The following is a 55298-nucleotide window of genomic DNA, read 5'->3' on the forward strand; positions in this document are numbered from 1 at the left end:
TCCTGTCACGGAGAGTTTGCCGAAGGCGCCGACAATTGGCCTGTTCTGGCCGGCGGCTTCGACACGCTTGCGGACGAAGATCCTGTGAAAACCGTTGGGTCTTATTGGCCGCATTTGTCGACCGCTTGGGACTACATTTCCCGCTCAATGCCATTTGGTGAAGCGGGTACGCTTACGGCGGATGAGACCTACGCAATAGTCGCCTATATCCTTTATTCCAATGATCTGGTAGATGACGATTTCGTTCTCAGCAATGAAAACTTCGCCGAATTCGAAATGTACAACAAGGATGGATTTGTCGTCGATACGCGACCTGAGACTGAGTACGCAGAATGGCGAGACGAGCCCTGTATTGAGAGCTGCAAAACAGAGACCGTGGTTACTATGCGCTCAGTCTTTCTGGTTGAGACGCCACCGGAAGGCGGTTCGAATTCGGTCATGAATGCAGCCAGCGCGGACGAGTTGCCGACGTTCACGGCGGAAGGGCCCTCTTTCATTCCAGTCGCAGCGCCAAAGCCTGAGGAAGAAGCTGCCGCAACGCCGGCTATTCAAAAAATCGACGAGGCTGACCAGACTACGGAACTGTTCGCAGCCGGAGAGAAGGTCTTCAAGAAGTGCAAATCATGCCATCAGGTTGGTGACGGTGCAAAGGATAGTACGGGGCCGGCGCTGAACGGGGTTATCGGGGCCAACGCAGGGTCGGTTGAAGGGTTCAAATACTCCAAGGCCATGAAAGCCGCTGCCGAGGCTGGTCTCGTCTGGACCGAAGAAGAAATGGCCGCCTTTCTTACGAAGCCCAAGGAATACATGAAAGGCACACGGATGTCTTTTGCAGGCCTTAAGAAACAGGACGATATCCAAGCTTTGATCATCTATCTCAAGACGTTTGGAAGTTGACGATGCGTTGGCCGAACGCATTGATCTTTGCCGCGTGTTTTGGGGCTATTGCTTCATCGACCGACGCAGCAGAAGACCTTGGTGATGCTGACGCAGGGAAAGTGGTGTTTGCCAAATGCATAGGCTGTCATCAGGTCGGAAAACGAGCCGAAAACACAATTGGTCCGCATCTGAATGGTGTCTTTGGGCGGAAGGCCGCAGGTCTCGATGGATTTAACTATTCCAAGAGTCTCGTGCGCGCGGGCAACTCGGGTCTGGAATGGCACGCTGACACTCTGTCTGCCTACATCGAAAACCCACGTGCATTTGCGTCTGGCACCAGGATGAGCTTTCGTGGTCTGAAAGACTCGGAAGACCGCGCCAATGTGATCGCCTATTTGCGGGCGTTTTCCGACAATCCTCAGGACATCCCGGAAGCGGACCCGACGGCAATAGGAACGGATCATTCTATCGACCCCACGATTCTCGCGATTCAAGGAGATCCTGAGTACGGCGCATATCTCAGCAGCGAATGCACAACGTGTCACCAGATCGAAGGTGGCGATGAGGGCATTCCCTCGATTGTGTATTGGCCTGACGACGACTTCGTGGTCGCCATGCACGCTTACAAAGACAAACAGCGGCCACATCCGGTCATGCAAATGATCGCCGGGCGGCTGAGCAATGACGAGATCGCGGCATTGGCCGCCTACTTCAATAATCCAGAATGAAAGTGCCTAAGGGGAGGAAACGCGATGACACTCAATAGACGAGTATTTCTTGGAGCCGCCGGGGTAGTGGCCGCCGGGCTATCTGCTCCGATGGTGCTGGCTCAAGGCAAACCCCGTGTAGTGGTTGTCGGCGGCGGTGCGGGCGGTGCGACTGCCGCGCGTTACATAGCGAAGGACAGCAAAGGTGAGATTGACGTGACGCTGATCGAGCCGTCTCGGACCTACTACACCTGTTTCTTCTCAAACCTTTATTTGGGAGGTTTTCAGGAGCTATCGGACATCGCCCACAGCTATGGCACGCTTGCCGCGAACTACGGTATCAACATCGTGCATGATTGGGCCACTGGGGTCGACAGCGACGCTAAGACGGTGTCCTTGGCAGGTGGCGGATCAGTTCCTTATGACAAGCTGATCCTTAGCCCGGGTATCGACTTTGTTGATGGTGCGGTAGAGGGCTGGGACCTCTCGGCCCAAAATAAGATGCCGCATGCTTACAAAGCTGGTTCTCAGACAGAGCTTTTGAAAGCGCAGATCATGGCGATGCCCGAGGGCGGTACCTTCGCGATGGTCGCTCCTCCTAACCCGTACCGTTGCCCGCCCGGGCCGTATGAACGGGTTTCGATGGTGGCGCATGTGCTGAAGGCAAACAACCCAACAGCAAAGATCATTGTAGCCGATCCGAAGCCGAAATTCTCGAAAATGGCTTTGTTCCAAGAAGGCTGGGGAAACAACTACGAAGGAATGGTCGACTGGATCGGCGAAGATTTCGGCGGTGGTAATGTATCCGTGAATCCGGATGCAATGACGGTGACCATCGACGGCGAAGAGACAAAGGTCGATGTCTGCAACGTGATCCCAGCGATGAAAGCTGGACGCATTGCGGAAATGGCGGGAGTGACCGATGGCAATTGGGCACCGGTAAACGCAGCGGACATGTCCTCCAAAGTCGATCCTGATATCTATGTTCTTGGTGACGCCAGCCAGCAGGGTGACATGCCGAAATCCGGTTTTTCGGCAAACAGTCAGGCAAAGGTCTGTGCGAATGCGGTACGAGGTGCGTTGACAGGTTCCAAAGTGTTCCCTGCCAAGTTTTCTAACACGTGCTGGTCGCTCATCAACACGGATGATGGTGTGAAGGTGGGCGCAACCTACGAGGCGACGCCTGAAAAGATCGCCAAAGTTGACGGCTTCATCAGCCAAACCGGCGAAGATGCTGATCTGAGAAAAGCGACTTACGAAGAGTCTCTGGGTTGGTACGCCGGTATCACCTCAGACATGTTTGGTTGAGGCATTCGGAGGGTTTGACCGGCGTCAAAGACCCTGATGAGCAATCTGAGAAAATGCGGTTCAGGAGGAGGACTAAAACCATGAAACATTTTATCGCTGCAGCCGCGTTTTCCGCTGTTCTGGCGGGCCCAGCATTTGCGGAGGAGATAATCACAGCTCCATTTGACGGAAGTTTTGATGATGCAACTTTCGCGGTCGAGTCCGCGATTGTAGGTCAGGGACTGGTCATCGACTATGTGAGCCATGTTGGGGAAATGCTGAATCGAACAGGCGCAGATGTCGGCAGCGACAAGCAGATATTTGCGGCCGCGGACATCTTCATTTTCTGCTCGGCAAAAATTTCGCGCGAGGTCATGGAAGCCGACCCGATGAATATCGGCTTCTGCCCCTACGGAATTTTTGTCGCTGAAGACGACAGTGGCGTGATGGTTGGGTACCGAAGCTACCCTGACGGGCCAATGCAAAAAGTCCAGACTCTGTTGTCCGAGATCGTAGAAGAGGCTGTCGGGAATTGAAATGAACTACCAACAGTATTTTCGTGATCAACTTGTCCAGCTTCAAGAAGAAGGGAATTACCGGGTTTTTGCGGATCTCGAACGACAGCGCGGCGCATTCCCTACCGCACGCAGTCACACGGAGCATGGTCCAGAAAAGGTCACTGTCTGGTGCTCAAATGACTATCTCGGTATGGGGCAAAACCCCAGTGTTCTCAAAGCAATGCACCAGGTGATTGATGAGTGTGGTGCTGGGGCGGGAGGAACGCGGAATATCTCTGGAACCACCCACCAGCATATTTTGCTGGAGCAAGAGCTTGCTGACTTGCATGGCAAGGACGCTGCTTTGCTGTTTACGTCCGGTTACGTTTCGAACTGGGCCGCGCTGGGAACTCTGGCGTCTCGCATTCCTGGCATCACAGTCTTGTCTGACGAGTTGAACCATGCCTCGATGATCGAGGGCATTCGCCACAGTCGGTGCCAGAAGCGTATCTGGAAACACAACGACGTGGCGGACCTTGAAAGGCACCTTGCTGAACTGCCTGCCGATGCTCCTAAGCTCATTGCGTTCGAGAGCGTCTATTCCATGGATGGCGATCTTGCACCAATTGCCGAGATCTGTGATCTGGCGGATCGCTATGGCGCGATGACCTATTTGGATGAGGTTCACGCGGTGGGGCTTTATGGGACGCGCGGCGGAGGCATAGCTGAGCGCGAAGGCCTGATGGATCGGATAACCGTCATCGAGGGGACATTAGGCAAAGCGTTCGGCGTAGTTGGTGGATACATCGCCGCGTCGACAGAGCTTGTCGATTTTGTCCGATCCTTTGCCAGTGGGTTTATCTTCACCACTGCGTTGCCTCCCGCCGTGGCCGCAGGAGCTGCCGCTTCGGTTCGGCACCTGAAGCAAAGCAATGCGGAACGACATTTGCACCAGCAGCGCGTGCGCGACGTGCGAGACAGGCTGGACGATCTGGGCATCCCGCATACACCGAACCCAAGTCACATCATTCCGGTCATGGTAGGCGATCCGGTCAAGTGTCGCTTCATCTCTGACGTGCTGATGCGTGACTATGGGATTTACATCCAGCCGATCAACTATCCGACCGTCCCCAAGGGAACAGAACGTCTACGGATTACACCTTCCCCAGTGCATTCCACCGAAGACGTGGATCGACTGGTATCTGCCTTGGGTGAGTTATGGACCCAATGCCAATTGGCCCGCAGGCCAATGGCTGCGCAGTGACAATGACAACTTGACCGAAGACAAGGACGCGCAAGCAACGAAGTGAGAGTTTCTGTTGATGGAAAGGCTCATCGATTTGTTGGGAGACCCTGGCGCTTTGGCATTTGCCGGTGCGCTTGTAGGTCTCCTGTTCGGCGTGACGGCCCAGAAATCTCACTTTTGTTTGCGGGCGTCGACCATCGAGGTCGCCGAAGGCGAGCTTGGTCCTCGCCTGGCGGTTTGGCTGATCGCCTTCACCGCAGCGCTCACCTTAGTACAGGCGTTTGTCGCGTTTGAGTGGTTAAACCTTTCCGAGACACGCGCGATCGCGTCGACGGGTAGCCTCAGCGGAGCAATAATTGGCGGGGCGCTGTTCGGTGCCGGCATGGTTCTGGCGCGTGGGTGTGCATCTCGCCTGTTGGTATTGGCCTCCTGCGGTAATCTGCGCGCCCTGATTACAGGCTTGGTTTTAACCTTAGTGGCTCAGGCTGCTTACACGGGCGTTCTTAGTCCCGCCCGCGAATTGCTTTCCGGGATCTGGACTGTCTCAGGAGGCGCCTCGAGAGATCTTTCAGAAATTCTTGGATTTTCGCCAGCGGCTTATTCAGCCGTTGCAGCGATGGGAATGGTGTCGGCAATTGCATTTGCATTCCACCGGCGAGTTGCGCCTATCAGGATCGTAACAGCCGCAGGCGTTGGTGTGACGGTGGCGCTCGGCTGGTTAATGACATTTGCGATCGCGCAAGCATCTTTTGACGTCGTGCCCGTGTCGTCAGTCACGTTCACCGGACCGGCTACGGATACACTGATGGCGTTGGTTGCGAAGCAAAACGTCGTGTTGTCCTTCGGTATCGGCCTTGTTCCAGGCGTAGCAATTGGTGCCGCAGGCTCGGCCCTAACTGCAGGGGAGTGGAAGATCGAACGTTTTGGCCCGGATACTCCGATGGAGCGCTACCTTGTTGGAGCTGTCCTCATGGGGTTTGGAGCCATGCTGGCCGGAGGTTGCGCAGTGGGTGCAGGGCTTTCAGGAGGGTCCGCCCTGTCATTGACGGCATGGCTTGCCGTTTTCTTCATGTGGGTTGGAGCGATCAGCGCGCATAGGTTAATGCGCCGAATCCCTGTTCCTCAAACGTCCTGAGTTATTCGAATTCCATCTGCTCAAATACCCGCCCGGCATTTTTTGTCGCCAGTTCCTCATACGTGTCCAAATGGGCATACGGTGACTGATCGACATAGTAAGCCTCTGCCAGATCGCCGCCGGCATCCATGTGCTCTTGGATCTTGCCGCGCAGATAGACCAGGTAGTCGCGTGTATAACGGCGCACCTGATCCATGTTCGTCGGATGACCATGTCCGGGGATGACATATTTGGCTCCCAAAGCTTCGAACTCGTTGTCCCATGTTTCAAGCCAATCCGCTGTATAGGTCTCTTGAAAGATCGGCAGCATTCGCTCGTGAAACGCCATATCACCCGCGATAACAAGGCTTTGGTTCGGCAGCCAAATCGAGATATCGCCGGGACTATGGGCCGGCCCGAGATATTTGGCCTCAATCCGGAAATCACCCATTTCAACCACGTATTCATCCTCGAATGTCTCGGTTGGGCCAGCCAGGAAGGTTCTTTCAGCCTTGTCCTGGTTGTACCGCTGCATACCTTCAAGGATCTGTAGGCCGTATTCCTCGAATTCAGCCGCAGCATCTGAATGGGCGATGATCGGAATACCGAGCTCTGACCAGTAGGCGTTGCCAAGCGTCGCGTGCCCCTGACCATTTTCGTTGAAGACAAGCTTAACCGGCTGATCCGTGATTGCCTGAATTTCCTGGTGAAGCGCTTCAGCAAGCACATAGGCTGCGCCGCCGTTTATGACGATCACGCCCTCTCCGGTAACTATGAAGCTGAGGTTGTTGTTGTGACCAGAGTTTTCGTAGGTCGGCGGGGCGGTTGCGCCAATGGCAGAATAGACGCCTGGGATGTATTCGACCGGTTTGGAATACAGCACACTTTGCGGGTATTGGTCTGCAATATCCTCGCTTGCCCAAGCTGGTGTGCCCAGGGCCAAGACAATCGCCAGCGATCGCATCATTATGGTTCTCCAATGAACTTATAAGCAGACCCAGTCTTTTCGACCCGGCCGATCCCACCATTCGGAAGGTGGAAACCAATTATTTTCATTTGCTCGTGGGAAATCTGATCCAGCAGCGAATTCCGAGTTGCTGCGGCCGCCTGTTGATCCTGATCCGTGCCGCTGAGCCAGTCGGGGCGTTCAAAAGCTACGTGTGGATTTCCCAACGCGTCGCCGGCAACCATCACGGATTCACTGCCGCCTCGAACTTCGAACGCCATGTGGCCGGGTGTGTGTCCAAAGCTTGCGCGTGCGGCAATACCGGGAAGGATCTCTTGTCCGTCGTCAAAGAACGCGACTTGATCCTCAATTGCTGCCATACGCCGCTTCGCGCCCACAGCGAACGCAGCGCGATCTTCTCCAATGGTATCCACCGTCGAGGGGTTCCACCAATAATCCCACTCATTTCGGCCAAAGTGATGCGTGGCGTTGGGGAAAAGAAGGTCGTCGAAATCATCCAAAACGCCCCAGATGTGATCCGGGTGCGCATGTGTGAAGATCACGTGCGAGATATCTTCGGGCGACAGGTTGATAGTTTCAAGAGTTTCCAGAAGTTTACCGGAAGTGGGCATGAAATCGGGTCCAGCCCCCACATCGAACAGCACCGTGTTTTGATCATCTCGATAAAGCGCCACGTTGCACTCTGGCTCGTACTTTGTCGCGTCAACCTTGTAGCTGTCCAGAAGCTGCCTGAGTTCTTCCTTCGGCATGGTGCCGAAGACCATTTCCGGAGGCAATGACAGGTATCCGTCTGACATGGTTGCAATCCGAACCGAAGAACCGAGTTGTAACTCTGCCCACGCGATTTTGGATTGCGCTCCAAGCGCTGTAATACAAGCGGCACCGTACAAGAAACTGCGCCGCGAAAATGCTTTTTCATACATTCACAATCAATAAAATGAATGTTTTAATTTGTAAATGACGAATGATGGAGATGGGGGCAATGCCTCTTTCGTCAGGATCACAGCGTGTCTCAGTTAAACGCTGCCATCAGCTTTTGAACAATTGTGTGTCAACGGTCATTTGATCCCTGAAAAAAAATGGCGAACTGTCGCTGAGCTTCCACATTTCAATCAAATGTTCCGCAAGGAACCTCGCGATCAACATAGTGGTGAGGCCCATAACAGCCTTCCGTACCGCGGCTATGCCAATTACCCTGGTGGTGTCTGCCTGTGCATCCGGACAAAGTTATTATCACGGCTATTAAGGTGACCATTTTGCGAGAGCATCGTATCCATTGGATCTGTTCCATGTGCCAACGACCGTATCGGCAATGAGGACATCGGTACCTTGACGCAAGTGAAAGCGCGCGCTGGTATTGCGACCTTCGCCATTGTTAAGCTGACAACTACCGTTGATAAAAAGTACCAGTTTGTCGGTGATTTCTTTCGAATTTGATAAATGGTTGGAGTTTTTTCTCGAAAGTTGAAAGCCTGAGAGACCAACGTACTCTTCAATGGGTCGCAAGCAGCACGGGTTGATGAGATAAATGCTGAACAGAAGACACTTACTTGCAACTTCTTTGGCCATGCTCGCACAGCCTGCGTTTTCTTCCTCTGCGTCGGCATCTACTTCTTCGCATTGGTCGGCATGGGATGCCAGGGTGATGCCGCCCAATTTCGATCCCGCGTCATCCAATCCCTGGGGGTTACACCCACGTTTCCTACCTCAGCGTGTGCAAACCAACCGAGCGCTTGTTCCGGGTGACATCCATGTCGATGCGGTAGCGCGATATCTGTATTTCATCGAAGACGGTGGCACGGCAATGCGCTACGGCGTAGCTATTGCGCGGGGTAATCTCTATGAGCCCGGTGTCTACACAATCAAGCGAAAGGCCAAATGGCCGCGTTGGACTCCCACCGCTGAAATGATTGAGCGTGACCCTGATGAATATGCGCAATTCGCAAATGGTGTGCCGGGTGGGCCAACAAACCCATTGGGATCAAGGGCGCTTTATCTCTACGAAGGTGGTCGCGACACATATTTGCGAATTCACGGAACACCCTATCCAAGATCTATAGGAGGTCGTGCAAGTTCCGGCTGCGTAAGGATGGCGATGCCACATATCATCGGATTGTATGATCGTGTCAGGCCAGGTGCCACGGCGCATCTCTACCCTCCCGAGCGGCATTTGACCGCGACCCGCTGATAGGTGCTTGTCAGGCGCGCGTGCAGATTGGGCGCCCTTCAATAGTCCTGAGTGGCAGGTAGGTCGTTTCAACAGGCCCCACGTAGCGATACCAATAGCAACCGTCCTCAGGCATGATTTTCACGGCGTTCAGGTCCTGGCCCGGAGCAGCAATCTGGGCAACGGCTTCAGGAACTCGGGAATGCGTTCCGGGCTCGCTATCTGCAGATATTGACGTTGTTTCGGAACAAGCGCCAACAAACAAAAGTATGCCCAGTGCTTGGAGTGCTTTCTTCAAGGACATGGTGTTTCGCCCATTGTGATTATCATTTTGTAGTATCTGATACCTTCGCATCGGTGGGTGATCACATCAATTCACCAATATCTAAGCGATTGTTAGCGTTGCTTTTTTGTGATCGGCCGATACAAAAAAAGCCAAGTTTTTCTCAAAGCAACACGGGGTTATGCCGAAGAAAAGTTGCTTTTTCACAATGGCTTGATGATGTGAAGCCACCTTAAGATCCGCGTCGTATTATTGCGACAAGCGGCGATCGACATCCTCCTTCGCATTCCGAGCTCCAATTCGTCTCCATACTTATTTTGGAACCGGAGCGATCACGGCTACTACAAGGATGCCTCGAACCTGTTCTGGGAATACGGGCAAGAAACTGGATTTGGCTCACGCCTGCATGATATCCGGCACAAGTTCGCGATCGAACGTCTGCAGCAGGGCTGGAGCATCTACCGGGTCAGCCGCTATATCGGCCATGTGTCGGTGAAGACGACCGAGCGCTATTACTTCCGGTATCTGACCCAGGAAGAGCAAGATGCCGCGAGTTACGATGGGGACAACGGCTTCCGGTAAGTCTTCGCTGGCTCATGACCTAAAGACGGGCCTCGCAGATCTGCGGGGCCCGTTTCCCTTTGTCGATCTTCGATCAGCAATGGCTATCTGAACGACGCATTTGCCGTGAAAATTGGATTGGACCGATGACATAGCCGGCGCAATCGGAGCTCGAAATGTGACATAGTATGTCAAGTTTCGGGATTGTAAGGTCTGGCATGGGCACCTGATGCGTCGCCGTGTTGGCGATAACTATTCTTACTTATCAGGGATATAGTGGCGGAGAGACAGGGATTCGAACCCTGGGTGGGCTTGCACCCACAACGGTTTTCGAGACCGCCCCGTTCGACCACTCCGGCACCTCTCCGCGGGGGTCTGTGAGGGGGGGATTTAGTGAGGAACGCGCGGGGGTGCAAGCAGAAAATTCCCGAAATTCACTATGACGGGATTTTCCATTGCCAGACGGCACAAAACGCCTAGGCTTTGAAGTATGACTTATTCTCTTCGCCGCTCCGCTCTGACCCTATTCTTGTTGCTTCTGGCACTGGCCATGGCGCCTGTGTCGTCCTTTGCCGCCGGGCGAGACAGGATCGAAGCGTTTCTGACCACAACTGGTTTTGACGTGGCGCTGGAAAGTATCGCGCTCTCTTCTGCGTCGGCGCCGCAGATGCTGGGCATAGACCCGGATGGTTTCGGCTCCGATTGGGCCCGACTGACCGAAGAAGTATTCGACACTGAAGACATGCATGAAACCGCCGTGTCGATTCTGGAGCAGACACTCAGAGACGAGGCGCTGCTTCATGCAGTAGAATTTTATGCCTCGGACCTGGGGCAGCGTCTGGTCGAAGCGGAAAACGCCTCGCATATGCTAGAAGATGACGAGTCCAAGCAGCAGCAGGGGCAAGAGATCGTGGCCGAGTTGATCAAAGACGGCTCGCACCGTGTTGAAAGCCTCAAACGCATGAATAGGGCCATTGATTCAAGCGGGACTGCCCTGCGAGCCCTGCAAGAGATTCAACTGCGGTTTCTGCTGGCCGCCAGTGCTTCGGGGGTAATTGATCTTCAGTTGGATGCTGATCAACTGCGCCTCATGATGCGCCAGAACGAAACAAGCATGCGACAGGCGTTGCAGTTATCGGCCCTGGCCGGGGCTGCCTATACGTATCAGAGTTTTTCCGATGCCGATGTGAACGCTTATGCCGATGCGCTAGAGCAGCCGCTGATGCAAGAAGTCTATGAACTGCTGAATGCCGTTCAATATGAAATCATGGCCATGAAATTCGAAATTCTTGCCACTCGGATGGCGGACTTGCACCCGGCACAGGATATCTGATGCGTTTTATCGCGACGTTCCTGGCGTTGTTCGTTTGGACCACGCCTTTGCAGGCCGAGGAAAAGGTCGAACAACTTATGCGGGCCCTGCAAGTGGACGCGGTCATCGACATCCTGCGGGACGAAGGCAGTTCACTTGGCCAGGACCTTCAGCAAACCTTTCTGAACAACAATGGCGGCCCGGTCTTTCTGGATCAGGTAGACCGGATTTACGACGCGGACAGAATGCGTGATCAGGTCGAAAGTGTATTCGCGGAAACCCTGACCGAAAGCCAGATGGACCGCGCCATCCTGTTTTTCGAAAGCGATTTAGGGCAGGCTATCACCTCGCTGGAATTATCCGCCCGTGTCGCCTTGGCAGATGAAGCCATCGAAGAAATGGCACAGGACGCCTACAAAAACGGTGATCGCAGCACGGAGCTATATCGGCTGGTCGACGAATTTATTCAGGTCAACAACCTGATTGACGAGAATGTGCATAACTCCATCAGTGCAGATTACAATTTTTTCCGTGGGATGAGCCTGGGGGTTGGCGGAGACGACGGGGAGCTTTTGGCACAGCTGCTTGAGGAAAAAGACAGCATGACCGAAGACACACGAACGTGGCTGTATTCCTTCTTTCTGCTAGCCTACAAGCCACTGACCGACAGTCAAATGCGCGAGAACATCGCCTTTTCACGCACTGAAACGGGCAAAGCGATCAACACGGCCCTGTTTGAAAGCTTTAACCGGATGTTCGACACGATCTATTATCAGCTGGGTCAGGCGGTCGCTCAGGTGCTGAAAGGATCGGACCTTTAGCGTCGCATTTGATGTTGACTTTCCCCCGCAATCTTTGGATAAGCGCGCATCCCGGCCGGTTCTTCCGCGCCGGGTCTCGTTATTATTGACCCAAAGGGCTTTTCCCACGGGTCGTCACACAGCCCGGAAAAAGGGCGCGCTGTTCGAGGTGGCGAAAGCCAAAACACCCAAACGGGGACCACAGAACGCGGTTTGGAAAAGGAAAGACGCATGTTTGCGGTCCTCAAGACTGGCGGCAAGCAGTACAAGGTTCAGGCGGGCGATGTGCTCCGTGTTGAAAAGCTGGCTGCCGACGCAGGTGAAAAAGTTCAATTCAACGATGTTCTGATGCTGGGCGGTGACGCACCGGTTGTTGGCGCACCTTTCGTTGAAGGCGCAGGCGTTCAGGCCGAAGTGATCGAACAGATCAAAGGTGACAAGGTCATCAACTTCGTCAAGCGTCGTCGTAAGCACAGCTCGAAGCGTACCGTTGGCCACCGTCAGAAACTGACTCTGGTCAAAATCACTGACATCCTGGCATCGGGCGCTGACAAATCGGGCATCAAAGCTGCAACTGGTTCGGCACCTGCTGGCGAAGCTGCTCCGGCAGCGAAAAAGCCTGCCAAGAAAGCTGAAGCCAAAGCAGAGGCACCTGCCGCTGCTGCTGCTGCCGCTGATGATCTGACAGCCCTGAACGGTGTCGGTCCCGCCGCCGCCAAAAAGCTGGCCGACGCCGGTATCGAGAGCTTTGCCGCTCTGGCCGCCTTGTCGGACGAGCAGATTGCTGCTATCGACACCATCAAAGTGAAACCCGAATGGGTTGAGCAGGCCAAAGAACTGGCTAAAGGCTAAGGAGAGAGAGAATGGCACATAAAAAAGCTGGCGGTTCCTCCCGTAACGGTCGCGACTCAGCTGGTCGCCGCCTTGGCGTGAAACTGTATGGAGGCCAGGCCGCCATCGCAGGTAACATCATCGTGCGTCAGCGCGGCACCAAGTTCTGGCCGGGCGAAGGCGTAGGCATGGGCAAAGATCATACAATCTTTGCAACTGTCGACGGCGCTGTGAAGTTCCACAAAGGCCTCAAAAACCGCACCTTTATTTCGGTCCTGCCAGTGGCGGAGGCCGCAGAGTAAGCCGAAACCCATAAGGTTTGAAAATTCTTGGGGGACCGGCAGAAAATGCCGGTCCCCTTTCTCGTTTTAACGTAGTTTTGATTGAACGCACCTATGCCCGTCGCAACCACAAGTTTCCTGATTTTCGCCGCCAGTCAGGTTGGCACCCCAGGACCCGCCAATATGGTCCTGTTGGGAACTGGTGCGCGCTATGGTTTTCGGGCGGCACTTCCGTTTGTCGGGGGCGTCATTGTAGGGAAGCAATTGATCATCTGGCCTGTGGGCTTTGGCCTGCTGCAACTGGCCGATCAGGCTCCGGGCGTATTTACAGCGCTGAAATACGCGTCAGCAGCCTATATCATGTGGCTGGCCTGGAAGATCGCCAACACACGCCTGTCGCGTCAGCAGGCTGATGGCAAAGCACCCGGGTTCTTGGCTGGTTTGATCGTTCATCCCTTAAATCCAAAGGCTTGGGCGATGATCATTGCAGGGTTTACCGGGTTTGTGGCGGCAGGGACGCCCAGTATTGAGGCCACAGTAACGATTGCTCTCTGTTTGTTGTTTTGTCAGGTCATTCTTCATCCAATTTGGACATTTGCGGGCGATAGAATTGCCCACGCGGTTGAAGGACGGCCAATTGAAAAATATCTGATGTGGACGTTAGCCAGTCTCACCGTTGCGTCCGTGTTATTCGTGTTGTTCGGAGGAGGAACGCACTCATGAAGCTTGAGGCAATAATAAACCAGCCGGTCATTGAAACCGAGCGGTTCGATCTGCGACCATTGCGCCGGTCGGATTTGGGTCTCATTGAACATTATGCAGGTGATGAGCGCGTGGCGCGCATGACCACAGCAATTCCACATCCGCTGCCACCGGGTTCGACCGAAGCTTTTGTGACGCGCGCGATGTCCGAAGAACGCGATGAAGACGTCTGGGCAATGGATGCCACCAAAGATGGCGGTCCCGAGCTGATCGGCCTGATCTCGCTGACGCGCCTGGATCGCAACCAGTCCGAGGTGGGCTATTGGGTCGCGCCGGTCTATTGGAACACGGGCGTTGCATCGATGGCGGTCGAAGCGCTGGTCAATGCCAACCCGTTGGAAAACGCCACCATGTTTGCCAGCGTTTTTCAGGACAATCCGGCCTCGGCGCGGGTGTTGACCCATTGCGGGTTTGAATATCTGGGCGATGCCGAAACCTATTCGGTGGCGCGTGATGCGAATGTGCCCACCTGGACGTATACTAAGAAACTCTGACTTGTGGCCGATGGGGCCTTTGCAGTAGGGGACACACATGAAATTTCTCGATCTTGCAAAGGTCTACATCCGGTCCGGGGCCGGAGGTGGCGGCTGCGTCAGCTTTCGGCGCGAAAAGTACATCGAATACGGCGGTCCCGATGGCGGTGATGGCGGTAAAGGCGGATCTGTCTGGGCCGAGGTCGTTGACGGGTTGAACACCCTCATCGACTTCCGCTATCAGCAGCATTTCTTTGCCAAGAACGGTCAACCCGGTCGGGGTCAGCAGCGCACCGGCAAGGACGGCGACGACATTGTCTTGCGGGTGCCGGTTGGTACCGAGATTCTGGACGAAGACGAAGAAACCGTCATCTGCGATCTGACTGAGGTCGGTCAGCGGGTTTTGCTGGCCAAAGGCGGCAATGGCGGCTTCGGCAACCTGCACTTTAAATCTGCCACCAACCAGGCCCCGCGCCGGGCCAATCCGGGGCAGGCGGGGATCGACCGCACCATCTGGCTGCGGCTGAAACTGATCGCTGATGTGGGTCTGCTGGGCATGCCCAATGCGGGTAAGTCGACTTTTTTGGCCGCAACATCCAACGCCCGTCCGAAAATTGCGGATTATCCCTTTACCACGCTGCACCCGAACCTGGGTGTGGTCGGCGTTGATAACGTCGAGTTTGTCGTGGCTGACATTCCCGGCCTGATCGAAGGCGCCCACGAAGGCCGTGGGATCGGAGATCGTTTTCTGGGTCACGTGGAACGCTGCGCCGTTCTGCTGCATCTGGTCGATGGAACGTCTGAGACCGTGGCTGATGACTATCGGACCATTATTCACGAGCTTGAGGCTTATGGCGGCGAACTGGCTGAGAAACCTCGCATTACGGTGCTGAACAAGGTCGACGCACTGGATGATGAAGAACGCGAAGCGGCTAAGGCCGAGCTGGAAGAGGCCGTCGGCGGCCCCGTCATGACAATGTCCGGTGTGGCGCATCTGGGCGTGACCGAGGTTCTGCGCGCATTGCGTACCCAGATTGACGAAAACCGCCTGCGGCAAAAGCCCGTTGAGGAGGCGAAGACGTGGCAACCCTGACCTCAGCCAAGCGTCTGGTGGTCAAGATCGGGTCCGCCTTGCTGGTGGATCGGGACACGGGCCTTTTGCGCTCGGACTGGCTGCACTCCTTGGCGCAGGACGTAGCTTGGCTAAAGGGGCAGGGAACGGACGTCATTTTGGTGTCATCCGGGTCTATCGCGTTGGGTCGCGGGGTCTTGGGCTTGCCGATGGAGGCATTGCCGCTGGAGAAGTCTCAGGCCGCCGCTGCTGTAGGTCAGATCCGGCTGGCTCGCGCGTACGAGGAGGCGTTAACGCCGCACAAGATCACTACCGCGCAGGTCTTGGTGACGTTGGAGGACAGCGCTGACCGCCGCCGCTATCTGAACTCACGCGCGACACTTGAAACTTTGCTGGGTTTGGGTGTCGTGCCTATCGTCAACGAAAACGATACGGTCGCAACGGATGAAATCCGCTATGGCGACAATGACCGCCTTGCCGCACAGATCGCTGTCACGGTGGGCGCGGATCAGTTGATACTGCTATCCGACGTGGACGGTTTCTATACCGGCAACCCGAATGAGGACGCCTCGGCCACGCGTTACGACGTGATCGAAGAAATTACGCCTAAGATCGAACAGATGGCGGGTGACGCCGGGTCAGGCCTGTCCAAAGGCGGAATGAAGACAAAGCTGCTGGCTGCAAAGATGGCGACAGCCGCCGGGTGCGATATGGCGATTACTGAAGGATCGCCGCTGAACCCTCTGAAATCACTTGAAAACGGCGCGAATTGCACTTGGTTCACCGCGACCCTGGACCCACATGCGGCCCGGAAACGGTGGATCTCGGCGATGAAACCGCGTGGTGAAATCGTGGTGGACGCCGGCGCAGCCCGGGCACTTGGCAACGGTAAAAGCCTGTTGCCTGCCGGGATCGTCGAAGTGACCGGAGACTTTGGCCGTGGCGATCCTGTGGCCATTCTGGACCCGGAAGCGCGACGCTTGGCACAGGGCCTCAGCCGCTATACCGCGCAAGAAGCAGACGCGATCAAGGGGCGAAAATCCTCAGAAATCGAGGCGACTCTGGGTTATCCGGGCAGGGCCGTGCTGATCCACCGAGACGATTTGGCGCGGTAGCCGAGCGATGTTAGAACACCAAAAGAACGACTGAAAGGCATCTGAGATGAAGGATTTCGACAGCATCCCCACACTGATGGCCGATCTTGGAAAACGCGCCAAGAAAGCCTCGGCCGAATTGGCTTTTGCCAGCGCCGGACGGAAACATGCAGCCCTGATCGCCGCCGCTGATGCGGTTTGGGCCAACCGTGCCAGAATCATCGAGGCCAACAAGAAAGACCTGGAATTCGGTCGTGAAAAAGGTCTGAGCCCGGCAATGATGGATCGCCTGATGCTGGACGAGGCGCGCATTCAGGGCATGGTTGACGGGCTGCGCACGGTCGCGGATCAGGCTGATCCTGTGGGCGAGGTGTTGACCGAATGGGACATGCCCTCGGGACTGCATATCCAGCGTGTGCGTACGCCTTTGGGTGTGATCGGTGTGATTTACGAAAGCCGCCCCAATGTGACAGCAGATGCCGGCGCGCTGTGCCTGAAATCGGGCAACGCGGTGATCCTTCGTGGCGGGTCCGAGAGCTTTCATTCTTCGGGCGCCATCCACGCTTGTCTAGTCCAAGGGCTAAAGGCCGCAAACCTGCCCGAGGATTCCATCCAACTGGTGCCGACGCGAGACCGCGCTGCGGTTCAGGAATTGCTCACCCTGACGGATTATGTCGATGTTATCGTCCCGCGCGGGGGTAAAGGCCTGGTGGGGCTAGTGCAGCGCGAGGCGCGTGTACCTGTTTTCGCACATCTTGAAGGCATCGTGCATATCTACATCGACAAAGCCGCCGATCCGCAGAAAACGCTGAACGTGGTGATGAACGCTAAAACCCGGCGGACCGGAATCTGCGGCGCAGCCGAATGCCTGTTGATTCATCAGGATGTGGTGGAAACACTGGGACGCGACGTTATCGCCGCTCTAATGGCCGCAGGTGTTGAGGTTCACGCCGAAGGCGCGCTGGCCCAGAATGGCACCGTGGCTGCGACGGCCGATGACTGGGGCAAAGAATTCCTCGACAGTATCATAGCGGCGAGACCGGTCGCTGATATTGACGAAGCCATCGCGCATATCCGTCTCAATGGCTCGGACCATACCGACTGCATCATGACCGAGGACGAGACCGCTGCTGCGCGGTTCTTCGAGCGGCTCGACAGTGCAATCCTGATGCACAATGCCTCAACCCAATTCGCCGATGGGGGTGAGTTTGGTATGGGCGCTGAGATCGGCATTGCGACCGGTAAGATGCATGCGCGTGGCCCGGTGGGTGCGGCGCAGCTGACCAGCTTTCAGTATCTTGTGCGCGGGAATGGAACGACCCGGTCTTAAAACCGGATCACAACGCGGGTTGAGGTGGTTTCCGCCACAACCCGCCGCCCCACCGACGTGGCAGTCTTTGGCAAAAGAGCAAACTGCACCTGTGCGGGCGTGACTTTATTGGGGTATCGCCCTGTCGGCAGGTTTTTCCAAAGGTCATTATCCACATTCAGCTTGTCGGCTGATCCTGTGACCGTCCAGTTTTCACCATTTTGATTGATGGTCACTTCGCCCCCAAAAGGCATGGCGCTTTCGCAGCACATCAACGCCAGAAATGCCAGCTTGACCTGATTACGCGGCACCGCCTCGGTCAGGTGCCAGTTGACGCGCACGCGGCCTGCGCGTTCGACATCCTTTAACAGTTCCGAGACCTCGGTTCGGCCCAAAGGCTGATCGCTGGCTGAACCAAACGCCACGCGGAAAAACCGAATCCGCGCCCCGGCACTGCCAACACTGCCCGAGATAAGTTCCATCTCAGGCCCCTGGACTGCGCCAACCATCTCAAGCAGCTCCAGACCGTTGGTGATCGCCCCGATGGGGCTGATCAAATCGTGACAGATCCGGGACCCGATCAACTCGGCCAGGTTGACTGTGGTGTCGCTCATGCGTACCTCCTGCTGCATCTGCCGCCGGACCGGAGCCCTCGCATGACAGACCTTAATGCTATTCTTGCACCGGGCATGTACGTCCGCCACCCCGATTACCCCGATTGGGGCGTTGGACAGGTGCAGTCCAACATCGGGGGCAAGATCACCGTGAACTTTCGCGAGCAGGGGAAAGTGGTGATTGACGGAACGCGCATCGCCCTGATGCCGGTCTTTGATCTGTGAAACTGGTTTAGGAAAGGTTAACGGCCGCGCATTCCGCTCTTGTTGCCATCCCTACGGAAACTGCGGTATCAGCGCGCAAACAAGAACGGAACCATCAATGCCGGACGCAGGCCCTTCCTTTACCGTCAAACTTGCACAGACCGAGGACGAACTGCGCGCTGCCCAACGGCTGCGCTATGACGTGTTTGTTCGCGAACTGGGCGGTGGCGGAGAGATGGTAGATCATGACGCCGGACTGGAGCGCGACAAGTTCGATCCGTATTTTGATCACATGCTGGCGATAGACGACCTGACAGGCGAAGTTGTTGGCGTTTACAGGCTATTACCGGGCGAACGTGCTGCGGAACTGGGGCAGTTTTATTCCGAAGATGAATACGATCTGACTGTTTTGAAGCAAAGCGGTCGCAAGCTGTTGGAACTCGGCCGTTCATGCGTCCACCGTGACTATCGCGGGGGCACTGCGATGTATCACCTGTGGAACGGATTGGCGGCCTATGTAAACGAGCGTGATATCGAAGTTCTGTTCGGTGTCGCCAGCTTTCACGGAACGGATGTTCAGGAATTGGCGCAGCCCTTGTCGATGCTGCATCACAACCATCTCGCGCCGCCTGATTTGAGGGTGAGGGCACAACCAGAAGTATTTGAATCCATGGATCTTGTTGCGCCCGCCGATCTGGATCGCCGAGCTGCGATAGTTCAGGTTCCGGCATTGATCAAGGCCTATCTTCGCCTAGGAGGTTTCGTGGGAGAAGGCGCGTTCATCGACCATTCATTCAACACCACTGATGTTTGCCTGATCCTCGATACGGCCCGCATGAACGAGCGGCAGAAACGCATCTATGGCGGGGCATAAATTGGTGAACGAACCGCTTTGGAACAGCGAGGATGAACCAGACCCCATCAAACTGGGGTTGGTGGGGTGGATGTTGGTTTTTCTCCGCGGATTACCACTGGCCGTATTGGTGTTTGGAGGTTTGCTAGTTCTATTAGTGGTGCGCTTGATCGAGCGTCCGTTGTACGGCGTGCGCCGCCCCGTAACGCCGTTTATTTCGCAATTTGTCTGCCGCAATGCGTTTCGGATCCTCGGGATACGGTTTCGAACCTCGGGCGAATTGATGCAACAGCGCGGCGCTGTGGTTGCAAATCACACGTCATGGCTGGACATTTTCGCCTTGAATGCACGCAAGCGCGTCTATTTCGTGTCCAAGGCCGAGGTGGCCAAATGGCCCGGTATCGGCTGGCTTGCCCGTGCAACAGGAACCGTGTTCATCGAGCGGGACCGCAAGAAAGCAAGAGAACAGACAAGAATATTCGAAACTCGCTTGAAAGCTGGTCATAAGCTGCTGTTTTTCCCCGAAGGAACCTCGACCGACGGGCAGCGCGTTTTACCTTTTAAAACAACTCTTTTCGCCGCGTTCTTCGCAGATGAATTGCGAGATTTCATGTATGTGCAGCCAGTCTCGGTTGTGTATCACGCGCCTAAAGGGCAACCCGACCGGTTTTATGGCTGGTGGGGAGATATGGATTTCGCCCCACACCTTTTGAAAACGCTGGGTGCGCGCAAGCAAGGGGCGGTCGAACTGATCTATCACGCCCCTGCCAAGGTCAGCGATTTTGAAAGTCGCAAGACGCTGGCGGCGCATTGCGAAGAAGCTGTACGCCACGCGCACGCACTCGCGCGGCTTGAAAAATAAGGGCGAAAGCCCTTGCACTACCTGAAAACCTGCCGTATACGCGCGCCATTCAAACCCGCAGGCGGGGTTTGGGCTTTTTGAGGGAGACATCCTCATTAAGACCGCCGGTTGGAGCATCCGCTTCTTTCACCCCCGCCCAGGCGTAAACCGGAAAAGGAAAATAGCATGGCTCTTCCCGAGTTCACCATGCGTCAGCTGCTGGAAGCTGGCGTTCACTTTGGTCACCAGACACAGCGTTGGAATCCCCGCATGGGCCCGTTCATCTACGGCTCGCGCAATGGTATCCACATCATGGACCTGACTCAGACCGTTCCGATGCTGGATCAGGCTCTGCAAGCCGTTCGTGACACCGTCGCAAAAGGTGGCCGCGTTCTGTTTGTCGGCACCAAGCGTCAGGCAGCTCAGCCCGTCGCTGAAGCAGCTGAAAAGTCGGCTCAGTACTACATGAACCACCGCTGGCTGGGCGGCACGCTGACCAACTGGAAAACCGTTTCTCAGTCGATCAACCGTCTGAACCAGATCGACGAAGCCATGGAATCGGGCGCCGAGGGCCTGACCAAGAAAGAGCGTCTGGGCATGGAACGTGACCAGGGCAAATTGCAGGCTTCGCTGGGCGGTATCCGCGAAATGGGCGGTGTTCCTGATCTGCTGTTCGTCATCGACGTCAAAAAAGAAGCACTGGCCATCGCCGAAGCCAACAAACTGGGTATCCCGGTTGTGGCCGTTGTCGACACCAACTGCTCGCCCGACGGTGTTGATTACATCATTCCCGGCAACGACGACGCGGCGCGCGCGATTGCGCTGTACTGCGATCTGGCCGCACGGGCCGCTCTGGACGGTATGACCGCGCAGATGGGTGCAGCAGGCGTTGATCTGGGTGCGTTCGAAGAAGCTCCGGTTGAAGAAGCCGTTGCGGAAGAAGCACCCGCAGAAGAAGCCGCGCCGGAAGCCAAAGCCGAAGCGTAAGCTGCCCGTCACCTAAATGACATATGGGGCAGGGTAGACCTGCCCCAATTCCGTTTGAATTGAGGAGAGCCAAGAGATGGCAATCACAGCAGCAATGGTTAAAGAACTGCGCGACTCGACCGGCGCAGGCATGATGGACGCGAAAAAAGCGCTGACCGAAACCGAAGGTAACATGGACGAAGCCGTTGACTGGCTGCGCACCAAGGGCCTGGCCAAGGCGGCCAAGAAATCGGGCCGTACCGCTGCAGAAGGTCTGGTCGCTGTTCACGTCAACGGTGGCAACGGTGTTGCTGTCGAAGTGAACTCGGAAACCGACTTTGTCGCGAAAAACGCCGAGTTCCAGGAAATGGTTGGCAAGATCGCGTATGCCGCAGAAGGCGTCGACAATGTCGAGGCGCTGCTGGCTGCTGATCTAGGTGGCAAGAATGTTGCGGACACCCTGACCGACAAAATCGCCACCATTGGTGAGAACATGTCGGTCCGTCGTATGGCCAAGCTGTCGGGCGACACTGTTGTGTCCTATGTCCACAATGCGGCCACCAACGGCATGGGCAAAATCGGTGTTCTGGTTGCTCTGTCTGGCGGCGATGAAGCCATCGGCAAACAAGTTGCAATGCACATCGCAGCTGTGAACCCGGCGGCCCTGTCCGAGGCAGACATGGACCCGGCTGTTGTTGAAAAAGAAAAGCAGGTTCAGATGGACATTGCCCGCGAATCCGGCAAGCCGGAGCAGGTGATCGAAAAGATGATCGTTGGTCGCATGAAGAAATTCGTCGCTGAATCCACATTGCTGAACCAGTCTTTCGTTGTGAACCCTGACCTGACCGTTGAAGCAGCGGCGAAAGAGGCAGGCGCAACCATCACCGGCTTTGTCCGTCTGGAAGTTGGCGAAGGCATCGTTGTCGAAAAAGAAGACTTCGCAGCAGAAGTTGCTAAAGCCGCACAAGGCTAAAAAAGCACTCCCAAACTCTGCAGAGTTCGGGGAGCCAAAGAAACCGGTCGCGCAAGTCGTGGCCGGTTTTTTTAGGCCACTCAAGCCATTAGCCAATAAAAAAGGACGCACTCGCGTCCTGAACCTTTCTGAAAAGGTATGAGGGGCCCCGCATGATGGGGATGGTCGAGGCCCCTCAAAATTCCGACAAACTGACGCGGACAAATAGGCGCCTTTATGTCAGAGCGATTGGAGAGCCTTGGTATTACAAAGATCCAACCAAATGTTCCCTGGCTAAAGCCACCACTCACGGAACACTCTCACTTTGCAACCAGCCCCCCAGATTGGAAAGTCATGATTTCCTTACCTAGGGTAAATTGACGCTCCTGAGCGTCAATTCTCGGACCTTAGACCTCCATAACGAACATCTGATTCTGTAGTGACGCCTTCAGAACGGCCTGAGCGGTGGTTTCCACCGACAGCGCCTCGCGCGCCAATCGCAAATGTTTTTCTACCGTAGCCGATGTCAGCCCCATCAATAGGGCAATGTCCTGGGTGGTCTTGCCGTCACCGACCCATTGCAACGCTTCACGCTGGCGCTTGGTCAGCGCTCGGTTCGGCGCGTTATAGGGCAGGGTGAGGATTTTAAGATGCGCAACATTGTTCATCAGCAGGATATCGTCACCATGCTCAACCCACATCGCATCCACTTCGTCCTGGCTGGTCGCATTTCCTGCGGAAAGGGAAATCGCCCCTTTGGAACGCATCGAAACCGAGGTGAAACTGACCGTATATCCGAACGCAACGCCGTGCTTTCGATTGAATTCCAGAACGTCCAGTTCTTGCTGTGTTAATCCGCGGTTGGACACCAAATCCTGGGCGATATTCCAACTGGCGGCACCTTCGTTGCTTAGCGCCCATTTCAACATCGGAGCATGAAAATACAGGCCACCTCGCAGGAATCCATCCAGATAGGACTTTCCATGATTGGTCAGAATCACGAAATCCTCTGGATCACCCAGCGATGTTTCGGTGCGGTATTGGGTGTAGCCATAGATCAGCCGATCAAACCCGTATTCGGCCATCTGACGGCAATGGGCGTCCCAAAGCTCTTCCAAAGTTTTGGTATAGCTGAGAAAGTGCAGGTATTCGCTCAGCTTCATGCAGTCGACCCGCCTTTCAGATGCGTCGCCAATCCGTCCAGAGCCATCACATAGCCCTGCGGGCCAAAGCCACAAATCTGGCCGATCGCCACCTTCGAGATATAGGACACGTGCCGGAATTCTTCGCGGGCATGGATGTTGGACAGGTGGACCTCGATCATTGGAAGTTCAACGGACGCAATCGCATCCATCAGGGCGATTGAGGTATGCGTATAAGCACCTGCGTTCAGAACAATACCGTCCTGATCCCCCTTGGCCGCGTGGATGGCATCAATCAGGGCACCTTCGTGGTTTGACTGAAAGCACGACACGTCAAGACCGATGGAAGATCCGTGGCTGACGCACAGATTCTCAACCATCTCCAGCGTGGTGCTTCCATAAACCTCGGGTTGTCGGGTGCCCAAAAGGTTCAGGTTCGGGCCATTCAAAATCAGAGCTTTGTGCATTATTTCACTGTTCCCATACCAGTTTCTTAAACGCGAACAGGTGGGAATGTCCACCGGCCAACGCGCGTATAGGGCGAGCGATTAAAGAAACCGTCAATCATGTTCAGCCCTTGCAGGCATTGTCACCACGATTTTACCAAGGGCAGAACGGTTGGCCAGATGAGTCAGAGCTTTGGAGGCAACGTCGAACGGATATTTGGCGCTGATCCGCGGTTTTATACGAGCATCGACGTATAACTTGAACAAATCATTCACATTTTTAGAATGCCCTACAGGATCACGTAGCACCGATGCGCCCCAAAAAACCCCTACAATTTGGCAGCTTTTCAGCAATGGCAGGTTCAGGGGTATTTTGGGAATGCCCGCCGGGAAACCGATCACAAGATATCGCCCGGCCCAGGCCATACTACGCAGCGCAGGTTCCGCATAATCTCCACCTACAGCATCATAAACGACATTTACACCTAACGGCCCTGCCAAATCTTTGATTCCCGATGAGAATTCTTTCTGTGCGTCTTTGTTCATCTCACGGGAGTAGATAAGCGTTTCATCCGCCCCCAAATCTCGGCAAAAATCCGCTTTGTCGGGCGAGGAGACTGCGGCGATCACACGTGCGCCCATGGCCTTGCCCAGCTCGATCGCGGCAGACCCTACCCCTCCGGCAGCGCCCAGCACCAACAGGGTTTCCCCGGGCTGCAGGGCGGCGCGGTCTTTCAACGCGTGATAAGACGTGCCGTAGGTAAAGACAAAGCAGGCCGCATCCTCGTATGGCATCGAGCTTGGGAATTTAATGGCGGTTGCAGCGGGGATTGTTAGATGTGTTGAATACCCGCCATGCCCGGTCAGCGCCAGAACACGGTCTCCAACGTTGAAACCCGTTACACCTTCGCCAAGGGCTAGAACGTCCCCGGCGATTTCACCGCCCGGCGCAAAGGGGCGGGGTGGCTTGATCTGATAGAGGTCCTGAATGATCAGTGTGTCGGGGAAATTAACGCCTGCGGCCCTAACCCCGATCAGCAATTCGCCTTTACCCGGTACTGGATCAGGCAGGCTGGTCAGCTCTAGTGTATCTGGCCCGCCCGGCGCGACGCTGAGTAAAGCTTGCATATTAATCCCGTTATACCTGTTATTCGGATATGAGGAGCTTTGGCGCGGACCAATGAGTTGTCAAGAAATCAACCATTTCCCAGACGTGCCTATAGCCACTTTACCGAGGAGCAGACCATGACCCCCGACACGTTATTCTCATTGCAAGGCAAAACCGCACTGGTCACCGGTGGCGCAACAGGCATCGGGCGAATGGCGGCCGAGGCTTTGGTGCGGGCAGGGGCGCGTGTTCTGATCGCATCCCGCAAGGCAGACGCCTGCGAAGCCGTTGCGGCTGAGCTGAACGCTTTGGATGCGCCCGGTCGTGCCGAAGGATTCGGCGGAGATGTTGCAACCAAAGATGGAATCGCGGCGCTTGTATCCGAGGTTAACAAGCGAACAGATCGCCTTGATATCCTAATGAATAATGCAGGCGTAACCTGGGGTGCGCCTATGGGACAATTCCCACATGAGGCCTGGGACAAGGTTATGTCGGTCAATGTCGCGGGTTTGTTCGAGCTGACTCAAAAACTGTTGCCGATGCTGATGCAGTCTGGCTTAGTTGACGACCCGGCGCGCGTGGTCAATGTCGGTTCGGTCATGGGTGAGGTGCCGATGGGCGATGGGGCCTATAGCTACTCGGCTTCGAAAGCGGCAGTGCTGCACCTGACCAAGATCATGGCAAAGGAGTTTTCGCCCTACCACATCACGGTCAACGCGCTGGCACCGGGGCCGTTCGTCTCGAAGATGACTGCCTTTGCCACGGCCGATGAAGAGACACGCGAAAGGGTTGGTAACTCGGTTCCTTTGGGTCGGGTTGGGCGTGATGAGGATATCGCCGGCTGTATGCTATTCCTATGCGGTCGTGGCGGCAGCTATGTCACCGGTGCAGTGATCCCGGTGTCCGGTGGGATCAACGTCGAGACGGCCGGGAACATATTTGCCGAAGCTTTGTGAGGATTCAGGCGTAGATGGACAGTACGAGTTTGGATCTGACGGCCGTGGATGCGTACCTCAAGTCGCATCTTCCGAGCTATTGTGGGCCGTTGCAGGCGAGAAAGTTTGCGATAGGACAATCCAACCCGACCTTTTTGCTGAAGACCCCCGATCAGTCTTATGTTCTGCGTCGCAAGCCTCCGGGTGCGTTATTGAAATCTGCCCATGCGGTGGATCGGGAATTCCGTGTTCAAAGCGCGTTGGCCAACAGTGCCGTACCGGTCCCCAAAATGTACCTGCTGTGCGAGGATGGCGATGTCATCGGGTCGGATTTTTACGTTATGGAGCATCTGGAAGGGCGCGTATTTTTAGAACCTACATTGAGCGGGGAAACCGATGCCACCCGCTCCGCAGTGCTGGATGAAGTGAACCGTGTACTGGCCGACCTCCACGAGGTGGATATCGATGCCGCCGGACTATCTGACTATGGCCCGCCCGGAAACTACTTTGAACGCCAGATTGCGCGCTGGATCAAACAGTACCGCGCCTCTGAGACCGCAAATATCCCCGAGATGGATGCGCTGATGACCGCCCTTGAAGGTTCGATACCCGCAGATGACGGCCAAAGAACGCTGGTGCATGGTGATTACCGTATCGACAATCTGATGTTTGAGAAAGACGGTACACATTGCATCGGGGTTCTGGATTGGGAATTGTCGACGATCGGGCATCCGTATGCAGATTTGGCGGCAGTGATCATGCAGTGGCAGATGCCGCCGGGTGCCGAGGGCAGGGGTCTGGCCGGAATTGATCGGGCAAGTCTAGGCCTGCCCTCAGATCAGGCATTTATCGATCAGTATTGCCAGCGTCGTGGCCTTTCCGGGATCGACAATTTCGGGTTTTATCTGGCCTTCAACTTCTTTCGTATGGCCGCAATTTTGCAGGGTGTCTTCAAACGCGCGCAGGACGGAAATGCTTCCGACCCGGAAAGGGCGACGATCCTTGGGTCGTATGTTCCGATGTTCGCACGCCACGGGCTGGACGCGATAGAAGGTTAAGGCGTTTTTGACAGCTCCAACCCAAGATTTCCAAGGCTATTTTTGCCAAAGAACATCTCGGACCCCGCAAACATGCTGGGAACGCCGAACACACCGCGTTTTACGGCGGCCTTGGTCTGGTCTTTCAGTTGTTGCTTGATATCGACGCTGGTCATCGCCTCGCGTATTTTACGCGCTGGCAGATCGTTCTCTTGCATGATTTCCGACAGAACACCCAGTTCATCGACCTTCTGACCATGCACCCAAATCGCATCGAAAACAGCGTTCATATATTTGTCTTCCCAGGGTTTTCCGGACGCAAACACAGCCCCACGCATGGCAAATTTGGTGTTAATCGGAAAATGAGGACTCATGTGAAAGCTCAGGCCCCGCGTGCGCGCAAATCGATGCAGATCATGAGTCAGATAGGCCGATTTCTGACGGTTTTCCGAAAAGGCCTGAAACGGGCTTTGGTTGTTGGTCACCTTGAAAACCGTCGACAGCAGGACCGGCACATTGTTCACCTGCACACCGTGTTCGCCTGCCAAGTCCGGCAAGGTCTTAAACGCCAAAAATGCATTGGGACTGCAAAAATCATAAACGAAATCTATATGTTGCGCCATGTTGCTCCTCCGAGAATTTGAACACTAGAAATGAACCAACTCGTGACAAGCGAATCCGCTACGACCCTAGTGTAACAGGCTTGCAGTCCGTGTGGTCGATTTCCCTGTCAATTCAGCACGTAAGCCCGCAAGATCGCGCCCATGTACCAAGGGGTTAATCATCAATGACAAACTTCGACGCGAACCGCCTGAGCCGCATTGCCGACTGGATGCAGCGTTATGTCGATGAGCGAAAATACGCGGGCAACTCCCTGTTGGTGAAACACAAGGGTTCCGAGGTGTTTTTCAACGCCTGCGGCAAAAGAAGCGTTGAAGATGATCTGGATTTTCAGCGCGATACAGTTGTGCGCATTTATTCAATGACCAAACCGATCACCACTGTCGCTCTGATGATGCTGGCCGAGCGGGGTTTGTTTCACCTCGATGCGCAACTATCAGAATTTCTGCCAGAATTTTCCAAAATGCAGGCACTGATTCCGGGGGCCGCGCGGTTAGATCAAACCGAAGACGCACCTACGCCGACGCTGCATCAACTCCTGACGCATACAAGTGGGTTCAGCTATCCCTTCAACCCCGGAGTTCTGCCGCTAGCGATGGATGAACAGGACCTTATGTTCAAACCAGATCAAGGTCTTCTAGCCGATCGCGTCCGCGACCTTGCTGCTCTGCCTCTGGCGTTCCAACCGGGCACTCGCTGGGAATATTCAGTGGGCATCGACGTAATTGGTCGCGTGATCGAGGTTGTTTCGGGCCAAACTCTGGACCAGTTTTTCGCGACGGAAATTCTTGAACCGCTTGGAATGAAGGACATCGGATTTTCAGTACAGAAAGGAGCAGGGGATCGATTTGCGTCGCTGTACACTCCGTTGGCCGGGGACGCGATGGCCTTGAATTCGGCACAAACCGGTGCCGAGACCCTGCGGCTGGTTGATCAGGCCAAAGGGTCTCCGTTCGAAAACGCCACGACGTTTTCGGGTGGTGGCGGCTTGGTTGGCACGATCGACGACTATTCACGGTTTGCGGAGATGTTGCGAAATCGCGGGCAGGGCGCGGGACACCGCATTTTAGGTCCCAAAACTGTGGACTACATGATGCGCAACCATTTGCCAGGCGACATCGCCTCGATGGGTCCGCAAAGTTTCGCAGAACAGCCCATGGAGGGTACCGGATTCGGCTTGGGCGGTGCTGTGGTGATAAACCCCGGTCGAACCCGAGTGCCAGGCTCATTGGGGGATTTTGGCTGGGGCGGCATGGCGTCGACATACTTTTGGATCGACCGGGTCAACGACCTGACCACAGTCTTCTTCACCCAGTTGTCACCCTCCAGTTCATACCCATCGCGGGCAGAGCTAAAGGCGCTTGTCCTCGGGGCATTGATTGAATGACGTTCTGACCGCTGATACCCAAGACTTAAAACACCCGGAGACCGCAACATGACCGAAGCAGAACGTATCCTTCTGGACCTTTTGGACATCGAAAGGCTTGAGGTTGATCTGTTCCGTGGCACAGGATCCGGAGGTGAAACACCAACACGCATATTCGGAGGTCAGGTGATCGCTCAGGCCCTAGCAGCGGCTTATCGAACTGTCGAAGATCGCCTGTGCCACTCACTGCACGCTTATTTCATTCGCGCTGGTGATCCGTCTATTCCTGTTATTTATCAAGTTGATAGAGCGCGTGATGGAGGTTCCATGACCACACGTCGCGTCGTTGCGATCCAACACGGCAAACAAATCCTCAACATGTCATCCTCGTTTCATGTTCATGACGAAGGATGGGATCACCAGCACGCCATGCCGCAGACCAAAGCACCCGAAGCTTATCCGGCCCGCGAGGAATTGCGCCAAAGATACGTCGACCAGGTTCCCGAAAAATTACGCGACGAACTGCTGCGAGAACGTCCAATCGAGGTGCGCGAAGTGGTTCACCAAAATCCATTTTCCCCCGAAAAATCAGACGACCGAAACCAGATCTGGTTTCGCATGAAAGCTGCCGCCGGAACTGATCCGGTGACGCAGCATCTGATTCTGGCTTATGCGTCTGACATGTACCTGATGACGTCCGGCCTGCGCCCGCATGGGCTTAGTTGGTTTGCCGGAGACGTCAACGGAGCAAGCCTGGATCACGCTTTGTGGTTCCACGCGCCGATACATTTCGAAAACTGGCATCTATACGCAATGGATTCTCCCTGGAGCGGGCAGGGACGTAATTTCAATCGTGGGTCCATTTATGCCCAAGACGGCACACTGGTCGCTTCGGTGGCGCAGGAAGGTTTGATGCGCAAGGTGCGGCACAAACCTTAGGTATCTTCGATAAACCGCTGATTTAGCTGTTGCATTCCGGACAGCCAGCGATCGTAGTCACCAGCTTTAAGTTGCATGTAATCCCGAACCTCGGGATGCGGCAGGACCAGAAATTGCTCGGACTGAATAGCTGAAAGACAGGCATCAGCCACTTCTTCAGGCTCTAACATGCCGTCTATTGCAGCGACCGAAGTTTCATGTCCGCGCGTCATTTCGGAGCGAACCGCCTGTGGGCATAGAACGGACACACGCAAACCTTTCTGGCCGTATGTAATTGACAGCCACTCGGCAAATCCGACTGCCGCATGCTTTGTGACGGCATACGGTGCGGCGCCGGGTTGATTTAGCAAGCCAGCCGCAGACGCCGTGATCATGATATAACCACCGCCACGCGCAACCATACGCGGCACCATATGGCGCGCGGTCCAGACGTGGGACATGACATTGATCTTCCAGATGCGATCCCAATCCTGGTCATGAACATCCAGACCGCCAAGTGTCAGAATACCGGCATTGGCACAGAAAAGATCAATGGGTCCAATTTCGTTTTCAACAGTGTTGATCAGAGTTTTGATATCGTCTTCGCTCGACACATCGCATGCCAGTCCGTGACCTCCGATTTGTGAGGCCACGGATTTTGCGCCGCGCTGGTCGATATCTGAACAGACAACAGTGGCACCGTCTTTGGCGAACCGCTCAGCCAGACCTTTGCCAATACCCTGAGCGGCACCGGTGACAACCACAGTTTTTCCGCGCAGTTCCATTCAGCTTATTCAAACGACGGTTCAGTGAACCGTCGTAATCCATTGTTAAAATGGTGTAATTTGCATATCAGGCATATCATCTTTTTACCATAATACCAATTACACGCTAACCTTAATAGAATGCCTGCAACCCGGTTTGAGCCCGTCCCAGGATCAGCGCATGCACATCATGGGTCCCTTCATAGGTATTCACAGTCTCAAGATTGACCATATGGCGAATGACATGGAACTCCAGCGAGATACCGTTACCGCCGTGCATATCCCGCGACATCCGAGCGATATCCAGTGCTTTACCGCAGTTGTTGCGCTTGACGATCGAAATCATCTCGGGTGCGGCGTTCGCCTCATCCATCAGACGGCCAACACGCAGGCTTGCCTGCAAGCCCAATGAGATTTCGGTCTGCATGTCTGCCAGCTTGCGTTGAAACAGCTGCGTCTGCGCCAGCGGACGATTGAATTGTTTTCGATCCAACCCGTATTCGCGCGCGGCGTACCAGCAGTTTTCAGCCGCCCCCATCACGCCCCAGCTGATGCCATAGCGTGCACGATTCAAACAACCAAACGGACCTTTCAGCCCCTGTACATGCGGCAACAGCGCGTTTTCGTCGACCTCGACGCCGTCCAAAACGATTTCGCCGGTGATCGACGCCCGTAGGCTCAGCTTGTTCTGAATTTTCGGAGCGCTCAGTCCCTTAAGACCTTTGTCCAAGACAAAGCCACGGATCTTACCGTCATGGGCATCAGACTTGGCCCAAATCACGAACACATCCGCAATCGGAGAGTTCGAGATCCACATCTTGCTGCCGGTCAAACGGTATCCGCCATCAATTTTCTCGGCCCGGGTTTTCATACCGGCCGGATCCGATCCTGCATCAGCCTCGGTCAGACCGAAACACCCGATCCATTCACCGCTGGCCAGTTTCGGCAGGTATTTCCGGCGCTGTTCTTCGCTGCCATAGGCATAAATCGGGTACATCACCAATGAGCTTTGCACTGACATCATCGAGCGATAGCCCGAATCTACACGCTCAACTTCGCGCGCGACCAGACCGTAGGACACGTACCCTGCCCCCAGTCCGCCGTATTCCTCGGGGATCGTGGTGCCCAGCAGGCCCATTTCACCCATTTCGCGGAATATCTCGGGGTCGGTTTCTTCGTTCTGATAGGCCTTGGTCACCCTTGGTTGCAGCTTTTCCTGCGCATAAGCGTTGGCGCTGGCGGCGATCATACGTTCGTCTTCCGTCAGTTGATCGGACAAACGAAAAGGATCATCCCATGTGAATTTACCCATATCAGGCGCATCTTTGGCGCGCAGAGTTGGCTTGGTGTCAGGGGCGTTCATGGTGCTTCTCCGCTCAATCAGCTTCGCGGCAAACTAACCCGGCCTTTCAGCAAAAGACAGTAAGAGTTTGGCATCTGACTATGAGCAAAACTCATACCCCTGCCCGGCCTTCAACCCAGAGCGTAACCGGCGCCGCGAACGGTTCGAACCGGGTCCTTGCCGCCATGCTGCGTCAGCGCTTTTCGCAACCGACCGATATGGACGTCTACGGTGCGCGTATCGACATAGATATCGCGGCCCCAAACCCGGTCAAGCAGTTGCTCGCGGCTCCAGACGCGGCCGGGTTTTTCCATGAATGTGCTCAGCAGGCGAAACTCGGTCGGGCCAAGCTTTAATGGTTTGCTGTTACGGCTCACCTTGTGCGTTTCCGCGTCCAGAATGATGTCGTCAAATTCAAGACGTATACCAACCGTTGCCGGGCGGACCCGGCGCAGTTGCGTGCGCACCCGCGCCATTAGTTCTACCACTGAATACGGTTTGACAACGTAATCATCTGCGCCGGTTTCCAGACCGCGCACCTTATCGATCTCTTCCGTGCGCGCCGACAGCATAATGATCGGAATAGCGCGTGTATCAGGGCGCATCTTCAGACGGCGACAGACCTCAATCCCGCTGAGATTCGGCATCATCCAATCCAATACGATGATGTCAGGCTGTTCCTCATCGACCAACAGCATGGCTTCGTCGCCATTGGCGGCCTTGGATACGCGGAACCCTTCAGCTTCGAGGTTATAGGCCAGCACTTCACGCTGGGCCGGTTCATCCTCGACCACCAGAACGGTTGGTTGATCAGCGGACATTCGTCTGAACTCCTAGGCGGATTGAGAGGTTATATCGGCTTTCGGGCGCGCCTCGGTCGGGCGCTCGCCGGTGACGAAATACACGACCTGTTCTGCAATCGCGGTGACATGGTCGCCCATACGCTCGATGTTCTTGGCGATGAAATGCAGGTGCATACAGGACGAGATATTGCGCGGGTCCTCGGCCATGAAAGTCAGCAATTCGCGGAACAGACCGTTATACATCTGGTCGACCTCTTCATCGCGGTCGATCACCTCGGCGGCCAGTTCGGCATCACGCTGAATATATGCGTCCAGTGCGTCGCGCAGCATGCGTTCAACCTCGCGCGCCATACGACGCAAGGCAGCCGCGCTGCCGTTGATATCCCCCCCACTGGCCAGAACCGTGGTGCGCTTGGCGATGTTTTTGGAATAGTCGCCGATGCGTTCCAGGTTGGCAGATACCTTCAGAACTGACAGCACCAGACGTAAATCGCTGGCGGTCGGCGCACGCAGCGCGATCAGGCGGGCGGTTTCTTCGTTGATCAACTCTTCCAGAGCGTCGATGGCCTTGTCACCCTGACGGACCTGCTGGGCCAGTTCCTCGTCTCGTGTTTCAAGGGACCGGGCCGAGTTCATGATGGCGGCTTCGACCAGACCGCCCATCTTCATGATATGGGCCTGAATGGCTTCTAGGTCGCGGTCGAAGGCGGATGCAATATGTTGTTCGCTCATATCTGAATACCTGTGTTCAGCCGATCCGGCCGGTGATGTAGCTTTCCGTGCGGGGATCGACGGGATTGGTAAAGATTTGTCCGGTTTCCCCAAATTCCACCAAATTACCCAGATGGAAAAACGCAGTCTTCTGGCTGACCCGCGCGGCCTGCTGCATCGAGTGTGTGACGATCACCACTGAATAGCGCGCGCGCAGGTCGTCGATCAGTTCTTCGACCTGTGCTGTTGCAATCGGGTCCAGGGCTGAGCATGGCTCATCCATCAGCAGAACTTCGGGCTCCGTCGCCACAGCGCGGGCGATGCACAGGCGCTGTTGCTGACCGCCGGACAGACCGGTGCCAGGGGCGTCCAGGCGGTCCTTTACCTCGTCCCAGATCGCTCCGCGGCGCAGAGATTTTTCCACGATTTCATCCAGTTCCGCCTTGTTTTTCGCAAGACCGTGAATGCGCGGACCGTAGGCCACGTTGTCATAGATCGACTTTGGGAACGGATTGGGTTTCTGAAACACCATGCCCACTTTTGCACGCAGTTGTACTGGGTCGACGCGCTTGTCATAGATATCCTCGCCATCCAGCAGGATATCGCCCTGCACCCGGCAAATGTCGATCGTGTCGTTCATCCGGTTCAAGCACCGCAGAAAAGTGGACTTGCCGCAGCCCGACGGCCCGATGAATGCCGTGACGGTTTTGTCCTCGATTTCAACATTCACGTCTTTGATGGCGTGCGTATCGCCGTAATGGACCTGAACGTTATTCGCGGCGATCTTGATGTTTTTGGAGTCCACGGTTCTCTCCACACTTGTCATCTGGTTCATCTTGGGCCCCTTTTACCAGCGGCGTTCAAAGCGGCGGCGCAGAAGTACCGCGATGGTGTTCATTGTCACAAGGAAGATCAACAGAATGATGATGCCCCCCCATGCGCGTTCATAAAAGGCCGGGTCGGCGCGCTTGGACCATTCATAGATCTGCGCCGGCATGGCCGAGTTTGGCGACAGGAAGCCCGCGACGATGCCATCCGGTGGGTTCGAGGCGATAAAGCCCACCATTCCGATCAGCAGTAGGGGTGCGGTTTCCCCCAGCGCCTGCGCCAGGCCGATGATCGTTCCAGTCAAGATGCCGGGCGCGGCCAGAGGCAGAACGTGATGGAACACCGCCTGCATTTTCGAGGCCCCTACCCCCAACGCTGCATCACGGATCGACGGCGGAACCGCCTTCAGCGACGCGCGGGTCGATATGATGATCGTCGGCAAGGTCATCAGCGTCAGCACCAGACCACCGACCAGCGGAGCGGATGTCGGCAGGTGCATATAGTTGATGAACACGGCCAGACCCAGAATACCAAACACGATGGACGGCACGGCAGCGAGGTTCGAAATGTTTACCTCAATGATGTCAGTCAGTCGGTTCTGCGGTGCGAATTCCTCAAGATAGATTGAGGCCGCAACGCCAATCGGAAGCGCTAGCGCAAGCACCACGAACATCATGAACAGCGAACCCAGCATCGATACACCGATCCCCGCAGCCTCGGGCCGCTGATCAGATGCGTCCGAGCCAAAGATGAAATCAGGGTTGAAGGCTTTGTACAGCACGCCCGCATCCCGCAACTGATCAACGAAATCAAGTTGTTCGACCGTGATGCTCTTATCGTTGGCAATCGACTCACGTGTGACACGGCCCTTCAAATAGCCATCGACGCGGCTGTTGGTCAAAAAGCGGAAACTGACCGTTTTGCCGATCTCATCTGGGTTGGCGATGACGTAATTGCGCAGCTCGGCTTGCGCTGCCTTGGACAGGATTTTACCCATTGCCTTGGGTTTCAGATCGGTCTGAATGCCCAGCTCTTGAACTTCGGCTTCCAGAGCCGATGCAATAAGGGGCGCGTAACCGAAGGTCGAAACCTTCTTGATGTCCTCAATATTGCGGTTGCCCTTCTTATCAAGCTTGTCGGCCTTTAGCTCGACATTCAGTTCAAGATAGGTCTGCTGGAAGGCCCCGGTCCCAGCGGTCACAATATTCGTGACCAGCACGACCAGCATCAGCAACCCGATACCGATTGCGGCGACACCGTACATCTTGAACCGACTTTCAGCCGCATTGCGCCGTTTGGTGCGCGCGTCCTTTTCAAACAGCGAACCGCCCTTGGGTTTCACCGCAGGAGCAGCGCCAGGTGTTTGGGAAATATCGGTCATTCGTACTGCTCCCGGTATTTGCGTACGATGTAGAGGGCAAAGATGTTCAGCCCCAGCGTTATGATGAACAGTGTCAGACCCAGTGCGAAGGCCACCAGTGTCTCGGGGCTGGCAAAGTCGGTGTCGCCGGTCAGCTGGCTGACGATCCGGGTTGTAATGGTGGTCATTGCCTCGAACGGGTTGCCCGAGAATTTGGCGATTGCACCGGCGGCCATCACCACGATCATCGTCTCACCAATGGCGCGGCTGGCGGCCAGCAGGATCGCGCCCACAATCCCCGGCAGCGCGGCGGGCAGAACCACCTGACGCACGGTTTCAGATTTCGTCGCGCCCAGTCCAAGCGAGCCATCCCGGATCGACTGCGGCACCGCGTTGATGATGTCATCAGACAGCGATGAGACAAACGGGATCAGCATGATACCCATCACTAAACCAGCGGTCAGAACGGCATTGGAACTTGCCATCCACCCCAGCCCTAACGCGCCGCCATTTCCGAACAGGGACACCAGCGCAGGCCCCACGGTCAGCAAGGCAAACAGGCCGTAAACGATGGTTGGAATACCCGCGAGGATTTCCAGCAAAGGTTTCGCGACCGACCGCGTCACGGTCGAGGCGTATTCTGACAGATACACAGCCGCAAACAGGCCAATCGGCACCGCCACCAACAGGGCAATCACCGAGATATAGAGCGTACCCCACAAAAGCGGCAGGATCGACAGCTCACTCCCACCGCGGAAATTCGGGGCCCAGGTGCTGCCGAAGAAAAAGTCTTTCCACGAATGCAGTTGGAAGAAGTTCAACGTCTCGAAGAACATCGACAGGACAATGCCAACGGTGGTCAGAATGGCAATCGAAGCGGCCAGCACCAGCAAGGCCAGAACGCCTTGCTCGACCACGTTGCGCGCGCGGAATTCCTTATTCGTGCGAACATAAGCAAAGGCCGCACCCAACAAGGCCAGCGCCAGCACTACGACCTGCATCGCCACAGACCCGCTGCTGGTCATGCTGCGGTATTTCTGAGCGGCCATCAAGATTGGCTGGGTGATATCTTGCGTCAGAACCTGGCCCGCGTCCTTCAGGGCCGCGGTCAGTGTATCAATATCCGCATTCGTGTTCTGCGCTTGTGCCTCGGTCATCGTGCCAGCGGCAACAGCACCGTTCAGGCCGTCAGCCACGCGGCGCACCTCGCTCATAACAAGGCCGCGATCCGACCCTTCGGCGATCGCGTTGTCAGGGATCAAACCGGATATTGCGTTGTCGATGATCATTGGCTGCACCAAAAGCCAGATGATCAGTACGCCCAAGGCCGGAACAAGCGCCGTAAAGGCAACATTGTAACCGTAATAAGACGGCAACGAATGCAGTTCGCGGGCGTTACCCCCCGCGCTAGCCAGGGCTCGGGAACGGCCCGTGAAATATCCGATCACTGCCAGCGCAAGCAGGATTAGCAACAGCCAGGATAACGCCATGAGAACTCCGTGAGGATGGCAGTGAGTGGAGTCAAAAAGAACCGGGGCGTGAAAAAAACGCCCCGGTTCGGTCTTCGATATGGATTAGGAACCACCGCCCAGAACGGCTTCGTTTGCAACGGTTTCCTGAACCTTGCCCAGCTCCGGGTCAGAGACCAGGCCGTACTCGGCCAGCGGGCCATCGGGGCCTGCAATCTCATCCGCGACAAAGAACTCAGCATATTCTTTCAGGCCGGGAACCACGCCGATATGCGCTTTCTTCACGTAGAAGAACAGCGGGCGCGACACCGGGTATTCGCCCGATGCGATGGATTCGGTCGACGGAACAACGTCTGACATGGTCGCAACCTGCAGCTTGTCAGTGTTGTTTTCGTAGAACGCCAGACCAAAGACGCCGATGCCGTCCTTATTGCTATCGATGCGCGCCAGGGTCTCGGTATAGTCGCCGTCGATGTCGACCGAAACGCCGTCGGTGCGCAGAGCGATACAGGCTTTCTCAGCCGCCTTTTTGTCGTCGCCGTTGGCCGCTTTGTAGACGTCAAAGTCGCCCAGATGCTCACAACCAGCCAGGATCACCTTGTCTTCGAACACTTCACGGGTGCCGTGCTTGGTGCCCGGGATGAAGGCTGCGATGGGTTGCGCCGGGAAATCCGGGTTCACGTCGGCCCAGGTTTTGTTCGGGTTGTCGACCAGCTCGCCGTCCACAACGATCTGCGCGGACAGGGCTTTGTACCAATCTTCCGGCGTGAACTCGAACGTGTTGCCGTTAATGTCCGAGGCAAACACGATGCCATCATAACCGATCTGCACTTCAATGATGTCGGTCACACCGTTTTCGGCACAGGCTTTGATCTCTTTTTCACGGATCGCGCGCGATGCGTTTGCCACGTCGATGGTGTTTTCGCCAACACCTTCGCAGAACCGCTTGAGGCCCGCTGACGAACCACCCGACTCGACAACTGGTGTCGGGAAGTCAAAGTTTTCACCGAAGGCTTCTGCAACAATCGAAGCATAAGGCAGCACGGTCGAAGAACCCGCGACCTGAACTTGGTCGCGCGCAGCAGCAGCGGTGGCCGATACGGCAGCGATAGCAAGCGCCGAAGCCGACAGTTTTACAAAGGACATTCCAGTCTCCTTGATCATATCAGTTTGTGATCATCCCCATGATGATCTTGCGCCAACGTCTAAAAGTCGCGCGTAAGCCTTTTGTGACAGGTATGTAACAGCTTTATGACAGATCGCATGAAAACAGGCTGTTGGAACGCAAAGCTGCAATGCGCTTTTTACATGACAGGCAGACCACGGCTGGCAAGCTTCTGTTATCGCGGCAATATTACGGTAAAGGTTGAACCCTTTCCAGCTTCGCTTTGCATCCGCAAACGCCCGCGATGGCGGTTGATTATGTGTTTTACAATCGCAAGGCCCAGCCCAGTTCCGCCCAGCTGTCGCGATCTGTGGCTGTCGGCGCGGTAGAATCGCTCGGTTAGGCGGGGCAGGTGTATCGCGTCAATGCCGGGCCCCTTGTCACTGACCAAAACCCTGACAGCCGGACCACGCATGAAGGAATCGCGTTCGGATGATTCCACCCGAATGTCGACGCTGCCCCCACTGCCACCGTATTTGATGGCGTTCTCGATCAGGTTGGTGAAGACCTGACGCAGCTGGTCGCCATCCCCGATCAGCGAGACAGGCCCTTCTGGCGCGTTCAAGCTCACCTCGACGTTGGCACTCTCGGCCAGCGGGCGCAGTGAGTTCAGCGTTGATTGCAACAGCCCCGTCAATTCAAGCTGATCTTTGGGCCGCACACGTTCTTCGCTTTCGACACGGTTCAGTGACAGCAGATCCCCCACCAATCGGTTCATACGATTGGCTTCGTCGGCCATGATCTCAAGAAACCGCGCGCGCGCGGCGGCGTCATCACGCGCCGGACCACGCAACGTTTCGATGAAGCCCATCAACGCTGTCAGCGGTGTGCGCAACTCATGACTGACATTCGCCACGAAATCCCGCCGCATCTGGCTGGCCTGCTCGACATGCGAGACATCTTGGAAAGTCGCCAGCATGGCACCGCCGGACACCGCCCCTACACCGTTCAGATAACGGCATTCGACCTCGAACGTGGTGTCCTGCGCTCCGTCATTAGACAGGTGGCGCGCCTTTGCCGGACCATTGGTATGCAGGCACTGTTCAATTGCGTCAATCACCCCAGGCTGCCGCAGAATCGTCGCGAAATGCCGACCGACGATATTCTGCGTCAGAAGGGTTTTGGCATCGTCATTGGCGGCAATGATCCGTTCGGTCTGGTCGACCATCAAAGCCGGCATCGGAATGGCCGAGACAAATTCGGCAAGCAGGTCGTCTGACATTCTTCAGACCCTTCCCGGCAAGTTAGGACACAGGCTTCATCTCGTCACGGAACCGGCGCATATTCTGTTGATAATGTAACGCGCTGAGCGTGATTTTCTGCGCCGCGGCTTCGTCCAGTTCCCGCACGACCTTGCCCGGCGTTCCCATGACCAGCGAGTTGTCGGGGATTTCCTTGCCTTCAGTGATCAAGGCCCCTGCCCCGATCAGACAATTCTTACCAATCTTTGCCCCGTTCAACACGATGGCTCCCATGCCGATCAGCGTGTTTTCTCCGATCGTACACCCATGCAGCATCACCTTGTGGCCGATGGTACAATTCCTACCGATGGTCAGAGGATAACCGGCGTCGATATGCATGATGCAATCTTCCTGCACATTGCTGCCTTCGCCCACGCGAATCTCTTCATGATCAGCGCGGATGGTGCAGCCGAACCAAACCGAGGCCCCTTCTTCCAGCACTACTTTGCCAATCAAGTTGGCATCGGGTGCAACCCAAGTATCGTCTTGGATCTGTGGTGCGTGTTCGCCCAAGGCATAGATGGTCATGACAAACCTTCAAATTCGTTCTGTAAGGTGCGTACGTGGTCTTGCAGTCTTGGTTGTTGGATACGGCGCATACGCTCTGCGCTGACGATGGTTTTCAGCTTTTCCTCGGTTGTATCCAGGTCATCGTTGACCAGCACATAGTCGTAATAGCCCCAGTGACTGATTTCATCCCAGCTTTTGAGCATCCGCTTGGCGATCACATCCTCGCTGTCCTGCCCGCGGGTTTCCAGACGGCGGCGCAATTCGGGGATCGAGGGTGGCAGGATGAAAATCGACAATGCGTGCTTACCCAGATCCGAATTGCGGATCTGAACCTCACCCTGCCAATCCACGTCAAAAAGAACATCGCGGCCCGCATTTATCGAGTCCTGCACCGGGCCTGCCGGGGAGCCATAGAAATTCCCAAACACGTGCGCATGTTCCAGCATCTGACCCTTGGCAACCTGCTGTCTAAATTCATCCTCTGACAGAAAGTAATATTCCCGTCCGTGTTCTTCGCCCGGACGAGGTGCGCGGGTTGTGGCCGACACCGAGAACTCCAGACCTTCATCCCAAGCCATAAGCCTGCGGGCCAAAGTGGATTTCCCCGCCCCGGAAGGCGAAGACAGGATGATAAGTAGGCCGCGGCGATCTGCCATGTCAGTTGTTCCCATCGTTATTCAACATTTTGCACCTGCTCGCGCATCTGATCTATCACGGCCTTCAGCTCAAGCCCAACCGAGGTCAGCTCGGCGCTTTGCGCCTTTGAACACAGCGTGTTGGCCTCGCGATTAAACTCCTGCATCAGGAAATCCAGCTTGCGCCCCACGGCCCCGTCCTGCGACAGCAGATCGCGTGCGGCGTTCACATGCGTTTTCAGGCGGTCAATTTCTTCGGTGATATCGGATTTGACCGCGATCAGCGCCAATTCCTGCGCGACCCGGTCCGGGTCAGCCCCTTGCGCATTGTCCAGCACACGGGTCAGATTTTCGCGCAATGCCTCGGCGGTCTTGTCCCTGCGTTGTTCTGCAAGCTCGGCCGCTTGCGCCGTTAAGTCGGCGACCTGAGCAAGCTGCCCGTCCAGAATGTCTGCCAGAGCCTTGCCTTCTGTCTGGCGCATGTCGACGAAAGCTGCCAACAGGTCGGCAAATTCGTTCGTCAACTCCTTGACCAAAGGCGCGGGGTCGTCCACTTCACTGCCAGCCTCCAACATTCCTCTCAGCCCTATCAGGTCCGCCGCGGTCGAAGGTGCCAGCGCGACGCCGCTTTCTGCCGCCATTTCCTGCGTACGGGCCAGCGCAGCAAGTGCCGCGCCCATGGCGTCTTCATTCAGAACCAGATCAGGGGCAGTTTCTTCGCGGCTTAACCGTAAGGACAAGGTGACATTTCCCCGGCTCAGTGATTTGGACAGCTGGCCGCGCAAGGCAGTTTCAAGCCCGGTCAGCCACTCGGGCATGCGCAGCCGTATGTCCAGACCCTTGCCGTTCACGCTGCGCAGGTCCCACGTCCAGCTATGCGGTCCATACGCCCCTTTGTCTGCGGCGAATCCGGTCATGGATCTGATCATGTTGGCTGTCCTTGTCTGCTCAGTTGTCGCACCTAATGCCATCGGCGGGCGCAGGGCAAGAGTTTGCTGGTTTTCGGCCTTCGTCCATATGTTAACCATTCGTTAAAGAATTCCTCCAAAATTGACTCAACTCGTGTCAATTTGGCTTTGGTCAGGGAGGATCGGACCTGAAGGATCCCGATATCTGGAATTTTAGATAAATGACGGGCGATTGGCGCTAGGGTGATGTAAATGAAAACGTTTTTCGGTAACAGGTTCGGATCGAACTCTGGAAAGATCGTCGCAATGGATCGTTTTGACAGCGGGCGCAGCCTCTCGCCCATCCGACAGGTCGAGGCGTACTGGACCGCGCTGTTAACCGGCGACGGTGTCCCCAAACGTGCGCAGATCGATCCGCGCGGGCTTGAGAACGTTCTGGAATACACGTTCATTCTGGAACGTATCGCGCCCGGTCTGGCCCGGTTTCGTCTGGCTGGAAGCCAACTAACACAGCTGGCAGGCATGGAAGTGCGCGGCATGCCGTTAACCGCGTTTTTCGAACCCAGCGCTCGTGGCCAGATATCGGACGTATTGGAGCAGGTCTTTGCCCAGCCGGCAATTGCCGAGCTTGGATTGGTCGCCGCCGGCAAACTGGGCCGCAGCCAGTTGCAGGCACGTATGATCCTGTTGCCCCTGAAAAGCGATCTTGGCGATGTCAGCCGCGTGTTGGGTGTCATGATGTCCGACGGTGCAATTGGCGCGACGCCTCGCCGTTTCTCAATCCCCGACACCAGAGTGCGGGCTGTTTCAGACATTCAGGCACCGCAACAACCGGCGCAACAAATCTCGGCCGGGTTTGCGGAAGAGCAAGCAGAATTCAAGAAACCCGGATCACATTTACGGCTGGTTGCGTCACGGGACGACTGACAAAAAAGGCGGACCAATGCAGCCCGCCTTTTAACCTTAAAGACAGCAAGTCTTAGCTGGCTTCACGTTTGTTGCGATCGCGGCGCAGGTTGGTCAGTTCTTCGGCAACCAAAAAGGCCAGTTCCAGCGATTGCGTCGCGTTCAGTCGCGGGTCGCACGCAGTGTGGTAACGATCCGAGAGGTCCTCCTCGGTCACGGCACGCACCCCACCGGTGCATTCGGTCACGTCCAAACCGGTCATTTCAAAATGCACGCCCCCAGGGATGGTGCCTTCGGCCTGATGCACACCAAAGAAGTCGCGCACCTCGCGCAGGACTGAATCAAACGGACGGGTTTTGTAGCCCGTCGCCGATTTGATCGTGTTGCCGTGCATCGGGTCGCAGACCCATGTGACCTTGGCGCCCTCTTCCTTGACGGCCTTGACCAGACGCGGCAGATGCTCACCCGCCTTGCCCGCACCAAAGCGCGCGATCAGGGTCAAGCGACCTTCCTCGTTTTCCGGGTTCAACTTGGACATCAGAACCTTGAGGTCTTCTGCCGTGGTCGAGGGACCACATTTCAGACCAATCGGGTTCAGGACGCCGCGGCAGAATTCTACATGCGCCCCGTCCGGCTGACGGGTGCGGTCACCGATCCAGATCATATGGCCCGAACCGGCCAGCCAGTTGCCAGAGGTGGAATCAAGACGGGTCAGCGCCTCTTCGTATTCCAGCAGCAGGCTTTCATGGCTGGTGTAGAACTCAACGGTCGAGAACTCATGCGTGGTGTCCGCCGTGATCCCCGCCGCGCCCATGAAGTCGATAGTGTCCTGAATACGGTCGGCGATTTCCGAGTATTTCTGTACGTCCTGTACATCGGTGAAGCCCAAAGTCCAGGAATGCACCATGCTCATATCGGCAAAACCACCGGTCGAGAAAGCGCGCAAAAGGTTCAGGGTCGCAGCCGCCTGAGTGTAGGCCTGCAGCATCTTGCCCGGATTCGGAATCCGTGCTTCGGGTGTGAAGGCCAGTTCGTTGATGATGTCACCACGGTAGCTGGGCAGCTCAACGCCATCCACCACCTCGGTCGGGGCGCTGCGCGGTTTGGCGAATTGGCCGGCCATGCGGCCCACTTTGACCACCGGTACCTTGGCACCATAGGTCAGAACCATTGCCATCTGCAGCATCACCTTGAACGTATCACGGATCGCATCCGCGCTGAATTGTTCAAAGCTTTCCGCACAATCCCCGCCCTGCAACAGGAAGGCCTCTCCGCGACCGGCGGCGCCAAGATGTTGCTTCAGACGCCGCGCTTCGCCCGCAAAGACCAGCGGGGGATACTGTGAAAGCTGAGCCTCGACTTTGGCCAGCGCGGCCGCGTCGGTATAGTCTGGCATTTGAACCCGGGGCTTGTTGCGCCAGTTCGTTTTTTGCCATTCAGTCATAGCTTTGATCTCCGCTGAAGTATTCAGGTTGCTTCTATACAAAATGCATTGAAGACTGACCATATACGATTTGGCCCTCTTGACGCAGCAAACAAGCTTTGATCAAGGTGGCTGCCAAATCTGACGTCGGACAAAAAGTCGCCGGGCGCCGAATCAAGGACACCTCGCCATGCAAGAGCAACGCCAAGTTGTCACGGTGGAAGACACTGCGGCCAACTCCCGCAATTTCGTATTTGTCCTTTTGGACAAATTTTCTCTGCTGTCGTTTGCTTCGGCACTAGACAGCCTGCGCATAGCCAACCGTATGGCGGACAAAACGCTGTATACGTGGACATTGATGGGTGAAGGTGGCGAAACAGTCAGCTGTTCGGCCGGAACTACCTTTGCGCTGGATTCAGACCTGGTTGAGCTGCAGCGCGACGATGTTGTCATGATCTGCGGTGGGGTCGACGTTCAGGCGGCGACCACCAAGAAGGTGTTGAACTGGGTGCGCCGCGAGGCAAGGCGCGGCTTGCGCATCGGTGGCCTATGCACAGCGGCCTATACTTTGGCCAAGGCCGGACTGTTGGATGGCAAACGCGCAACCATTCACTGGGAAAACTCCGACAGCTTTGTCGAAGAATTCGACGAGGTTGAACTGACCAAGTCCGTCTTTATCGTCGACGGCAACCGGATGACGACGGCAGGCGGCACATCTTCCATCGACCTGCTGCTTAAAATCATTGCTGATGACTTCGGCGAGGATTTGGCGAATGCCGTTGCGGATCAGATGATCTATTCCTCGATCCGCACCGACCAAGACACCCAGCGTCTATCGACACCAACTCGGATCGGCGTGCGCCACCCGAAACTGAGCCAGGTCATCCTGATGATGGAAAAGAACATCGAGGAACCGATCTCACCCTCGATTCTGGCCAAGGATGTCGGCATGTCGACGCGGCAGTTGGAACGTCTGTTCCGCCGCTACCTCAGCCGTTCGCCCAAACGGTATTACATGGAGCTGCGCCTGCACAAAGCGCGCAACTTGTTGATGCAAACCGATATGAGTGTGATCAATGTGGCGCTGGCCTGCGGGTTTGCCTCGCCAAGCCATTTCTCGAAATGCTACCGGGCACATTACAATACCACGCCATATCGCGAGCGTGGAGCGCAGGGCGACCGGTTGTCGGTGTAAGTTACTCAGGGGTCATACGATAGACGGCCCCTTCACCCACGGAAATGAACCAGATTGACCCGTCAGGGGCCTCGACTATGTCGCGCACCCGATTCGTTTCAGGGCCCTTGATCTGTTCAACCTCGCGCAGCGGCGATCCCGCCAGCCGCGAGATATAGTCGAACTTGAGCGAACCAACGAAGATATCCCCTTTCCAGTCCGACCAAAGCTTGCCGGAATAAACCATCAGACCCGAAGGGGCGATGGAAGGGTCCCAATAATGCTCTGGTTGTTCCATACCCGGCTTCGCGGTGCCTTCTCCTATTTTGTCGCCGGAATAATGCACGCCAAAGGAGATGACTGGCCAACCGTAGTTTAATCCCGGCTGAACCAGATTGACCTCATCCCCACCTTTTGCCCCGTGTTCCGATATCCAAAGGCGGCCCCTTGCGTCCAAACCGGCCCCTTGCGGATTGCGATGACCATAGGACCAGATCTCAGGCCGCACGCCGCTTTCCTGAACAAAGGGATTGTCACCGGGAACCGATCCGTCACGGTTCACGCGGATCACAGTGCCATTATGGTTGGACCTGTCTTGCGCCTTGGGGCGTTCCCCCCTGTCACCGATCGTGACAAACAAAGTTCCATCCTTAGCTTCCACCACGCGGGAACCGTAGTGACGCCCAGATGAGCCACCCGGGACAGCCTCGAAGATCACACGCAGGTTGGTCAGCCGATCACCGCGTTCAGACAATCGGGCCACCGCAAGGGCAGTTCCAGCACCGCCGCGCTGTGGTTTGGAAAAGGTCAGGAAAATCTCGCGTGTTTGGCTAAAATCACGGGCGACCGTCACGTCCAACAATCCGCCCTGCCCTTTGGCCAAAACGTCGGGCACACCCTTGACGGATTTGGCTTTCCCATCCGCAACATAAAGCAGTTTGCCATCACGTTCGGTGACCAAAACCCCCTGGTTCGGCAAAATACCAATTGCCCATGGGGCGTCCAATCCTTCGACCATCGGCGTCACTCGCACAGGGCCAGAAGAAGTTTGCAGTACGTCGGCACTGAGCAGCCCCGCCTTAAAGACAAGAAACAGAATCGTGAAAACTCTCAACATTCAGCTCTCCACCTGCAGCATGCCAGCCGCCAGAAACGGGACAAACCCAACAAAACAATCAGAACTTCAGGTGGCAACCACACAATTGCGTGAGGACTTTTCTTTTCCGAACAGCTTGCCTAGGGTCGTGCCCAGAACGAACACGTTCCAATTTGGGAGTAACCACATGAAAAAGCTGCTTACTGCAACCGCAGCAACCGCACTGTTGGCCGGCACCGCCATGGCCGAAGACGTTAAACTGGGCATTATGTTCGGTTTCACCGGCCCGATTGAATCGCTTTCGCCAGCAATGGCGTCCGGCGCTGAGCTGGCGATGAAAGAGGTTTCGGAATCCGGCAAACTGCTGGACGGGTCCACCGTAACGCCCGTACGTGCTGATACGGGCTGCGCTGACAATGCTCTGGCCACCGCTAATGCGGAACGTCTGGTTGCCGAAGGCATCAACGGCCTTGTTGGCGGAGACTGTTCGGGCGTAACCGGTGCCATTCTGCAAAACGTCGCCGTGCCGAACGGTATGGTCATGATCTCACCTTCGGCCACCTCTCCGGGCCTGTCAGTAATGGAAGATAACGGCCTGTTCTTCCGCACATCCCCGTCGGATGCGCGCGAAGGTGAAATCATGGCCGACATCCTGAAAGAGCGCGGGGTCAACTCGATCGCGCTGACCTATACCAACAACGACTACGGCAAGGGCCTGTCCGAGGCGATCAAATCCTCGTTCGAGGCGCTGGGCGGTGAAGTGACCATCGTCGCCGCGCATGAAGACGGCAAAGCCGACTATTCGGCCGAAGTCGGCGCGCTGGCATCGGCAGGTGGCGACATTCTGGTCGTTGCGGGCTATCTGGATCAGGGCGGTCTGGGCATCATCCAGTCCTCGCTGGACAGCGGCGCATTTGACACCTTTGGTCTGCCGGGTGGCATGATCGGTGACTCGCTGCCTGAAAACGTCGGTCCGGATCTGAACGGCTCGTATGGTCAGGCCCCGGGATCGAAAAGCGAAGCTGCGGATTCGTTCTTTGCCATGGCCGAAGCCGAGGGTTTTGACGGCTCGTCCATCTTCGTGCCCGAGTCCTATGATGCAGCGGCGCTGTTCCTGCTGGCCATGCAGGCGGCGGGTTCCAGCAACCCGGCGGACTATGGCGGCAAGATCATGGATGTTGCCAACGAACCGGGTGAAAAGATTTATCCGGGTGAACTGGCCAAGGGTCTGGAGCTGCTCGCAGCGGGCCAAGAGATCGACTATGTCGGCGCCTCGGGTGTTGAGCTGATCGGCCCCGGTGAAAGCGCCGGTGCATACCGAGAAATCGAAGTCATCGATGGTGAGATGAAGACGGTTAACTACCGTTAAATCCTCATCTGACAGAGCAAAACCGAACAGCCCGGGCCTTGTGTCCGGGCTGTTTCAGTGACAAAAGGCTGCACCTCTGTTTTCGGGGAAAAGGCAAGGGAAAACCATGATCGTCGTTGAGGACGTGCATAAGCATTTTAGCGGGTTCCACGCGGTGGACGGTGCTTCGCTGGAAATCCAAAAGGGCTCGATCACTGGCCTGATCGGACCGAACGGTGCGGGCAAGACAACCCTGTTCAACGTGATCGCGGGTGTGTTGCCGCCGACCAGCGGCAAGGTTTTTATGGATGGCGAAGATATCACTGGCCTGCCTCCGCATGAGCTGTTTCACAAAGGGCTGCTGCGCACGTTCCAGATCGCGCATGAGTTTTCTTCAATGAGCTGCCGCGAGAACCTGATGATGGTGCCCGGCGCGCAATCGGGTGAATCACTGTGGAACACCTGGTTTGGCCGCAAACGCATCGCCGACGAGGAACGCGCCCTGCGCGCCAAGGCGGACGAGGTGTTGGAGTTCCTGACCATCGAACACTTGGCCGACCACAAGGCAGGTCAGGTTTCGGGCGGGCAAAAGAAACTGTTGGAGCTTGGCCGCACCATGATGGTCGACGCCAAGATCGTGTTTCTGGACGAGGTCGGCGCAGGCGTCAACCGCACCTTGCTGATGACCATCGGCGACACCATCCTGCGCCTCAACAAAGAACGCGGCTATACATTTGTCGTCATCGAGCATGACATGGATTTCATCGGCAAAATCTGCGACCCAGTCATCTGCATGGCCGAGGGCAAGGTTCTGGCAGAGGGCACTTTGGATGAGATCAAGGCCAACGAACACGTGATCGAGGCTTATCTGGGCACCGGCTTGAAGAACAAAGACAAGCTGGAGGCCCAGACATGACCGCGGGCGCAAGCGACAACCCTTATCAGGACGATCACGGCAACAAGGACGCAACAATTGCCAATACCAAGGGCATTGGCACAATGACCCCCGCGCATCCAACCAGCGGAGAAACCCACAAGGTCAGTGGCGGCCCCTTCCTGATCGGAGATACCATGACCGGTGGCTACGGCAAGGGTCCCGACATCCTTCACGACTGCACTATTGCCGTCGACAAGGGCGAAATTGCAGTGATTGTCGGCCCCAACGGCGCGGGTAAGTCCACCGCGATGAAGGCCGTGTTCGGAATGCTGGACGTGCGCGCCGGCGCAGTACGGCTGGACGGAGAGGACATCACCAAGCTCTCACCCCAAGACCGCGTGATCAAAGGCATGGGGTTTGTGCCGCAAACCCAGAACATCTTCACGTCTATGACGGTCGAGGAGAACCTAGAAATGGGTGCCTTCATCCGCCGCGACGATATCAGTCAGACGATGGAACAGGTCTACGACCTCTTCCCTATCCTCCGCGACAAACGCAACCAAGCGGCCGGAGAGCTTTCGGGCGGTCAACGCCAGCAGGTCGCCGTCGGCCGGGCGCTGATGACCCAGCCCAAAGTGCTGATGTTGGACGAACCCACCGCCGGTGTCTCACCCATCGTGATGGATGAACTGTTCGACCGGATCATCGAGGTCTCACGCACCGGGCTACCGATCCTGATGGTCGAACAGAACGCCCGTCAGGCGCTGGAGATCGCGGATAAAGGGTATGTGTTGGTTCAGGGGCGGAATGCGTATAGCGGCACGGGTAAGGAACTGCTGGCTGATCCCGAAGTTCGGAAGAGTTTCTTGGGGGGGTGATGAAAAAATACGCCGCTACTTCATTATTTCTTGCAATTTCATCATCTGCTGTATTGGCGTATTCGGGGCCGCAAAGCCATTTTGTAGAATTCGATTGCACCATAATTCAAAAGTGCGACCACCAGTTTCTTTGTAAGAAAACTGATGAATCTACTCAAATAGCTTACACGGCATTGGTTCACGACTTGTCAGTTTCCAAGTCGATAACTCCGATTGATTACCCGTTTGACACTTGGCAGGAAGTAACAGCTTGGGTGGATTTCATAAATCCTCGTGCTGGTAAGCTCCCATTGCCTGTTTGGTATCTGGACGATGCTGGTTTTGATCCAGAGATAACCTTCCGTCTGGAAGATTGGCTCAATGGGCAACAAGATTCCCCTTACAACGTAAAAGGTTATGCGCTTGTTATGACTGGTGACTTAGAAGAAATTAGCTATAGTAGAGCCAATTTAGACAAGGATGATGATTTACCCTGGGAAATAACCGTATATAGAAAATTTTGGGGTGAACCTGGCAAATACCACACTCAGAAATTACTTTGCGATTCAGACTAATAACGAAATTAAGCTTCCTAGCTGCACTTGTTGCGCTCTCCAGCTGTAACCATATGCAGGGTGAAAAACCAAATCTTGAAGCACGGAATTCGTGTTGCCAAAATAGCTTTAAGTTTTCGAGGTGAGAAAACGGGACCTTCTCTCGTCAGCCCTGTCTTCACCACCCATACACCTGATTTCAATCACCCAATCGGATCACCACAAGACCCGAAGTCCTGCGCAGCATGCGGGCCTTTGATCGACATGTCATAATTCAAGTCCTCGAAATCCACGACAAAGGTCACGACATCCTTGTCCATGATGTGCAGGAAGGTCAGCGAGTTCAGACCCGCAATGATCGTCGCCTCTCCGCGGATGTCATCAGTGACGATAAATCCCTTATCCGTGGCTCCGGACCTCGCCAATGTCACCGCGCCGCCAGTATTGTCCGACACGCAATTAACAACGAAATCCGCCCCGTCCAGAGGGTCGCTTGTTGCGGCTAGCGCCATTGCTGGCAAAGCCGCGCTCAATATCACTACTGCACAGATTTTCATGATGTACCTCCCATTAGTCAGCGCCCTCGGGCACAGGGCAAGATCATCATTTAGCTAAATAACTTCAACAGGCTGCACGACAGCCCTCACTTTCAGTTGATCCCAGGTGAAAGGCTGTGTTCGCGTGTCAACGCCTCTTTGAAAAGGTTAAAACGCGCGCTTTCAGGCAACCAATCGTGGCGAGAAAATGGCGTTTGCAGCTTTGCGCCATTGGTCGGATAAACAACCTCCAATAAAACGGTTTGTTCCCGGCTGGTTACTTCTTTCACGCGCGGAATGGAAAAATCAGCCCGTTCAGAATTCCGCCCTGTCTCGGCTCAATTTCCGCCACGATCCGCGCCTAATCACGAACGCGCGAACAGCGGGAATCCTGATTGGATTCTCAAATATTTCGGGCAATTGCCCCCTTCAGGAGACATATTATGAAATATCTGGCTGCGCTTGCCGCCATCGTTCTGCCTGCGACCGCGCAGGCCGTGTCGCAAGCCCCCGCGCAAGGTGAATTTGTTTACGAGTGCCAGATTACCGAAACCTGCAACCCCGGTGGGTGCAATCCAATTGAACCAGCCCACCAGGTCGTGCTGAAACAGATCGAGGGGCAATCCAAAGGTTTGCTGCTGGCCGAGGGTCAAGAGCATGAAGTCCTTGTGATCCCCGGCCTCGGCGCGCAGGAATTTCTACAAATTCTAAGCAACGGAAGTGTGGGATACACGGTTGCATCAGAGACCGGCCACCTTGAAGTTCGCGCCTCTGGCGGGCAACAGCGCAACGAACGCGGGGTCTGTACACTCAAAAATTGACCACATTTACTATCCCAAGAACAGCAAAGCTGAACCAGCGACGCGTCTGACGGACATGATCCTGTCAGGCGCGCATTGAATGCCCGAAAGGAACGCTGCCCATATGCAGTTTTTCTTCGGAATTCGACCGTCCATAACCGTTGAAATATTGTGTCTTTGCGCGCGGGTATGCCATAAGGCCGCACCCGGCGGAATGAGAAGGTGAGATGGACATACTGAACGCGCTTGTCGCGCTTGCGAATTTTGTGTTGGTGCCTGCAATTGCTTATGGCAGCCAGCTGGCACTGGGGGCGCTGGGGGTCACGCTGATCTACGGTATCCTGCGGTTTTCCAACTTTGCCCATGGCGACACGATGGCCTTTGGCGCGATGATCGCCGTTCTGGTCACCTGGGGGCTGCAGGCCGCTGGGGTCAGTTTTGGTCCGCTGCCGACCGCCCTTTTGGCTCTGCCCTTTGCCATATTGGGCTGTATCGTTCTGGTGCTGATCACCGACCGATTGGTCTATCGATTTTATCGCGAGCAAAAGGCCAAGCCGGTCATTCTGGTTATCGTGTCGATGGGCGTGATGTTCATCATGAACGGTCTGGTGCGGTTCATCATCGGCCCGGACGATCAGAGGTTTTCGGACGGTCAGCGGTTTGTGATCTCCGCACGTGAATTCAAGGCCATGACCGGGCTGAATGAGGGGCTGGCGATCAAGACATCTCAGGGCATTACCGTCATCGTTGCAGTTGTTGCCGTTGTGCTGTTGTTCTGGTTCCTCAACAAAACCCGCACTGGCAAATCGATGCGTGCGTATTCGGACAACGAAGATCTCGCCCTGCTGTCCGGTATCAACCCCGAGCGGGTGGTGATGATTACATGGATCATCGTGGCGGCGCTCGCGACCACGGCCGGGGTCCTGTACGGGCTGGACAAGAGTTTTAAACCTTTCGTTTATTTCCAGCTGCTTCTGCCGATATTCGCCTCGGCCATCGTCGGCGGTCTGGGCAGCCCTGTGGGGGCCATCGCGGGTGGATTCATCATCGCCTTTTCCGAGGTCACGATCACTTACGCCTGGAAAAAGGTGCTGACCTATCTTGCCCCGGAAAGCCTGGAGCCGTCGGGATTGGTGCAATTCCTGTCCACCGATTACAAATTCGCCGTAAGTTTTGTCATTTTGCTGATCGTGCTTCTGTTCAAACCAACGGGTCTGTTTAAGGGGAAAGCGGTATGACCGAGCCTGTCAAAAATACGCTGCTTTTCGCTGTTGTCGGTGGCCTGATCCTGCTGACCGGGTTCACGCAAAGCTGGAACGCCGCGATATTGATCCTGAACATGGGACTGATCTCGGCCATCATGGCGCTTGGGGTGAACCTGCAATGGGGGTTCGCCGGTTTGTTCAACGTCGGGGTCATGGGCTTTGTTGCGTTGGGTGGGCTTGCCGTTGTGCTTGTCTCGACCCCGACAACACCTGGCGCCTGGTCTGCCGGAGGTTTCGGTATTGTACTGGCCCTGCTGCTGGGCGCCGCAACCGTTGTGGCCACAGTTCTGGTGGCGCAGAAGATGCCCAAAGGGCGGGTTCGGACTATGTCGATCATTGCCATTCTCATCATCGGCTTCTTTGTTTACCGCGCTGTCCTCGACCCCAATACCGCAGCGGTCGAAGCCATTGAACCGGCTGTTGCGGGCAACCTCGGCGGCCTGAATCTGCCTGTCCTGCTGGCCTGGCCCGCGGGTGGACTGCTGGCGGCTGGTGCAGCGTGGCTGATTGGTAAAACTGCTCTGGGCCTGCGCTCGGACTATCTGGCGATTGCAACGCTGGGGATTGCCGAGATCATTATCGCAATACTGAAAAACGAGGACTGGTTGGCCCGGGGCGTCAAAAACGTCTATGGCATCCCGCGCCCTGCTCCGGTCGTTGGATATGAGGTCGATCTCCAGAATAACCCTGGCTTTATCGCTCGCGCCGAATGGTTGGGGCTGGATACAGTCACGGCTTCGACGCTGGCAGTTAAGCTGGGCTATTCGTTTCTGTTCCTGATCGTTCTGCTGGTCCTGCTCTGGATGGCGCAAAAGGCGCTGAACAGCCCGTGGGGCCGCATGATGCGCGCCATTCGTGACAACGAGGTCGCGGCCGAGGCGATGGGCAAGGACGTGACCCGTCGCCATTTGCAGATCTTTGTGCTGGGCTCGGCCATCTGCGGAATTGCAGGTGCTATGATGACAACGCTGGACGGCCAGTTGACCCCCAGCGCGTATCAGCCATTGCGGTTTACATTCTTGGTCTGGGTAATGGTGATCGTCGGTGGATCAGGTAACAATTTTGGCGCGGTACTGGGCGCGTTCGTGATCTGGTTCCTGTGGGTTCAGGTCGAACCTATCGGGCTGTGGCTGATGAACCTGATCACCGCTGGATTGCCTGATGGCAGCGCGCTTAAGGCACATCTGATCGAAAGCGCCGCGCATATGCGCCTGCTGACCATGGGGTTGATCCTGCTGATTGTTCTCAGATTCAGTCCAAGGGGCTTGATCCCCGAGAAATAGATCACTTTCAGGGGAATATTCGGAACCGCGCCTCAAAATCGGCGCGGTTTCTTGATTCATGAACCGAACCTTAATAGACCGAATTATCGTTGGGCAGTTTCCGGACCTGCGCCAGATCGCCTTCACGGTTAATTAGTCAGTTGACGCTGATACTACAGGTCACCTCTCGAGAGTAAGAAGACGACACATGAAAACTTCGTTTATCCCAAAAATCCTAATGCTGACAGTTGTTGCCAGCCTGGCCGCATGTATCCCGTCACCCGAAGATCTGGAAACCGATCCAGTTCAGGTCCAGACCTCAAAGGGTGTGGTGACGTGCCAGTTGTACCGCCCGGATCGCGTCATCTGGGATCGTGCCATCGACTACCCCGCGACAAAGATGTCTGTGGCCGAGGCTGACGGTTACTGCCGGCAGGAAGGTCAGCGTCGTCTGAAGTAACCTAAATAGCGCCGCGCAACGAAACCGCTGTGCGGCGCCTTGGGCTTACCTAGCGCGGAACAACCCGCCCAAAATTCCACGAACAATGCGGCGCCCGGTTGTTCCTTTTAGCTCTTTGATGACGGCCTCGCTCATTGCTGTAGCAAAGGTATCTTTCTGCCGCTTAACGCGAGAGGAAGATCGCCCGACCCTGCCACCGGAATAGCGCCTGGCCGTGGCGAACTCGCGTTCAGCAACAGATTGTGTCTCTTCTTGTTCTTCTGCTTTTGCAGCAGCCTGCGCGGCCTGATCGGCGCGTGCCTGCAGAATTTCAAAGGCCGATTTCCGATCCTTCAATGTCCCATACTTGACCTGCATCGGTGACGCCGTCATGACCGCCTGACGCTCGGACGCGGTGATTGGCCCAAGTTGTGTTCCCGGTGGACGGATCAGCGTCCGTTCAACAATACCTGGCACGCCCTTCTTCTGCAGCATCGACGTGACCGCTTCACCCACGCCAACCTCTCGGATTGCGGTTTCGGTGTCGAAGGCCGGGTTTTCACGATAGGTTTCGGCCGCCAAACGCAGGTTCTTGCGATCCCGCGCGGTAAAGGCCCGCAGTGCGTGCTGCACCCGATTGCCGAGTTGCCCCAGAATATCTTCGGGAATATCCGCCGGGTTTTGCGAGATGAAGTAGACGCCGACACCCTTGGAACGGATCAGCCGTGCGACCTGCTCTACCTTGTCGACCAAAACCTTGGGCGCATCTTCGAACAACAAATGGGCCTCATCAAAAAAGAACACCAACTTGGGTTTGTCGGGGTCGCCAACCTCGGGCAATTCCTCGAACAGCTCACTCAACAGCCACAACAGGAACGTCGCATAGAGACGCGGCGACCCCATTAGCTTATCCGAGGCCAGGATGTTCACCATCCCCTGCCCGTTCGCATCAGTACGCATCAGATCGGCCAATTCCAGCGCGGGTTCTCCGAACAAATTGGTCCCGCCCTGATTTTCCAACACCAACAACCGCCGCTGGATCGCCCCAATCGAAGCGGTCGAGACATTGCCATAGCGAAGGGATAACTGTGTGCGGTTCTCACCGATCCAGACCAGCAGGGCTTGCAGATCCTTGAGATCTAGCAGCGGCATCCCTTCTTCATCCGCCACTCGGAAAGCAATGTTCAAAATACCTTCCTGCGCCTCGCTCAGGTCCATGAGCCTAGACAACAGCAATGGCCCCATTTCTGTAACGGTCGTTCGAACAGGATGGCCTTGTTCGCCGAACAGATCCCAGAATGTTACTGGGCATGCGGCATAGATATAATCCTGAAAGCCGATGCGCGCCGCGCGATCCTGAAACGCCTGGTGCAACTTGTG

The 55298-nt window shown here is 55.8% G+C and carries 59 protein-coding genes and 1 tRNA gene (2 of these 60 cut by a window edge); 36 read left to right on the forward strand and 24 right to left on the reverse strand.

The window, feature by feature from the left end; genetic code table 11:
• From ACR0JB_RS05080 to ACR0JB_RS05105, 6 genes are all read left to right on the forward strand, one after another.
• Positions 1 to 897, forward strand: the 3' portion of a protein-coding gene (locus ACR0JB_RS05080) for a c-type cytochrome (RefSeq protein ID WP_480789730.1). The gene continues 429 nt to the left of window position 1, outside the view; the window shows 897 of its 1326 coding nt (coding positions 430-1326); its start codon lies off the left edge, out of view; it ends in the stop codon at positions 895 to 897.
• Positions 898 to 899: 2 nt separating this feature from the next.
• Positions 900 to 1607 carry a c-type cytochrome gene (locus ACR0JB_RS05085; protein WP_170505275.1) on the forward strand — a complete coding sequence of 236 codons (708 nt, stop codon included), beginning with the start codon at positions 900 to 902 and terminating at the stop codon, positions 1605 to 1607.
• A 24-nt stretch (positions 1608 to 1631) separates the two neighbouring features.
• Positions 1632 to 2894, forward strand: coding sequence for an NAD(P)/FAD-dependent oxidoreductase (locus ACR0JB_RS05090; RefSeq protein WP_170394066.1), 1263 nt, complete (start codon positions 1632 to 1634; stop codon positions 2892 to 2894).
• An 80-nt stretch (positions 2895 to 2974) separates the two neighbouring features.
• A complete protein-coding gene (locus tag ACR0JB_RS05095; protein WP_170394068.1) occupies positions 2975 to 3409 on the forward strand; it encodes a DUF302 domain-containing protein in 435 nt (144 codons plus the stop codon).
• 1 nt (position 3410) lies between these two features.
• A complete protein-coding gene (gene hemA / locus ACR0JB_RS05100; RefSeq protein WP_170394070.1) occupies positions 3411 to 4634 on the forward strand; it encodes a 5-aminolevulinate synthase in 1224 nt (407 codons plus the stop codon).
• Positions 4635 to 4731: 97 nt separating this feature from the next.
• Positions 4732 to 5751, forward strand: a complete 1020-nt coding sequence (locus tag ACR0JB_RS05105; protein ID WP_254437323.1) for a YeeE/YedE family protein — start codon at positions 4732 to 4734, stop codon at positions 5749 to 5751.
• Between the two features lies 1 nt (position 5752).
• Here the strand turns inward: ACR0JB_RS05105 and ACR0JB_RS05110 are convergent, their stop codons facing one another.
• Complete coding sequence (locus ACR0JB_RS05110) at positions 5753 to 6694, reverse strand: MBL fold metallo-hydrolase (RefSeq protein ID WP_170394349.1); 942 nt, start codon at positions 6692 to 6694, stop codon at positions 5753 to 5755.
• 2 nt (positions 6695 to 6696) lie between these two features.
• On the reverse strand, positions 6697 to 7494 hold the full coding sequence (locus ACR0JB_RS05115; RefSeq protein ID WP_254437324.1) for an MBL fold metallo-hydrolase: 798 nt from the start codon (positions 7492 to 7494) through the stop codon (positions 6697 to 6699).
• Between the two features lie 731 nt (positions 7495 to 8225).
• Between ACR0JB_RS05115 and ACR0JB_RS05120 the strand changes: the two genes are divergently transcribed.
• Together ACR0JB_RS05120 and ACR0JB_RS05125 are read left to right on the forward strand one after the other, a co-directional pair.
• The gene (locus ACR0JB_RS05120; RefSeq protein ID WP_480789731.1) at positions 8226 to 8885 is read left to right on the forward strand and encodes a L,D-transpeptidase; all 660 of its coding nucleotides are present in this window, start codon (positions 8226 to 8228) and stop codon (positions 8883 to 8885) included.
• Positions 8886 to 9384: 499 nt separating this feature from the next.
• Positions 9385 to 9729 (forward strand): tyrosine-type recombinase/integrase, encoded by a 345-nt coding sequence (locus ACR0JB_RS05125; protein WP_367648153.1) that lies wholly within the window; start codon positions 9385 to 9387, stop codon positions 9727 to 9729.
• Positions 9730 to 9985: 256 nt separating this feature from the next.
• Here the strand turns inward: ACR0JB_RS05125 and ACR0JB_RS05130 are convergent.
• A tRNA-Ser gene (locus tag ACR0JB_RS05130) sits at positions 9986 to 10075 on the reverse strand.
• A gap of 123 nt (positions 10076 to 10198) precedes the next feature.
• On the opposite strand from ACR0JB_RS05130, the gene ACR0JB_RS05135 reads away from it, so the two are divergent.
• The 9 genes from ACR0JB_RS05135 (at position 10199) to ACR0JB_RS05175 (ending at position 17663) form a co-directional block, all read left to right on the forward strand.
• A complete protein-coding gene (locus tag ACR0JB_RS05135; RefSeq protein WP_170394080.1) occupies positions 10199 to 11041 on the forward strand; it encodes a DUF2059 domain-containing protein in 843 nt (280 codons plus the stop codon).
• A complete protein-coding gene (locus ACR0JB_RS05140) occupies positions 11041 to 11841 on the forward strand; it encodes a DUF2059 domain-containing protein (protein WP_170394082.1) in 801 nt (266 codons plus the stop codon). The genes ACR0JB_RS05135 and ACR0JB_RS05140 overlap by 1 nt, the downstream gene beginning before the upstream one ends.
• Positions 11842 to 12051: 210 nt before the next feature.
• On the forward strand, positions 12052 to 12672 hold the full coding sequence (locus tag ACR0JB_RS05145; protein WP_170375320.1) for a 50S ribosomal protein L21: 621 nt from the start codon (positions 12052 to 12054) through the stop codon (positions 12670 to 12672).
• An 11-nt stretch (positions 12673 to 12683) separates the two neighbouring features.
• Positions 12684 to 12953, forward strand: coding sequence for a 50S ribosomal protein L27 (gene rpmA, locus ACR0JB_RS05150; RefSeq protein ID WP_010440093.1), 270 nt, complete (start codon positions 12684 to 12686; stop codon positions 12951 to 12953).
• A gap of 93 nt (positions 12954 to 13046) precedes the next feature.
• The gene (locus ACR0JB_RS05155; RefSeq protein ID WP_170375322.1) at positions 13047 to 13655 is read left to right on the forward strand and encodes a LysE family translocator; all 609 of its coding nucleotides are present in this window, start codon (positions 13047 to 13049) and stop codon (positions 13653 to 13655) included.
• Positions 13652 to 14188: a GNAT family N-acetyltransferase gene (locus ACR0JB_RS05160; RefSeq protein ID WP_170358452.1), complete on the forward strand. Its 537-nt coding sequence runs from the start codon at positions 13652 to 13654 to the stop codon at positions 14186 to 14188. Before ACR0JB_RS05155 ends, ACR0JB_RS05160 begins: the two co-directional genes overlap by 4 nt.
• 37 nt (positions 14189 to 14225) lie before the next feature.
• A complete protein-coding gene (gene obgE / locus ACR0JB_RS05165) occupies positions 14226 to 15260 on the forward strand; it encodes a GTPase ObgE (RefSeq protein WP_170348696.1) in 1035 nt (344 codons plus the stop codon).
• Positions 15248 to 16354 carry a glutamate 5-kinase gene (proB, locus tag ACR0JB_RS05170; protein WP_170358454.1) on the forward strand — a complete coding sequence of 369 codons (1107 nt, stop codon included), beginning with the start codon at positions 15248 to 15250 and terminating at the stop codon, positions 16352 to 16354. The genes obgE and proB overlap by 13 nt, the downstream gene beginning before the upstream one ends.
• Positions 16355 to 16400: 46 nt before the next feature.
• A complete protein-coding gene (locus ACR0JB_RS05175; RefSeq protein WP_480643771.1) occupies positions 16401 to 17663 on the forward strand; it encodes a glutamate-5-semialdehyde dehydrogenase in 1263 nt (420 codons plus the stop codon).
• Here ACR0JB_RS05175 and ACR0JB_RS05180 read toward each other — a convergent pair.
• On the reverse strand, positions 17660 to 18256 hold the full coding sequence (locus ACR0JB_RS05180; RefSeq protein WP_480643772.1) for a histidine phosphotransferase family protein: 597 nt from the start codon (positions 18254 to 18256) through the stop codon (positions 17660 to 17662). The genes ACR0JB_RS05175 and ACR0JB_RS05180 overlap by 4 nt on opposite strands.
• 42 nt (positions 18257 to 18298) lie before the next feature.
• Here ACR0JB_RS05180 and ACR0JB_RS05185 point away from each other — a divergent pair, with 42 nt between their 5' ends.
• From ACR0JB_RS05185 to tsf, 5 genes are all read left to right on the forward strand, one after another.
• A complete protein-coding gene (locus ACR0JB_RS05185) occupies positions 18299 to 18481 on the forward strand; it encodes a DUF3553 domain-containing protein (RefSeq protein WP_170348700.1) in 183 nt (60 codons plus the stop codon).
• Between the two features lie 97 nt (positions 18482 to 18578).
• Positions 18579 to 19334 (forward strand): L-ornithine N(alpha)-acyltransferase, encoded by a 756-nt coding sequence (gene olsB, locus ACR0JB_RS05190; protein WP_170505282.1) that lies wholly within the window; start codon positions 18579 to 18581, stop codon positions 19332 to 19334.
• Positions 19321 to 20175, forward strand: coding sequence for a lyso-ornithine lipid O-acyltransferase (gene olsA / locus ACR0JB_RS05195; RefSeq protein ID WP_170394088.1), 855 nt, complete (start codon positions 19321 to 19323; stop codon positions 20173 to 20175). The genes olsB and olsA overlap by 14 nt, the downstream gene beginning before the upstream one ends.
• A 165-nt stretch (positions 20176 to 20340) precedes the next feature.
• Complete coding sequence (rpsB, locus tag ACR0JB_RS05200) at positions 20341 to 21141, forward strand: 30S ribosomal protein S2 (protein WP_170348703.1); 801 nt, start codon at positions 20341 to 20343, stop codon at positions 21139 to 21141.
• A gap of 76 nt (positions 21142 to 21217) precedes the next feature.
• Positions 21218 to 22093, forward strand: coding sequence for a translation elongation factor Ts (gene tsf / locus ACR0JB_RS05205; RefSeq protein WP_170348704.1), 876 nt, complete (start codon positions 21218 to 21220; stop codon positions 22091 to 22093).
• A gap of 386 nt (positions 22094 to 22479) precedes the next feature.
• Here tsf and ACR0JB_RS05210 read toward each other — a convergent pair whose 3' ends face one another.
• The 3 genes from ACR0JB_RS05210 to ACR0JB_RS05220 form a co-directional block, all read right to left on the reverse strand.
• Positions 22480 to 23235 carry a helix-turn-helix transcriptional regulator gene (locus ACR0JB_RS05210; RefSeq protein WP_170505285.1) on the reverse strand — a complete coding sequence of 252 codons (756 nt, stop codon included), beginning with the start codon at positions 23233 to 23235 and terminating at the stop codon, positions 22480 to 22482.
• Positions 23232 to 23681, reverse strand: a complete 450-nt coding sequence (gene aroQ / locus ACR0JB_RS05215; protein ID WP_170505288.1) for a type II 3-dehydroquinate dehydratase — start codon at positions 23679 to 23681, stop codon at positions 23232 to 23234. Before aroQ ends, ACR0JB_RS05210 begins: the two co-directional genes overlap by 4 nt.
• Positions 23682 to 23774: 93 nt before the next feature.
• Positions 23775 to 24788: an NADPH:quinone oxidoreductase family protein gene (locus ACR0JB_RS05220; RefSeq protein WP_170394090.1), complete on the reverse strand. Its 1014-nt coding sequence runs from the start codon at positions 24786 to 24788 to the stop codon at positions 23775 to 23777.
• Positions 24789 to 24905: 117 nt separating this feature from the next.
• Here ACR0JB_RS05220 and ACR0JB_RS05225 point away from each other — a divergent pair, with 117 nt between their 5' ends.
• A complete protein-coding gene (locus ACR0JB_RS05225) occupies positions 24906 to 25724 on the forward strand; it encodes an SDR family oxidoreductase (RefSeq protein ID WP_170394092.1) in 819 nt (272 codons plus the stop codon).
• Positions 25725 to 25738: 14 nt separating this feature from the next.
• Positions 25739 to 26761, forward strand: a complete 1023-nt coding sequence (locus tag ACR0JB_RS05230) for a phosphotransferase family protein (protein WP_170505293.1) — start codon at positions 25739 to 25741, stop codon at positions 26759 to 26761.
• Here ACR0JB_RS05230 and ACR0JB_RS05235 read toward each other — a convergent pair.
• On the reverse strand, positions 26758 to 27363 hold the full coding sequence (locus ACR0JB_RS05235; protein WP_170348710.1) for a 2-hydroxychromene-2-carboxylate isomerase: 606 nt from the start codon (positions 27361 to 27363) through the stop codon (positions 26758 to 26760). The two genes, ACR0JB_RS05230 and ACR0JB_RS05235, sit on opposite strands and share 4 nt — an antisense overlap.
• A gap of 164 nt (positions 27364 to 27527) precedes the next feature.
• Here ACR0JB_RS05235 and ACR0JB_RS05240 point away from each other — a divergent pair, with 164 nt between their 5' ends.
• Positions 27528 to 28748: a serine hydrolase domain-containing protein gene (locus tag ACR0JB_RS05240; RefSeq protein WP_480789732.1), complete on the forward strand. Its 1221-nt coding sequence runs from the start codon at positions 27528 to 27530 to the stop codon at positions 28746 to 28748.
• 48 nt (positions 28749 to 28796) lie between these two features.
• Entirely contained in the window at positions 28797 to 29666 is an 870-nt protein-coding gene (locus tag ACR0JB_RS05245; protein WP_480789733.1) for an acyl-CoA thioesterase, read from the forward strand.
• Here ACR0JB_RS05245 and ACR0JB_RS05250 read toward each other — a convergent pair.
• The 12 genes from ACR0JB_RS05250 to ACR0JB_RS05305 all read right to left on the reverse strand — a co-directional run bounded on the left by ACR0JB_RS05250 (position 29663) and on the right by ACR0JB_RS05305 (position 41402).
• Positions 29663 to 30430: an SDR family oxidoreductase gene (locus tag ACR0JB_RS05250; RefSeq protein ID WP_170375350.1), complete on the reverse strand. Its 768-nt coding sequence runs from the start codon at positions 30428 to 30430 to the stop codon at positions 29663 to 29665. The two genes, ACR0JB_RS05245 and ACR0JB_RS05250, sit on opposite strands and share 4 nt — an antisense overlap.
• Positions 30431 to 30542: 112 nt before the next feature.
• Positions 30543 to 31772 (reverse strand): acyl-CoA dehydrogenase, encoded by a 1230-nt coding sequence (locus ACR0JB_RS05255; protein ID WP_170505295.1) that lies wholly within the window; start codon positions 31770 to 31772, stop codon positions 30543 to 30545.
• A gap of 110 nt (positions 31773 to 31882) precedes the next feature.
• Positions 31883 to 32572, reverse strand: coding sequence for a phosphate regulon transcriptional regulator PhoB (phoB, locus tag ACR0JB_RS05260; protein ID WP_170348715.1), 690 nt, complete (start codon positions 32570 to 32572; stop codon positions 31883 to 31885).
• A 12-nt stretch (positions 32573 to 32584) separates the two neighbouring features.
• The gene (phoU, locus tag ACR0JB_RS05265) at positions 32585 to 33286 is read right to left on the reverse strand and encodes a phosphate signaling complex protein PhoU (RefSeq protein ID WP_058281268.1); all 702 of its coding nucleotides are present in this window, start codon (positions 33284 to 33286) and stop codon (positions 32585 to 32587) included.
• Positions 33287 to 33302: 16 nt separating this feature from the next.
• Positions 33303 to 34100, reverse strand: a complete 798-nt coding sequence (gene pstB / locus ACR0JB_RS05270; protein ID WP_170375357.1) for a phosphate ABC transporter ATP-binding protein PstB — start codon at positions 34098 to 34100, stop codon at positions 33303 to 33305.
• Positions 34101 to 34112: 12 nt separating this feature from the next.
• Complete coding sequence (gene pstA, locus ACR0JB_RS05275; protein ID WP_170394104.1) at positions 34113 to 35474, reverse strand: phosphate ABC transporter permease PstA; 1362 nt, start codon at positions 35472 to 35474, stop codon at positions 34113 to 34115.
• The gene (gene pstC, locus ACR0JB_RS05280) at positions 35471 to 36943 is read right to left on the reverse strand and encodes a phosphate ABC transporter permease subunit PstC (protein WP_480789734.1); all 1473 of its coding nucleotides are present in this window, start codon (positions 36941 to 36943) and stop codon (positions 35471 to 35473) included. The genes pstA and pstC overlap by 4 nt, the downstream gene beginning before the upstream one ends.
• Before the next feature lie 84 nt (positions 36944 to 37027).
• Positions 37028 to 38068, reverse strand: coding sequence for a substrate-binding domain-containing protein (locus ACR0JB_RS05285; protein ID WP_170348719.1), 1041 nt, complete (start codon positions 38066 to 38068; stop codon positions 37028 to 37030).
• A 194-nt stretch (positions 38069 to 38262) separates the two neighbouring features.
• Positions 38263 to 39309: a sensor histidine kinase gene (locus ACR0JB_RS05290; protein WP_480789735.1), complete on the reverse strand. Its 1047-nt coding sequence runs from the start codon at positions 39307 to 39309 to the stop codon at positions 38263 to 38265.
• Positions 39310 to 39331: 22 nt separating this feature from the next.
• Positions 39332 to 39856: a gamma carbonic anhydrase family protein gene (locus ACR0JB_RS05295; protein WP_170505304.1), complete on the reverse strand. Its 525-nt coding sequence runs from the start codon at positions 39854 to 39856 to the stop codon at positions 39332 to 39334.
• Entirely contained in the window at positions 39853 to 40494 is a 642-nt protein-coding gene (gene gmk / locus ACR0JB_RS05300) for a guanylate kinase (protein ID WP_170348722.1), read from the reverse strand. The genes ACR0JB_RS05295 and gmk overlap by 4 nt, the downstream gene beginning before the upstream one ends.
• Positions 40495 to 40511: 17 nt before the next feature.
• Positions 40512 to 41402 carry a YicC/YloC family endoribonuclease gene (locus tag ACR0JB_RS05305; RefSeq protein ID WP_170394112.1) on the reverse strand — a complete coding sequence of 297 codons (891 nt, stop codon included), beginning with the start codon at positions 41400 to 41402 and terminating at the stop codon, positions 40512 to 40514.
• A 231-nt stretch (positions 41403 to 41633) separates the two neighbouring features.
• On the opposite strand from ACR0JB_RS05305, the gene ACR0JB_RS05310 reads away from it, so the two are divergent.
• Positions 41634 to 42308 carry a PAS domain-containing protein gene (locus ACR0JB_RS05310; protein ID WP_170505307.1) on the forward strand — a complete coding sequence of 225 codons (675 nt, stop codon included), beginning with the start codon at positions 41634 to 41636 and terminating at the stop codon, positions 42306 to 42308.
• A 52-nt stretch (positions 42309 to 42360) separates the two neighbouring features.
• Here the strand turns inward: ACR0JB_RS05310 and ACR0JB_RS05315 are convergent, their stop codons facing one another.
• Complete coding sequence (locus tag ACR0JB_RS05315) at positions 42361 to 43731, reverse strand: class II 3-deoxy-7-phosphoheptulonate synthase (RefSeq protein WP_170348725.1); 1371 nt, start codon at positions 43729 to 43731, stop codon at positions 42361 to 42363.
• 169 nt (positions 43732 to 43900) lie between these two features.
• On the opposite strand from ACR0JB_RS05315, the gene ACR0JB_RS05320 reads away from it, so the two are divergent.
• Complete coding sequence (locus ACR0JB_RS05320; protein WP_170348726.1) at positions 43901 to 44905, forward strand: GlxA family transcriptional regulator; 1005 nt, start codon at positions 43901 to 43903, stop codon at positions 44903 to 44905.
• Between the two features lies 1 nt (position 44906).
• Here the strand turns inward: ACR0JB_RS05320 and ACR0JB_RS05325 are convergent, their stop codons facing one another.
• Positions 44907 to 46001, reverse strand: coding sequence for a PQQ-dependent sugar dehydrogenase (locus tag ACR0JB_RS05325; protein WP_170505310.1), 1095 nt, complete (start codon positions 45999 to 46001; stop codon positions 44907 to 44909).
• Positions 46002 to 46167: 166 nt separating this feature from the next.
• Between ACR0JB_RS05325 and ACR0JB_RS05330 the strand changes: the two genes are divergently transcribed.
• The 4 genes from ACR0JB_RS05330 to ACR0JB_RS05345 all read left to right on the forward strand — a co-directional run bounded on the left by ACR0JB_RS05330 (position 46168) and on the right by ACR0JB_RS05345 (position 49637).
• Entirely contained in the window at positions 46168 to 47349 is a 1182-nt protein-coding gene (locus ACR0JB_RS05330) for an ABC transporter substrate-binding protein (protein WP_170358497.1), read from the forward strand.
• 106 nt (positions 47350 to 47455) lie between these two features.
• Positions 47456 to 48244, forward strand: a complete 789-nt coding sequence (locus tag ACR0JB_RS05335; protein ID WP_170358499.1) for an ABC transporter ATP-binding protein — start codon at positions 47456 to 47458, stop codon at positions 48242 to 48244.
• On the forward strand, positions 48241 to 49083 hold the full coding sequence (locus ACR0JB_RS05340; RefSeq protein ID WP_170394117.1) for an ABC transporter ATP-binding protein: 843 nt from the start codon (positions 48241 to 48243) through the stop codon (positions 49081 to 49083). Before ACR0JB_RS05335 ends, ACR0JB_RS05340 begins: the two co-directional genes overlap by 4 nt.
• On the forward strand, positions 49083 to 49637 hold the full coding sequence (locus ACR0JB_RS05345; protein WP_170394119.1) for a hypothetical protein: 555 nt from the start codon (positions 49083 to 49085) through the stop codon (positions 49635 to 49637). The genes ACR0JB_RS05340 and ACR0JB_RS05345 overlap by 1 nt, the downstream gene beginning before the upstream one ends.
• A 182-nt stretch (positions 49638 to 49819) precedes the next feature.
• Here ACR0JB_RS05345 and ACR0JB_RS05350 read toward each other — a convergent pair whose 3' ends face one another.
• Complete coding sequence (locus tag ACR0JB_RS05350) at positions 49820 to 50173, reverse strand: hypothetical protein (protein WP_170394121.1); 354 nt, start codon at positions 50171 to 50173, stop codon at positions 49820 to 49822.
• A 422-nt stretch (positions 50174 to 50595) separates the two neighbouring features.
• Here ACR0JB_RS05350 and ACR0JB_RS05355 point away from each other — a divergent pair, with 422 nt between their 5' ends.
• From ACR0JB_RS05355 to ACR0JB_RS05370, 4 genes are all read left to right on the forward strand, one after another.
• The gene (locus ACR0JB_RS05355; protein ID WP_170348733.1) at positions 50596 to 50973 is read left to right on the forward strand and encodes a hypothetical protein; all 378 of its coding nucleotides are present in this window, start codon (positions 50596 to 50598) and stop codon (positions 50971 to 50973) included.
• A gap of 206 nt (positions 50974 to 51179) precedes the next feature.
• A complete protein-coding gene (locus ACR0JB_RS05360) occupies positions 51180 to 52190 on the forward strand; it encodes a branched-chain amino acid ABC transporter permease (protein ID WP_170375377.1) in 1011 nt (336 codons plus the stop codon).
• Positions 52187 to 53500 carry a branched-chain amino acid ABC transporter permease gene (locus tag ACR0JB_RS05365; RefSeq protein ID WP_170394122.1) on the forward strand — a complete coding sequence of 438 codons (1314 nt, stop codon included), beginning with the start codon at positions 52187 to 52189 and terminating at the stop codon, positions 53498 to 53500. Before ACR0JB_RS05360 ends, ACR0JB_RS05365 begins: the two co-directional genes overlap by 4 nt.
• A gap of 187 nt (positions 53501 to 53687) precedes the next feature.
• Positions 53688 to 53939, forward strand: coding sequence for a hypothetical protein (locus ACR0JB_RS05370; protein ID WP_170348736.1), 252 nt, complete (start codon positions 53688 to 53690; stop codon positions 53937 to 53939).
• Positions 53940 to 53984: 45 nt separating this feature from the next.
• Here the strand turns inward: ACR0JB_RS05370 and ACR0JB_RS05375 are convergent, their stop codons facing one another.
• Positions 53985 to 55298: the 3' portion of a helicase HerA-like domain-containing protein gene (locus ACR0JB_RS05375; protein WP_170394124.1), read on the reverse strand. Its footprint extends 228 nt past the window's final position; only the last 1314 of its 1542 coding nucleotides appear in the window; the start codon falls outside the window, past its right edge — the gene reads right to left on this strand; its stop codon occupies positions 53985 to 53987.

Source organism: Ruegeria sp. BI7 (assembly GCF_056537925.1).

What these genes read in the sequence shown, in the direction of transcription:
- ACR0JB_RS05085 (WP_170505275.1), top strand. Translation starts at nt 900, where the DNA reads ATGCGTTGGCCGAACGCATTGATCTTTGCCGCGTGTTTTGGGGCTATT.
- ACR0JB_RS05090 (WP_170394066.1), top strand. Translation starts at nt 1,632, where the DNA reads ATGACACTCAATAGACGAGTATTTCTTGGAGCCGCCGGGGTAGTGGCC.
- ACR0JB_RS05095 (WP_170394068.1), top strand. Translation starts at nt 2,975, where the DNA reads ATGAAACATTTTATCGCTGCAGCCGCGTTTTCCGCTGTTCTGGCGGGC.
- hemA (WP_170394070.1), top strand. Translation starts at nt 3,411, where the DNA reads ATGAACTACCAACAGTATTTTCGTGATCAACTTGTCCAGCTTCAAGAA.
- ACR0JB_RS05110 (WP_170394349.1), bottom strand. Translation starts at nt 6,694, where the DNA reads ATGCGATCGCTGGCGATTGTCTTGGCCCTGGGCACACCAGCTTGGGCA.
- ACR0JB_RS05115 (WP_254437324.1), bottom strand. Translation starts at nt 7,494, where the DNA reads ATGTCAGACGGATACCTGTCATTGCCTCCGGAAATGGTCTTCGGCACC.
- ACR0JB_RS05120 (WP_480789731.1), top strand. Translation starts at nt 8,226, where the DNA reads ATGCTGAACAGAAGACACTTACTTGCAACTTCTTTGGCCATGCTCGCA.
- ACR0JB_RS05135 (WP_170394080.1), top strand. Translation starts at nt 10,199, where the DNA reads ATGACTTATTCTCTTCGCCGCTCCGCTCTGACCCTATTCTTGTTGCTT.
- ACR0JB_RS05140 (WP_170394082.1), top strand. Translation starts at nt 11,041, where the DNA reads ATGCGTTTTATCGCGACGTTCCTGGCGTTGTTCGTTTGGACCACGCCT.
- ACR0JB_RS05145 (WP_170375320.1), top strand. Translation starts at nt 12,052, where the DNA reads ATGTTTGCGGTCCTCAAGACTGGCGGCAAGCAGTACAAGGTTCAGGCG.
- rpmA (WP_010440093.1), top strand. Translation starts at nt 12,684, where the DNA reads ATGGCACATAAAAAAGCTGGCGGTTCCTCCCGTAACGGTCGCGACTCA.
- ACR0JB_RS05155 (WP_170375322.1), top strand. Translation starts at nt 13,047, where the DNA reads ATGCCCGTCGCAACCACAAGTTTCCTGATTTTCGCCGCCAGTCAGGTT.
- ACR0JB_RS05160 (WP_170358452.1), top strand. Translation starts at nt 13,652, where the DNA reads ATGAAGCTTGAGGCAATAATAAACCAGCCGGTCATTGAAACCGAGCGG.
- obgE (WP_170348696.1), top strand. Translation starts at nt 14,226, where the DNA reads ATGAAATTTCTCGATCTTGCAAAGGTCTACATCCGGTCCGGGGCCGGA.
- ACR0JB_RS05175 (WP_480643771.1), top strand. Translation starts at nt 16,401, where the DNA reads ATGAAGGATTTCGACAGCATCCCCACACTGATGGCCGATCTTGGAAAA.
- ACR0JB_RS05180 (WP_480643772.1), bottom strand. Translation starts at nt 18,256, where the DNA reads ATGAGCGACACCACAGTCAACCTGGCCGAGTTGATCGGGTCCCGGATC.
- ACR0JB_RS05185 (WP_170348700.1), top strand. Translation starts at nt 18,299, where the DNA reads ATGACAGACCTTAATGCTATTCTTGCACCGGGCATGTACGTCCGCCAC.
- olsB (WP_170505282.1), top strand. Translation starts at nt 18,579, where the DNA reads ATGCCGGACGCAGGCCCTTCCTTTACCGTCAAACTTGCACAGACCGAG.
- olsA (WP_170394088.1), top strand. Translation starts at nt 19,321, where the DNA reads ATGGCGGGGCATAAATTGGTGAACGAACCGCTTTGGAACAGCGAGGAT.
- rpsB (WP_170348703.1), top strand. Translation starts at nt 20,341, where the DNA reads ATGGCTCTTCCCGAGTTCACCATGCGTCAGCTGCTGGAAGCTGGCGTT.
- tsf (WP_170348704.1), top strand. Translation starts at nt 21,218, where the DNA reads ATGGCAATCACAGCAGCAATGGTTAAAGAACTGCGCGACTCGACCGGC.
- ACR0JB_RS05210 (WP_170505285.1), bottom strand. Translation starts at nt 23,235, where the DNA reads ATGAAGCTGAGCGAATACCTGCACTTTCTCAGCTATACCAAAACTTTG.
- aroQ (WP_170505288.1), bottom strand. Translation starts at nt 23,681, where the DNA reads ATGCACAAAGCTCTGATTTTGAATGGCCCGAACCTGAACCTTTTGGGC.
- ACR0JB_RS05220 (WP_170394090.1), bottom strand. Translation starts at nt 24,788, where the DNA reads ATGCAAGCTTTACTCAGCGTCGCGCCGGGCGGGCCAGATACACTAGAG.
- ACR0JB_RS05225 (WP_170394092.1), top strand. Translation starts at nt 24,906, where the DNA reads ATGACCCCCGACACGTTATTCTCATTGCAAGGCAAAACCGCACTGGTC.
- ACR0JB_RS05230 (WP_170505293.1), top strand. Translation starts at nt 25,739, where the DNA reads ATGGACAGTACGAGTTTGGATCTGACGGCCGTGGATGCGTACCTCAAG.
- ACR0JB_RS05235 (WP_170348710.1), bottom strand. Translation starts at nt 27,363, where the DNA reads ATGGCGCAACATATAGATTTCGTTTATGATTTTTGCAGTCCCAATGCA.
- ACR0JB_RS05240 (WP_480789732.1), top strand. Translation starts at nt 27,528, where the DNA reads ATGACAAACTTCGACGCGAACCGCCTGAGCCGCATTGCCGACTGGATG.
- ACR0JB_RS05245 (WP_480789733.1), top strand. Translation starts at nt 28,797, where the DNA reads ATGACCGAAGCAGAACGTATCCTTCTGGACCTTTTGGACATCGAAAGG.
- ACR0JB_RS05250 (WP_170375350.1), bottom strand. Translation starts at nt 30,430, where the DNA reads ATGGAACTGCGCGGAAAAACTGTGGTTGTCACCGGTGCCGCTCAGGGT.
- ACR0JB_RS05255 (WP_170505295.1), bottom strand. Translation starts at nt 31,772, where the DNA reads ATGAACGCCCCTGACACCAAGCCAACTCTGCGCGCCAAAGATGCGCCT.
- phoB (WP_170348715.1), bottom strand. Translation starts at nt 32,572, where the DNA reads ATGTCCGCTGATCAACCAACCGTTCTGGTGGTCGAGGATGAACCGGCC.
- phoU (WP_058281268.1), bottom strand. Translation starts at nt 33,286, where the DNA reads ATGAGCGAACAACATATTGCATCCGCCTTCGACCGCGACCTAGAAGCC.
- pstB (WP_170375357.1), bottom strand. Translation starts at nt 34,100, where the DNA reads ATGAACCAGATGACAAGTGTGGAGAGAACCGTGGACTCCAAAAACATC.
- pstA (WP_170394104.1), bottom strand. Translation starts at nt 35,474, where the DNA reads ATGACCGATATTTCCCAAACACCTGGCGCTGCTCCTGCGGTGAAACCC.
- pstC (WP_480789734.1), bottom strand. Translation starts at nt 36,943, where the DNA reads ATGGCGTTATCCTGGCTGTTGCTAATCCTGCTTGCGCTGGCAGTGATC.
- ACR0JB_RS05285 (WP_170348719.1), bottom strand. Translation starts at nt 38,068, where the DNA reads ATGTCCTTTGTAAAACTGTCGGCTTCGGCGCTTGCTATCGCTGCCGTA.
- ACR0JB_RS05290 (WP_480789735.1), bottom strand. Translation starts at nt 39,309, where the DNA reads ATGTCAGACGACCTGCTTGCCGAATTTGTCTCGGCCATTCCGATGCCG.
- ACR0JB_RS05295 (WP_170505304.1), bottom strand. Translation starts at nt 39,856, where the DNA reads ATGACCATCTATGCCTTGGGCGAACACGCACCACAGATCCAAGACGAT.
- gmk (WP_170348722.1), bottom strand. Translation starts at nt 40,494, where the DNA reads ATGGCAGATCGCCGCGGCCTACTTATCATCCTGTCTTCGCCTTCCGGG.
- ACR0JB_RS05305 (WP_170394112.1), bottom strand. Translation starts at nt 41,402, where the DNA reads ATGATCAGATCCATGACCGGATTCGCCGCAGACAAAGGGGCGTATGGA.
- ACR0JB_RS05310 (WP_170505307.1), top strand. Translation starts at nt 41,634, where the DNA reads ATGAAAACGTTTTTCGGTAACAGGTTCGGATCGAACTCTGGAAAGATC.
- ACR0JB_RS05315 (WP_170348725.1), bottom strand. Translation starts at nt 43,731, where the DNA reads ATGACTGAATGGCAAAAAACGAACTGGCGCAACAAGCCCCGGGTTCAA.
- ACR0JB_RS05320 (WP_170348726.1), top strand. Translation starts at nt 43,901, where the DNA reads ATGCAAGAGCAACGCCAAGTTGTCACGGTGGAAGACACTGCGGCCAAC.
- ACR0JB_RS05325 (WP_170505310.1), bottom strand. Translation starts at nt 46,001, where the DNA reads ATGTTGAGAGTTTTCACGATTCTGTTTCTTGTCTTTAAGGCGGGGCTG.
- ACR0JB_RS05330 (WP_170358497.1), top strand. Translation starts at nt 46,168, where the DNA reads ATGAAAAAGCTGCTTACTGCAACCGCAGCAACCGCACTGTTGGCCGGC.
- ACR0JB_RS05335 (WP_170358499.1), top strand. Translation starts at nt 47,456, where the DNA reads ATGATCGTCGTTGAGGACGTGCATAAGCATTTTAGCGGGTTCCACGCG.
- ACR0JB_RS05340 (WP_170394117.1), top strand. Translation starts at nt 48,241, where the DNA reads ATGACCGCGGGCGCAAGCGACAACCCTTATCAGGACGATCACGGCAAC.
- ACR0JB_RS05345 (WP_170394119.1), top strand. Translation starts at nt 49,083, where the DNA reads ATGAAAAAATACGCCGCTACTTCATTATTTCTTGCAATTTCATCATCT.
- ACR0JB_RS05350 (WP_170394121.1), bottom strand. Translation starts at nt 50,173, where the DNA reads ATGAAAATCTGTGCAGTAGTGATATTGAGCGCGGCTTTGCCAGCAATG.
- ACR0JB_RS05355 (WP_170348733.1), top strand. Translation starts at nt 50,596, where the DNA reads ATGAAATATCTGGCTGCGCTTGCCGCCATCGTTCTGCCTGCGACCGCG.
- ACR0JB_RS05360 (WP_170375377.1), top strand. Translation starts at nt 51,180, where the DNA reads ATGGACATACTGAACGCGCTTGTCGCGCTTGCGAATTTTGTGTTGGTG.
- ACR0JB_RS05365 (WP_170394122.1), top strand. Translation starts at nt 52,187, where the DNA reads ATGACCGAGCCTGTCAAAAATACGCTGCTTTTCGCTGTTGTCGGTGGC.
- ACR0JB_RS05370 (WP_170348736.1), top strand. Translation starts at nt 53,688, where the DNA reads ATGAAAACTTCGTTTATCCCAAAAATCCTAATGCTGACAGTTGTTGCC.